This window comes from Acinetobacter sp. WCHAc060033, assembly GCF_004209125.1.
In the GTDB taxonomy this organism is placed as follows: Bacteria; Pseudomonadota; Gammaproteobacteria; order Pseudomonadales; family Moraxellaceae; genus Acinetobacter; species Acinetobacter wuhouensis.
On the sequence record NZ_SGSW01000013.1, the window covers coordinates 57,672 to 103,042 of the forward strand.

The following is a 45,371-nucleotide window of genomic DNA, read 5'->3' on the forward strand; positions in this document are numbered from 1 at the left end:
ATCTATGAAAAATTGATGACAATTTGGACATCATATGGCTTTGAAATACAGGTGTTTGACATTGCATCAGAGCAAAATATTCAAACATTAATGCAGAAAATTTATCAACGACATGCTGAATATTCACAACAAGGTGTGATTGTTGCAGCAGGTGGTGATGGTACGCTGAATGCTGTTGCTTCACAAATGTTGAACCAAGCGATTCCAATGGGGATTTTGCCATTAGGCACCTTTAATTATGTGGCACGGGTTTTACATATTCCGCTAGATATTCTCGAAGCCGCAAAAGTCATCGCCACTGGTGAGCCACGAGCTTCACATGTGGCATGTATCAATGATCAAATTTATTTAAATAATGCCAGTCTGGGGTTGTATCCTTTATTTATCAAAAAGCGTGAGGAATATAATCGTAAGTTTGGACGTTTTCCTTTAAATGCTTATACCTCCGGTTTAGATGTATTGATCCGAGATCGTAAAGAATTAAAACTAGAGGTTGAAGTCGATGGGCAAAAGTATCCCGTTAAAACACCTTTGATTTTCTTTGGAAATAACCAATTGCAATTGAAAGAGTTGAAATTAAAAATTTCTAAATGTGCTGAAATTGGTGAAATTGCAGGTGTAGTGATTGCCAAAGGGGATAAGCGAACTTTATTTAAAACATTATTTCAAACCATTCGTGGTAAGTTAGAAAATGCATCCGATGTGTATAGTTTTGGTGCGCAAAAAGTCATTGTCTATTCAAAAAAGCCTAAACTGACCGTTGCAGTCGATGGAGAAATAGTTTCAATGACCACACCATTGTCCTTACATGTAGAAAAGAATGCTTTGAAAATCATGGTGCCACATGCTGCTGCATCTGTCTGATTTACACTTTGGCACTGAGCGAATTGAGTGTATTCGTGCAATTGAAAAGTTTTGCACACTACATCAACCAGAAGTTGTTGTGGTGAGTGGTGATTTGACGCAACGTGCTAAATTTAAAGAATTCTTCGCGTGTAAGCAATTTCTTGAATCTTTAAAAATTCCTTATTTTGTCGTTCCGGGGAATCACGATATTCCACTCTATCATTTGTGGAACAGGGCTTTTCGCCCATTTGGCTTGTATCAGCTTTTTTTTGGAAGTTTGGAAAGCACTTTATCTACTGAACATTTTTATTTAATCGGTATTAATAGTATTCGTCGTCGCTATCATACGCGGGGTTCTATTTCAGTTGAACAAATTCAACATGTAAATCAGCAATTAGAAAATGCACCGTTAGATAAGTTTAAAATTATCGTCAGTCATCAGCCTTTTTATACGACCAATGATGATCATCATTTAAAAGATTGTCCTGCTTTGGGACAGTTTGCGATTAAAGAATGGGGGCAACACCAGTTATTTGCTCTCTTGCACGGACATTTACATTTGGTCGCTGTTTATGATTTGAATAAAGAATTTAAATTGAATTTGAATGATCCTTTTTATGAAGTCCATGCGGGTACAGCCATATCGAGCCGCTTGCATAAAAATATGCCGAATAGTTTTAACGTGATCCATCATGATGGCACTTTTCAGCACTATTTTTTTGATGAGCAGTTGCAAGAATTTGTTGCTAGAGAATCTTCTCCGGACTGATTTTGATTTGATTTGATGTAATAGAATAAAAAAAACACAAATTTAATAAAAAAAATTGCTTGTTCCCCTTGAAGCTATTTTTTCCATCCCCACAAATGTGTCATACAAATATTTTGTCGATGACCAAGGGCGTATTGATTATTCGTCTATGTTTGCGACAACGCGTATTTTTGATGATACGAGGCGTGAAATACGAAATTTAGTCATTCTAAATGAGTAGTTTACAACGATGTAGCAGTAAAAATACGCTAGTCCCGTAGGGTTGTGGTTAAAATGATCTCAAACTTCGTTATGAAACTATAAAATGGAACCACCATTCTCTGCGTTTCATGCCTTGTTTGATCTATTTTAACCTACAACGCAAGCCATTTATGAAAGTTCAACACGCCCTAAATAAGAAGTCATCTTCACTCAGTAATCAATGACATTTTGACGATGTCTATGGAGTTTAATATGAGCAACATTCGTCCATTACATGATCGCGTAGTAATTCGTCGTGTTGAAGAAGAAACTAAAACTGCTGGTGGTATTTTACTTCCTGGTTCTGCAGCGGAAAAACCTGCGCAAGGCATCATCATCGCTGTAGGTAATGGTCAAGTGACTGATAATGGCGTACGTGCATTAGATGTAAAAGTTGACGATAAAGTATTGTTCGGTACTTATGCAGGTACAACTGTAAAAGTTAACGGCGAAGAACTTTTAATTATGAAAGAATCTGACATTTTAGCGGTACTAGAAGGTTAATTCAGACCATTTGATGATTCATTTTCAAATATAAAATTGAATAATCATCGTAAATATTGAAATCAGATTGTTAAAAATTAAAGAAAATTGGAGTTTAGCATGTCAGCTAAAGACGTAAAATTCGGTGATTCAGCGCGTTCAAAAATGATCGCGGGTGTAAACGTACTTGCAGATGCAGTTAAAGTGACTTTAGGCCCTAAAGGTCGTAACGTTGTTATTGACCGTTCTTTCGGTGCGCCACATATCACTAAAGATGGTGTGACTGTTGCAAAAGAAATTTCTCTAAAAGACAAATTCGAAAACATGGGCGCTCAATTGGTTCGTGAAGTTTCTTCAAAAACTAATGACATCGCGGGTGACGGTACAACGACTGCAACTGTACTTGCACAAGCAATCCTGAATGAAGGGATCAAATCTGTAACGGCAGGTATGAACCCAATGGATTTGAAACGTGGTATCGACTTAGCGGTTAAAGCTGTTGTTGAAAACATTAAAGCAACGGCTAAACCTGCTTCTGATACTAAAGCAATTGAACAAGTGGGTTCGATTTCTGCAAACTCTGATGAAACTGTAGGTAAACTCATTGCACAAGCAATGGAACGCGTGGGCAAAGAAGGCGTGATCACTGTTGAAGAAGGTTCAGGCTTTGAAGATGCGCTTGACGTGGTTGAAGGTATGCAGTTTGACCGTGGTTATATCAGCCCATACTTTGCGAACAAACAAGACACTTTAACAGCAGAACTTGAAAACCCATTCATTCTTCTTGTTGATAAAAAAGTAAGCAATATTCGTGAGTTAATCACTGTTCTTGAAGCTGTTGCAAAAACAGGTAAACCGCTTCTTATCATCGCTGAAGATGTTGAAGGCGAAGCGCTTGCTACTCTTGTCGTGAACAACATGCGCGGTATTATCAAAGTATGTGCAGTTAAAGCGCCTGGCTTTGGTGATCGTCGTAAAGCAATGCTTCAAGATATTGCAATCTTGACAGGTGCAACTGTGATTTCTGAAGAAGTAGGCATGTCACTTGAACAAGCTTCTCTTCAAGATTTAGGTACAGCGCATAAAATCACAGTTTCTAAAGAAAACACTGTGATTGTTGATGGTGCAGGTGATGCAAATCAAATTGCTGAACGTGTAACTCAAATTCGTGCACAAATCGAAGAATCAACTTCTGAATACGATAAAGAAAAACTTCAAGAACGTGTTGCTAAATTAGCAGGCGGTGTTGCAGTGATCAAAATCGGTGCTGCAACAGAAGTTGAAATGAAAGAGAAGAAAGACCGTGTTGACGATGCACTTCATGCAACGCGTGCTGCGGTTGAAGAAGGCGTAGTTGCAGGTGGTGGTGTTGCACTTGTACGTGCTGCGAAAGCACTTGATGGCGTTGTTGGCGCGAATGATGACCAAACTGTTGGTGTTAACATTCTACGTCGTGCGATCGAAGCTCCACTTCGTCAAATCGTATCTAACGCAGGTGACGAGCCTTCAGTTGTAATCAATGCTGTGAAAAATGGCGAAGGTAACTTCGGTTATAACGCGGCTACTTCACAATATGGCGACATGTTGGAAATGGGTATTCTTGATCCAGCGAAAGTAACTCGTTCTGCACTTGAGCATGCTGCATCTGTAGCAGGTTTAATGTTAACCACAGAATGTATGATTACTGATATTCCAGAAGACAAACCAGCAATGCCTGATATGGGCGGCATGGGTGGTATGGGCGGAATGATGTAATATCATCTCGATCTCAGATCATGAAAATCCTCGCATTATGCGGGGATTTTTTATGGCGTAAATTATGAGTTAATTTGAAAACATAATATTGAAATCACTCAATCCTTCCTGAAATGCTGTGGTGATTCACCCAAATACTTCTTAAACATCGCGCTAAAAGCACTGGAACTGTTATAACCTAAAGCAGAAGCAATTTTAGCAATAGATTCACCACGAGAAAGTTTCCCTAAAGCTAAGGCGATATACATTTGCTGAACCCAAGCCCGATAGTTTAACCCCGTTTCCTTTTGAAAAAGACGAATCAGAGTACGGCTACTTGTTCCAATATAGTCTGCCCAAAGATTTAAATCTTTGGGATTATCAGGAGTTTCCAGAAGGGCTTCACACATCTGAATTAAACGGGCATCTTTGGGCCATGGAATTACAATAGGAAAAGTCGAAGCTTGTTTAATCTCATTAAAAATCAACAACTGTAAAGCCTGTTCAATTTCATCAGTTTGTGTGCTTTCATGAATGTGAAAATTATCCAATTGATTAAAGCGCAACACCAATTCACGTAAAAGCTTGCTGATTCTTACGATAAAACATTGCTCGCCCAATGAATCAGCAGCTTTTTTATCAATTAAAACAGTGCTTAATTGTACTTCACTGAGAGATACCACACTGTGCTCAACTTGTGCAGGAATCCATAAAGCACATTGGGGTGGGACGATCCAAACATGATCATGGGTATACACTCGAATCGCGCCCTCAGATGCATATAACAATTGCGCACGGCTATGTGTATGTGGCGGAATAATGCTGCGATAAGCATGTTGAGAGCCAAGCCCAATCATAAGTTTATGAGAATATTCAATGTCTGGAATCATAAAGACCTCAAATCATAAGACCGTATAAGCTTTGTCACTTATTCGATGAATATTGGAACTTGCATGCATAAATGACAAATTAAAATAGCATACTCTTTAAAACTTTAGGGCGAAATTCATGCAAGCCTCTACTCAGTCCTCGATAAATCGCTTAGATGATCAAAATAAAAAGCAGACCATGGTGGTTTCAATTATTTGCGCTGTCGCATTTGCACATCTACTCAATGATTTGATCCAAGCATCTTTACCCGCAATTTACCCATTACTCAAAACAAATTTTTCTTTGAGTTTTACCCAAGTTGGGCTGATTTCATTGGTCTATCAAATTACAGCATCATTGTTACAACCTTGGATTGGTTTATATACAGATAAGCATCCTAAACCCTATTTATTACCAATGGGGATGGTTGTGACTTTGTTGGGGATTGGATTATTGGCAATTGCGCCGACATTTACAGTGGTATTGATTGCATCTGCTTTAATTGGAATCGGGTCTTCAACATTTCATCCTGAAGCATCTCGGGTCGCCAGGTTCGCTTCAGGCGGAAAGTTTGGTACAGCCCAATCTATTTTCCAAGTTGGCGGAAATTCAGGCTCGGCAATCGGTCCGTTATTGGCAGCCATTATCATTGTGCCGTATGGGCAAAATGCGATGGCATGGTTTATGATTTTTGCATTTATCGCCATTTGTATTCTATTTAAAGTCAGTCAGTGGTCAGTTCAATATGCTCAAAAAATTGTCAGCAGTGCTGCGTCCACAGCATACAAATTACATGGTAGAACTTTAATCCGTGCTTTGGTAGTAATGTCTGTATTGATTTTGGCGAAGTTTACTTATATTGCAAGCCTAAGTAATTATTATACTTTTTATTTAATTGATAAATTTCATGTTTCATTGCAACACGCACAATTGTATCTTTTTGCATTTTTAGCTGCTGTTGCAGTAGGTACTTTTGCAGGTGGACCGATTGGAGACAAAATTGGACGTAAAGCCGTTATTTGGATTTCATTTTTAGGTATGGTGCCTTTTGCTTTAATGCTTCCGTACGCCAACTTGTTTTGGACGATTGTTTTCGCAATGTTATCAGGATTAATCCTTTCATCTGCTTTTGCTGCCATGGTGGTCTATGCGCAAGAAGCTGTGCCTGGGCGTGTCGGAATGGTTGCGGGGATGATGTTTGGTTTAATGTTTGGAATCAGTGGAATCGCGGCTTCAGCACTGGGTGTTCTTGCAGACCAGTATGGTATTCAATGGGTATTTAAATTATGTGCATTTATCCCATTGCTTGGTTTAGCTACAGTTTTACTGCCTAAAACCAATGGAAAAAATTAAATTTTAAAAATACCAGACGGTCATCGTTAAATCTTGATCGTCTTGGTATTATTATTTATTTAAATATTTTTTATTATTTAATTTAAGTGTTTAATATCGAATATGATTTTTTAATTTTTAATGTTAATACTTTTACCAAAAAATAAAATAACTAAATTGTATGCTTTTTAATGGTATTTTTTATTTTAAAATGATTATAAATACAGTTGTATTTACATAAAAAATACAATAGATTGTGGCTATTAATACTTTATTATATTAATACAATGAATTTAATAGATATTTACCATAATGAGCTATGTGATTTAATTTGTAGAATATCGATTGATAAAGATGGATGGTTAAATTTTTCTAAACGATTGTTGGAAATTTTAGATGCCTCTTATGTTCATATTCAAGCAATCGATCTTCATTATAATACTGTGTCTTTTAGTAATGGTCATGGAACCTATCCAAAAGAATATTATGCAAGTACTGAATTAGATTATATACGCTACCCAATCGAAGATGATCCTCGTTGGGAAAAATTTTTGGATCCCAATAGAAAAGGTTGGTACCAATGTCATACGCATGTGAGTGAAGATTTTGTTCAAAGCTCAGATTTATATCAAAAAATTTTGCTTCCAGTTGGGCTTAGATATGTTGCTACACATGAACTGATTTGGAATGAAAAATTGTGTGTCTTTTTGAGTATCAGTACAACGACAGAACGAAAACCACTCAATCAAACAGAACTTGAGTTTTTAGATACTTTATTACCGCATTTAAAACGTGTTGTGATGTCTCAAAAAAACATATATGAGTTTTCTCATGATAATATTGTTGGCTATAATTTAATAGACTTGCTGAAGCAACCTATCATTTTATTAAATTTATCAGGGCATGTCGTACATTTAAATCAAAAGGCTAATTTTTTTCTGCAAAATAATAAGAACATAAAAATTGAAAATAATAAGTTGGTTTTGTCAGCATGTAGCCAAAATCAGTTTATAGATTATCTTTACCAAATTGAAAAGACTTTTCGATATAAACCAGAAGAGCTAGATCAATTTAAAAACTCCGTTTTTTTTACCAAAAATTCAAATATTCAGTTCGGAATTAATTTGTTAGTTTCTGAAAAGGAAAAGTCATTTTTTGGGATTCGCCCTCTAATTATGTTGAGCTTTACTGAAAATTTAATTTTAAAAGATGAAAATATTCAATCTAATAAAGTCAAGTATGTTTTAGAGCATGAAACTTTAAAGTATAAATATAAGCTTTCTAAAAGAGAGATTGAAGTTTGTGAGTGGTTTGTGAATGGTTTAAAGCTCGAGCAAATTTCAGTACAAATGAATATTACACTCAATTCGGTGCGGACATATTTTAAAAATATTTTCCATAAAATGGAATGTAATTCGCAAGTCGAATTGATGCAATTGTTGATGAATCTAACCACTTAATCATATTGCAGAACAGCAAATGAGAAGAAGATTGAAAAAGACTAACAAAGGAAAATAATAAGTATAAATGTCATCGCATCGACTTAATATTTGGGTATATTAGTAGAAATTTTCACAAAATAAATCAGTATGTCTGTCCAAGAAACATCTTCACGTGTTCCTAAATATATTGCGATTCGTGATGCCATTGCCCATGAGATCGAATCGGGGCAATGGAGTGCCAATACCAAACTTGCTTCAGAACGTGTGCTGATGGAGCAGTTTGCAACTACACGTGTTGCAGTGCGTGAAGCTTTGTTGGCTTTGGAAATGGATGGACTGATTTATCGTTTAGACCGCCGTGGTTGGTTTGTACGTGCACCACGTATTATTTACCGTCCACAATCAACCAAAAGTTTTAACCAATATGTAACGGAACAGGGCGGTGTACCAAGTACCGAATTGATTTCTGCGGAATTGGTACAAGCAACGGCCAGGGATGCAACACATTTAAAAGTGAATGTGGGCGATGACATTTATTCGATGTGGCGACGTCGTAGTATCAATGGTCGCCCTGCGGTAGTGGAACATTTACGGATTAATGCACGTTTATTTCCTGAGTTTTTAGAACAAAATTTAGAAGATTCAATCACGATTCTGATGGCGGAACATTATCAACGCCAATTAACCCGCGCGCATATCAGCCTCTATCCAACTGCTTTGTCGGAGCAGCAAGCCAAGGCTTTGCATGTCAATGTCGGCAGTATGGGCTTGTATATTTGTCGTACCAATTGTGATCAAAATGGAGTGATTACTGATGTTGACCAAGAATATTGGTTACATGATGTGCTTGATTTGCATTTTGAAGCGTCAGAATAAATCGTAAAAATAATTAATCTGGTTTAAACCAGATTAATTAAACTGTCACAAACTTTTGTTGAAATACAGCTTATCAAGAAGCAGCATTCGTTAGGAATGTCACCATGAGCCCGTATTTAAAACAGCAGCAAAAGAAACTCCTCGCAATTGGCACAAGTGTTGTATTGGCTTGCGTCAGTGCCGCATGTACCACATCTTCAACTTCAAATGATGTTGAACAAATCACGGTTTATACCGCCGTTGAAGCGGATCAACTCAAGCGTTATCAATGGGAATTACGCAAAGCGCATCCTGAATTAAAAGTAAAATGGGTGCGTGATTCAACAGGTGTGATCACCGCAAAATTATTAGCAGAACAAAAAAATCCACAAGCCGATGTGGTAATGGGCTTGGCGTTGACGAGTTTATTGGTCATGGAAAAAAATGACTTATTACAGCCATATCGTCCAAAAAATGTCGAACAATTGAAAACTGACTTTTATAGCCAAAAAGACATTCCGACATGGACAGGGATGACCGCTTGGGAGTCGGCTGTCTGTGTGAATAAAGTAGAACTTGAAAAGAAAAAATTACCGATCCCGCAAACATGGCAAGACCTGACTAAACCGATTTACAAAGGTTTAATCGTGATGCCAAATCCTGCATCGAGTGGCACGGGTTATTTGGATGTCACGGCTTGGATGCAGATTTTTGGTGAAAAGCAAGCTTGGCAATATATGCAAGCACTCGATCAAAACATTTCTCAATATGTCCATTCAGGTTCGAAGCCTTGCAAGATGGCAGCGCAAGGTGAAACGGTCATTGGCATTTCATTCGGTTATCCGGGTTTTAAACTCAAATCTCGTGGTGCACCTTTAGAAATTGTCTATCCGAAAGAAGGCTTAGGTTGGGAAATGGAAGCCTCGGCGATTGTCAAAGGCACCAAAAAACTTAGTAGTGCAGAAAAGTTTATTGATTGGACAGTCAGCCAAGCAGCCAATGAAGCTTATGCACAAAACTTCTCAATGGTGGCACATCAAAACGTACAGAGCAAAAATGCAGACTTCCCGAAAAATCTGTCACAACAGTTGGTGAAAAATGATTTTTATTGGGCAGCCGAACAACGTGAATCTATTTTAAAACAATGGTCAGCACAATTTGAAAAGTAATGAATCATTCAGAATTAACGATTTAAAACAAATGATTTTCAACAAGATATTCCAAATTAAGCATTAAAAATCAGGTGCAATATGCAAATTCCATCGCATTTACAAAATAGCAGGACAGGGCAAGTCATGCCAAACTCGGCAGGGCATCTGCTCTCAACCTTAAGAACATTTAAAATGGCAGAGTCGAAAACCGTACTCGAAGCGATTGATATTCAAAAATCATTTGGTTCAAGTCGGGTATTGGAACACATCAATCTCGACCTCAAAGCAGGTGAGTTTGTGAGTTTTTTAGGGCCATCGGGCTGTGGAAAAACCACTTTGCTACGCATCATTGCAGGGCTTGAACAGCCTGATTATGGCAAGGTGATTAAGCAAGAAATTGATATTACTCATTTCAATACAGCAAAACGTAAATGTGGCATCGTGTTTCAAAACTATGCGCTATTTCCAAATTTAACTGTGGCGGAAAATATCGCATTTGGTTTGCATAAGAAAGATTGGACAGCACAGGAGATTCAATATCGTGTGAATGAATTATTGCACCTGATAGAATTGCCGAACATTGCAGAAAAATATCCCAATCAATTGTCAGGTGGTCAGCAACAGCGTGTGGCTTTAGCCCGCGCCATTGCGCCAAATCCTGATATTTTACTTTTGGATGAGCCATTATCCGCTTTGGATGCGTTGGTGCGTTTAAATCTGCGTCAGAAAATTCGCAATATTCAACGCCAATTGAATCTGCCTGCGATCATGGTCACGCATGATCAGGAAGAAGCGTTGAGCATTTCTGATCGTGTTGCGGTGATGAATAAAGGCGTGATTGAGCAACTCGATACGCCACATAATATTTATTACAAACCGCAAACCCGTTTCGTGGCGCAGTTTATTGGTTCGATGAATTTTATGCAGGCGGTGGCTGTCGATGCACATCATTTGAAAATGGATGAGCAATCACAGATTGAATTTCCGCATTTAACATTTGCCAAAGATGAACATTTTGAAATCGCTTTTCGCCCTGAAAATGTCAAACTTGTGACTGAAAATCAACTATCGAATGAATATTTAAATTTAGCCGTGCGTATAGTCAATACTGAGTTTTTGGGTGCAAAGCGTCGTTTATTTTGTGTGATTAAAAATCAAAATGCATCAGATGGCAGTGTTTCGGATGGCAATGTTTCAGATGAGCATGTTTTACAAGTCGATGTCGATCATCAACAGATGACGATTGTACAAGATGACATGGTTTTACAAGTGCCAATTCGTGCTTTACATGTATTTGATGCACGAGGGCGTGCGAGATGTTAAATCAGCCTGCCGCAGATGCCTTATTAAAAACGCAGACAGCGCATCGTTTCCGTTATTCATTGCGTTCAAGTGCGGTGTTGTTTGTCGCAGCGATTCTATTAACTTTGAGTTTAATCGCACCTTTAATGGTGTTGATGCAAAGCGCATTTTTAAATGAACAGCATCAATTTGTCGGTTTTGAAAATTTTGCTGCATATTTCTCTAATCCTGCTTTGATCTCTTCCATTTTCAATTCGATGTGGATTGCGATCACGGCAATGTTGATCACAGTCAGTTTGGCAAGTGTTTATGCTTTTGCATTGACCAATTGCAATATTCGAGGCAAAGCCTTCTTTAAAACGGTGGCATTTTTACCGATTCTTGCACCTTCGATATTGCCCTCATTAGCATTGGTCTATTTGTTCGGTCAGCAAGGCGTGTTCAAGGGCATCATGGGTGAGGTGCAGATTTATGGACCGCTCGGCATTCTGATCAGTTATTGCTTTTGGCTGTTTCCTGCCATGGTCATGTTAATGATGGGTGCATTTCGTCATATAGATCAACGCTTGATAGAAGCTTCACATGCCTTAGGAAAAAATACTTTAGAAACCCATTGGGCGGTGACTTTTCCTGCGATTCGCTACGGTTTAGTCAGTGCCTGTTTGGTGGCATTTACCTATGTCATTACCGATTTCGGGATTCCCAAAGTGATCGGTGGCTCATTCAATATGATGGCATTGGATGTGTATAAGCAGATCATTGGTCAGCAAGATATGAATATGGGCGCTGTGATTTCGATCTTGTTGCTATGTCCTGCGGTGTTGGCATTCATCTTTGATCGTTATCAAAGTCGTCGTCAGGAACGTTATCAAAATTTCCAAATTCAGCCTTATCGTCTACGTGCCAATCCTCGTATTGAAAAAGCCTTAACCGTATTTTGTGGTGTAATTTCAGGTGGTATTTTACTGATCATCATCACTGCGATTCTTGCCTCATTCATTCGCTATTGGCCTTATGATTTGTCACTGACCTTCAATCATTATCGCTTTGATTATGTCGATGGTGGCGGTTGGGCAAGCTATTTTAACTCGATCAAATTAGCATTATTCAGCACTGTTTTTGGTACGATTTTAATCTTCATTATTGCCTTATTCAGCGCACGTTTTAAAGCACATCCTTTGCTGAAAAATTATGTACAAGTCTTGGTATTATTGCCTTTGGCTGTGCCGGGATTGGTGTTGGGTATTGCCTATATCTTGTTCTTCAATGCACCGCAAAATCCAATGTCTTTGCTGTACGGGACGATGACGCTGTTGGTGATTTCGACCATTATCCATTATTACACTGTGCCACATATGACGCTGACCCATGCGATTCAGCAGATCCCGAATCAACTTGATCATGCAGCACAAAGTTTGGGGACTTCACATTGGACCATGTTTCGCAAAGTTTATTTACCTTTGACCTTTCCTGCGCTGTGTGATGTGTCGGTGTATTTATTTGTCAATGCCATGACCACGGTTTCCGCTGCGATTTTCCTTTACTCACCTGATACCAATTTGGCTTCGGTGGCAGTGCTGAATATGGATGATGCAGGCGATACCGTGGCTGCGGTTGCCATGAGTATTTTGATTTTACTGACATCATGTGCCGTCAAGTTGCTGCATTGGTTGCTGACTCGAAAAATGATGGCATCGACGCAACGATGGCGTGAGCAGACCCATTCATAAACCATTGATAACAGATTGATTATTCAACATTAACTTTTAAATTTTTAAACCATTTGAATTAAACGCTTGTTTTCAGGCGCTCGGGATTTTGCATCCTGAAAAAAGTAAATAAGGTGGGAACGTGGCATGAATACAGCAGAATTTGACTTAATCATTGTCGGTGCAGGGATTTTAGGATTATCCGCAGCAATCCAAGCAGCAGAGCAAGGATTAAAAGTGCAAGTCTTTGAAAAAGATGAACAAGCTGTCGGTGCAACGCGCCGTAACTTTGGCATGGTTGGAACATCAACGCTCAGCCGTCCTGATGCGAAATGGCGTGAATATGCCTTGGCAACCCGTGAATTTTATCAACGAATTCAAGCACACACCGATATTTCATTTCAACAGCGTAATGGCTTGTATGTGGCAAATACAGAACTTGAATGGCAAGTGTTAAACGAGTTTGCTCAAGCTGCACCTGATTATCAGATTCCTGTATCTTTATTATCAAAATCACAACTATTTGATCAATATGATTATTTAACCCCTGAAGCGGCACTTCGTGGTGGCATGGTATTCCATGAAGATTATTCCGTTGAGCCACATTTAATCGGTCAGCGTTTATTGCAATATGCTGAAAAAATTGGCGTGGAAATTCAGTGCAATGCATGCGTCGTACAGACACAGTCGAACCAAGACATGGCGTGTATTCACTTAGCTACAGGGCAAACCTTTACGGCAAATAAGGTTCTGATTTGTCATGGTGAAGTGACGCAATTGCTCTATCCCGATCTCTTACAACAAAAAGGCTTACTGCGTTGTGCCTTACAAATGGCACTGACTAAACCGCTAAAGGTAAATCTTAATGCATCAATTTATTCAGGCTTGTCGATCTCTCGTTATCCTGCTTTTGAAATTTGCCCAAGCCACCAAGACTTACGCAACGAATCACAAATCGGTTTTGTTGAAAAATACGGCATCCATATTCTGATTAAACAAAATCAATTTGGACAAATTATTTTGGGCGATAGCCATGAATATTATCCAATTGAAGATGTACCACAATTTAATCAACGTGAAGAAATCAACCAATTCATTTTGCAATATTGCAAAGAAAACATCGGCTTGCAACTCCCTGAAATTGAAGCTCGTTGGAATGGTTATTACCTGACCCATCCAACTGAATTAGCATGCGTAACGGAAGCCGAACGCAATATTTTCCTTGTCAGTGCAATTGCAGGAAAGGGCATGACCACGGGTGCAGGTTTTATGAAAGAAATGTTAGAAAATTATATTTTGTAATCTGGTTTAAACCAGATTGATTTATACTGTACGAAATTGGATAAAGGTTAGGCGAAATGAACGCAAAAATTGAACTTGAAAATGAAATTGCAAACCAAGCTACACAGGAACTTGAGAATAAATACTTATTGCTGACACCGGGACCCTTGTCGACTTCGATAACTGTGCGCCGTGTGATGCAACGTGATTGGTGTACGTGGGACAAAGAATATAATGCCTTAGTTCAGGATATTCGTAGTCGTTTGGTGGCTATGGCGACAGCACAACCTGAGCAATATAGTGCGGTGTTGATGCAAGGTAGTGGCAGTTTTTCTGTTGAATCCGTCTTAGGTTCTGCGATTCCCAAAGATGGCAAAATTTTAATCATCAATAACGGTGCTTATGGTGCGCGCATGGTGCAAATGGCACGTTGCCTGAACATTGATGTGGTGGAATTACGCTATCCTGAAATGCAAATTCCTCAACTCGCAGATATTGAAAAAGCGCTTGAAGATGAAAGCATTAGTCATGTGTCGTGTGTGCATTGTGAAACCACCACAGGTTTATTGAATCCGATTCAAGAGATTGGACGCATTGTCAAAGCGAAAAATAAAGTATGGATTGTCGATGCAATGAGTTCTTTTGGTGGTGTGCCAATGGACATTGCAGAATTAGACATTGATTTCCTGATTTCAAGTGCAAATAAATGCATTCAAGGCGTACCGGGTTTTGGTTTTATTTTGGCAAAACGAGAGCAATTACAGGCATGCAAGGGTTTGGCACGTTCAGTCAGTTTAGATCTATACGACCAATGGAACACCATGGAACAGCAGGATGGTAAATGGCGTTTTACTTCGCCAACCCATGTGGTACGTGCATTTTATCAAGCCTTGCTCGAGTTGGAACAAGAGGGCGGTGTCACGGCTCGTTATCAGCGTTATTTGAATAATCAGCAACGCCTAGCGACAGGCATGCAAGCATTTGGTTTTGAAATGGTTCTAGATCAAAACACACCACAATCTCCAATTATCACCACATTCCTTTATCCAAATGAAGCCGATTTTAGCTTCCAAGCTTTGTATGAAAATCTGAAAAAAGCAGGTTTCGTGATCTATCCCGGCAAAGTCACCGATTTGAATTGCTTCCGTATTGGCAATATCGGTGAGGTTTATTTGGATGATATTGAACGACTTTTAACAGCGATTGAGCAATATCGAAATCTCCCCCTTGCGTAGCCTTAGCTACTCATCTTTAAAAAAGAGGGGAACGACCTGTTACTAAAATAATTTTAGTAATAGAAACTCCCTCCTTTTTCAAAGGAGGGTTGGGAGGATTTAAAAACTACCTATGGAACGAAATTGATTTCTTATCCCTGACTCATATATGACGCAAGGGAAAGGACTTCACGCATTGATTTTTATTGATACAAGATAGCTTTTCAAACTTTAAAACCTAATAGGACAAATTTATGAACACTTCACATTCAGCATTACAAGCAGTTGTTTTCGATTGGGCAGGTACAACAGTAGACTTTGGTTCACGTGCACCAATTTTGGCATTCATGGCGCTATTTGCAGATAACAAAGTTGCAATTTCAATTGAAGAAGCACGTGCGCCAATGGGTTTAGAAAAACGTGATCACATCGCAGCTGTGTTAAAAATGCCACGTGTTGCAGAAGCATGGAAACAAGCACATGGTGCGGAAGTGGCTGTTGCAGACATTGACCGTTTGTATCAAGACTTTATTCCGTATCAATTAAAAACCATTCCAACCTGTTCGAAGTTGATTCCGGGTGCATTAGAGGCATTTGCAGATATTCGTGCGCGCGGTGCGAAAATTGGTAGTAATACAGGTTATGCGTCGATGATGATTGGTCAATTGGTACAAGATGCGGCAGATCAAGGTTATGTACCAGACTGCATTATCACCGCAAGTGATGTGAAACATGGTCGCCCATATCCTGAAATGTTGTGGAAAAACTTGATTGAACTGGATGTGTTAGATATTAAAACTGTGGTGAAAGTCGATGACACGGTGGTTGGTATTGAAGAAGGTTTAAATGGTGGTTGTTGGACAGTGGGCTTGGCTGTGAGTGGTAATGAAGTCGGTTTAAGCTTTGAAGAATGGTCTGCACTTTCTGCAACTGAGCAAGCTCGTTTAAAAGAAAAAGCCTATGCAAAAATGAATGCTTCAGGCGCACATTATGTGATTGATAGTATTGCTGATCTGCCTGCAGTTTTGGATGCGATAGAACAGCGTTTGGCGAATGGCGAAAATCCTTAATTGGAGTGAACATTCTATTTGTGAACACCAGTCCCTGCGGCTGGTGTTTTTGTGCTGAAAAATAAAATCATTTCTGATAATGTAATTATGTTGCTTGAAAATGATAAATCTATGAAAAAAATTATAATTAGCTTGAGTTTGTGTTTAGTTGGATGTAGCGAAACAAACTATGAATCAAATCGATTTTATCAGGAGGCTCGTGCGATTTTCCAAGATTATCCTTATAAAATTGTATATGGACAAACAAATACAGAATCGATCTTACTCAATTTGGAAATTGATAAAAAAGATATAACGATTGCAGACTTAAATCAGTTAAAACAAAAGATCGTGCAGCGCGGATGGGACTATAATTATGATTTAGATGATTATTATTGGTCTTATTGTTCTGATACTAGCCATGATGCAATCCAAATTTATTATCCAAATGAAAAAGTCGTTAAAGATAGAAATGGTGATTATTTTAGCGGGAGTTTAAACCCAAATGTCGTACATATTTGGATGACAAATTATAAGTCAGATGATCACCATCAAGAAACAACTGAATGTAAGGCAGCACATGGTTAAGTTTTTAAGTATCATTATATTGTTAAGTCTTCTCACAGGGTGCGTGAGGAATAATAAATTATACGGCTTAAATTTAGATCAGCTACAACAGTATGTTGATACACCAGAACAAAAATATTTTCAGTCTTTTCAATATATTTTTAGGAATTACGATCTAACGCTTTATGAAATTTTGTCGATACGTGCAGATAAATATTATTATTTGCTATCCAAAGAAAATGCATTTAATCAAGCAGTTTATGATCATGAAATAAAACCAAATTTACTTAAGCATGGTTGGGTTTTAATTGAACAGAATCCTTATGGGGAACTCTATTGTGATAAAAATAATCATGCGCTAGGAATTACTTTTCCTGTCGAAGATCAGCATTTGGATGGAAAAAACACTGGGTTCTATACATATCAATTCTACAAAAAAGTAGCGATAACCTTTGATTTTAATCCATATAAAAACGGAAGAGTATGTATTGAAAAATCTTTTGAAGTTAGATAAGTCTTATTTAAATTGACCATTTCAATCGGTATTTTTTATATAAATCTTTGAATCATGATGACTTTATAAGCAATTTTGAAATTAAGATGTATACTCGATCTATATTAAAAGTATTTGGGGTTAAAAATGTCTTCAAAATTTGTGATTCGTTTTGCCTGCGTTTTATTGGCGATCTTATTGGTTGTCGGTTTGGGGATACATTTCATGGTTGCACCAGAATTGACTACGATGATTTGGATTTTCACAGTACCATTGATTTTGGCTGTACCAATTTTACTTTCAGTGGTCTTGGCAACGGATGATGAGCTTCAGATTCCTGCACATAAATAATGTGAAGATTTAAATCAAGAGCCGTCAGATGACGGCTTTTTTGATGTTGCATGAAGCATATACTTGATTGAATAGAAATATTGCTTATATAAAATATCTTTATTTAAAAAGAATAATTACCCAAGTAAAGAAGATAATGGCTTGAGCTACAAATTGCGCAGCACTTCCCATATCTTTGGCATTTTTAGAAAGGGGATGGCGTTCTAGAGAAACACGATCGACCACAGCTTCAAGTGCAGAATTAAATAATTCAACAATAATTGCCAATAAACAAACACCAATCATCAACGCTTGTTCAACATTGTTGATGTCTAAGAAAAATGTAATGGGAATTAAAATGACGTTAATTAAAACAATTTGGCGAAAAGCGGCTTCATTTTGAAAAGCAGCTTTAAAACCTGCTAAAGAATATCCCGTCGCATTCAGGATACGTTTAAAACCTGTCGTACCTTTAAAAGGAGAATAGTCACTCATAAAATCAAAGCTTTCAAATTTTTGAACAAGTGTACTATTTTAAGCTTAAAGGGACATTAACTTATTATGAATAACACCCAAAATTTAGAATAAATAAAGCAAGCTTTAGCTAGAGGGCTATAGCTTGCTTTATAAATTTGCGCAGAATAAAGATTTATTTTACAGCAGGATTTGCCTTTAAATAAGCATCTAAACTTTTGCGACCGAGTGCTGGATCATCAGTAAACACACCGTCAACGCCAGCTTTAAAGAACATTTCAAACTCTTTGCTTGCACCAGTTTCGCAACGTTTTGAGGCATCTGTTGTTGCAGTGCTACATTTTAAATTATCTGCCAAAAAGTTATTTTCAGGGCGGAAAGTATATGGGTGTACTTTCAAATTTACAGCATGAGCATTGCTGACAAATGTGGAAGGAGCAGTATAAGTATCATTAAAAATATAGGGTTTCCAAGGACCTACACCATTGGCATATTGAGCAACATTTTTTAAACCATCAGCGGTAGCCATGTCGCCATAGGTGGTTTTAATGCCTTGCGCAACATAATCGGCAGGGCTTAGGTTTTTTTCATCATAAAGTTGAATAATTTTGGCATTTTTCAAAGATTTATGTAGAGCTAATTGATCTTTAAAATATTTGAGATTGCTCACTTCAAATGATTGTAAATAGATAGGAGCAATGTCTCTGGTATATTTATATTTGGCTAAAGTTTTGAGTACGGGATCTTCTAAGCTTAAATTGATTTTCTGGAAATAGGTTGGGTGCTTTGTTTCTATATATAAACCGATCACTTTCCCTGTTTTTTGATAATGTTTATCTGCCAGTTCAATAATTTGTTCTAAAGTCGGAATCGAAAATTTATCATTATACTGTGTATTTTCAGGACGTAATGCAGGAATACGCTCACGGGCTTTGATTTGATTCAGCTCGCTTAAAGTAAAATCTTCGGTAAACCATCCTGTTAACGTTGCACCATCAATAATTTTAGTCTTTTTACGATCTGCAAATTGGCTCAGTGTGCTGACATTGGTGGTACCACTGATTTCATTCTCATGACGTGCAACTAAAAATCCATCTTTGGTCGAAACAAGATCTGGTTCTATGAAGTCTGCGCCGTCATCTATGGCTTTTTGATAGCTTTCTAAAGTATGTTCAGGACGCAATGCGCTTGCACCACGATGTCCGACAATGATGATTTTAGGTTCTTTATATTCATTTTTTGTCGATGTCGAAAAATCATCATTATCATCATTACAAGCGGTGAATAAGGTCGCAAGACTGGTGATGAGCAAGGTTCTTTTTAGCATATTTTTCTCAAATTATTGTGTCGTTATGAAGATCAATATGAATATGAAAGTTGACATTTAGATGACAGCTTGATGAAAAATTAGCAGTGCTTATACGTGTGTAGCGCTTTAAATTTTGAACAAACTTCATAATTTCTTCATAATTAAATGAATAATTCAGTTTTCTGTTATTTTTTCTTGAGTTTTTAGCTTAAGTCACACAAGATCAATATAAAAGGAATGTAATACTTAGTCCGACATTTTCCTCATTTACTTGACACAGAACCTAGTCTGATGCTCTCAAAATTTTTTATTCAACGTCCTATCTTTGCATGTGTACTTGCTATTATCGTGATGGCATTGGGTATTTTCTCTGTGCTGAATTTACCTGTAGAACGATATCCAGATATTGCACCACCACGAATTTCTATTTCTACCACCTATTCAGGGGCAGATGCTGAAACGGTGGAGGAGAGTGTAACGCAGGTTTTAGAACAACAAATTAAGGGTTTGGATAATTTATTGTATTTCAGTTCGAGTAGCGATTCTTCAGGTCGTGCTCGAATCAGTGTAAGTTTTGAAAATGGGACAGATCCTGATACAGCACAGGTACAAGTCCAAAATAGTATTAATGGTGTACTTAATCGTTTGCCCGATGATGTGCAACGCCAAGGTGTGACCGTGAGTAAATCATTAGGTGATACCTTTATGGTGGTCGGCCTATATGATGAAACAGGTAAAAGTAACAATATTCAACTGGGTGATTATTTAGCAGATCATATTGAACAAGAATTGTCACGAATCGAGGGGGTGGGTGAAGTTGATGTTTTCGGTTCTCAATATGCAATGCGTATATGGCTAAATCCAAACCTACTTCGACAATATCAATTGATGCCAAGTGATATTCGAGCAGCAATTGAGGCACAAAATACGCAAGTTGCTGCAGGAGGAATTGGGGATTTACCTGTTGCTTCTGATCAATACTTAAATGCGAAAGTTACCGCAGGTTCTCGTCTTAGAACTGTAGATGAATTTAAAAATATTATTGTCAAATCCAACATTGATGGTAGTTATGTCTACCTCAAAGATGTCGCTCGAATTGAATTGGGCGCAGAAAATTATCAATCATTTAACACCATTAATGGCTATCCATCCTCGGGTATGGGGATTTCGTTGTCTTCGGGGGCAAATGCTTTAGCAACATCAGCATTGATTAAGGCTGAATTGGCAAAGGTTTCTGAAAAATTACCCCAAGGTTATAAGATCGTTTATCCACGGGATAACACGCCATTTGTTCAAGAGTCGATAAAAGAAGTTGTTAAAACCTTATTTGAAGCCATCGCCTTGGTGGTTTTGGTCATGTTCGTGTTTTTACAAAGTTGGCGAGCAACACTGATTCCAACAATCACTGTACCCATCGTGATTCTCGGAACATTCGCCGTATTGTATGTTTTGGGTATGAGTGTGAATACCCTAACGTTATTTGCACTGGTTCTAGCGATTGGTTTATTGGTCGATGATGCGATTGTCGTGGTAGAAAATGTCGAACGACTGATGCATGAACAAGGTTTGACAGCCAAACAAGCTTCAATTGAATCTATGCAAGAAATGACCGGTGCATTGATTGGGATAACCGTGGTATTAACTGCAGTTTTTATTCCGATGGCTTTTTTTGGTGGTTCTACAGGCGTGATTTATCGTCAATTCTCCATCACTTTAGTGGCAGCAATGATGCTGTCTTTATTCGTAGCTTTGATTTTAACGCCTGCCTTGTGCGCCATTATTTTAAAACCGAATCCTAAGCCGATGCGCTGGGCGATTTGGTTTAACAGCAAACTCGATAATTTGAAGCAATCTTATATTGGTTTGATTCAAAAAACTTTAAATTTAAAGTGGGTCATTCTCACTATTTTCATGGGTTTAATTGCAATATTTGCATTGATTTATCGTACATTGCCAACCAGTTTTATTCCGAGTGAAGACCAAGGCATGTTGAGTGTGCAGTTCCGTTTAGCGGATGGCGCGCCGATGTCGAGTAGCCAAGTAATTGGTGAAAATATTCGTAAATATTTCTTAGAAAAAGAAAAGCAAAATGTTGATATTGTTTTGATTCGCTATGGTCGAAATTTCTCAGGCACTGGGCAAAATTTAGGGACTGGTTTTGTGGCATTAAAGCATTGGGATGCGCGTGATGATGCCGAAAATTCAGCACAAGCGATTCGTGAACGTGCTATTCAATATTTTAATAAGGAAACCAATGCCAGAATTACCGTAAGTTTACCTTCTTCTGTGAGTGGTCTAGGGGATACTAATAGCTTAGAGTTTTGGTTGCAGGATATAAATGGTCAAGGTCGTAAATATTTGGATCAACAATTTTCTACACTCCAAGAAAGTGCCAAGCAATTTAGTCATTTTGAAAATTTAGATAAAAAATCAAATCCAGATAAGTCGAAGCTGAAAATTCATGTAGATCAAAAGCTTGCTCTAGCAAATGGTTTAACTCAAACGGCGATTAACAATACCCTATCTACAGCATGGGGGGGGAGTTATGTGAATGACTTTATTGATCGTGGTCGAATTAAACGGGTCATGATGCAAGGTGATGCAGAATTTCGTTCTAAACCTGAAGATTTACAATTTTGGACGGTTCGAAATGCGCAGAATCAAATGATACCTTTCAGTAATTTTGCAACGATCGGATGGGAAGGCGGACCAGATGTGGTTAACCGTTTTCAAGGCTATACCGCTTTGCAAATGCAAGCAGATACAGTGAAGGGCGCGAGTTCTGGCACAGCGATGAAAGACATTGAAAATATGGTGAGCCAACAAGAGGGTTTGGATGTTGCATGGAGTGGTTTGTCATTTGAAGAACAAAAATCCAGTGGTCAGACTTGGTTACTTTATCTCGTATCTATTGGTTTTATATTCTTATGTTTAGCTGCATTATATGAAAGTTGGTCGATTCCAACTGCCGTGATTGCTGCAATTCCTTTAGGTATCGGTGGAAATATTATTTTTAGTAAATTGACTGGTTTTCCAAACGATATTTATTTCCAAATCGCGCTCTTAACCACCATCGGTTTGTCATGTAAAAATGCAATATTAATTGTTGAATTTGCTGCATTGGCACAAGAAAAAGGTATGACGGCGATTCAAGCAGCGATTGATGGTGCAGGGCTACGTTTACGTCCAATTCTGATGACTTCTTTGGCATTTGGTGCGGGTGTGATTCCACTTGTATTCGCATTTGGTGCAGGTGCTGCCAGTCGTCAAGAAATTGGTGTGAGTGTGCTTGGTGGGGTGATCTTTGGTACGGTATTGGTCTTATTATTTATTCCTTTTATGTATGTGCTGATTCGTTCTATTTTTAAATCTAAACAGGCATCCAGTGAAGTTGAATGAAGCACTTTGGAATAATAGGGTTTTAAAATGTCTGTTCGACAGTACAATAGCGGACAGACATTTGAATTGAATCTTTCATGATTCAATCCATAACGAACAAAAATTAAATTTTTGGCTTTTACGTTTTATGTAAATAGCACTTTGATTTTGGATGATTTTATGCAATTTTCTTTGGCATTTATAGCAGAAATAGAAAGCGCTATACAGAACCATCAATTTGAACTTATTCAAAATAAAATCAGTCAAATCAATGATGCTGATATTGCGAAATTATTATCCAATTTATCTCTAAATGAACAATTGACGCTGATTGAGTATCTCCCTAATGCAGCGTATATTTTTGAATTTTTATCGATAGAACAACAATTACAAATTGCTGAACATTTAAATACGCCATTGCTGGTAAAAATATTGTCTGAGATGCACTCAGACGATCGTACTGATTTGTTTAAACAACTGAATTACAAGCTACAACAGCAAGTGAGTCAGTATTTAAGCCCAGAAATTCAACAGGATATTTTACAACTCGCCAAGTATCCTGAGGAATCCGCGGGTGCGATCATGAGTTCAGATTATGTGGCTTTGCCACCAAATTTGAACATGGTAGAAGCGATTGAACAGATTAGAACGCAAGCCAAAGATCGTGAAACACTTTATTTGATTTATGTGATTGACCAAGATAAAAAGCTACTCGGTGTAGTTTCATTGCGACAAATCATTCTCGCAGAGCCTCAACAGAAAATTGTTGAAATAATGAGTCGTGATTTAATTGTTGGCTACAGTGACGAAGACCAAGAGAGCATTGCTGAAAAGCTCAGTTATTACGATTTTATCGCCTTGCCGATTGTCGATGAAAATAATCAACTATTGGGGATCGTGACTTATGATGATGCAATGGATATTGCCAAAGAAGAAGCCACAGAAGACTTTTTAAAATCAAGCGCAATGTCTTCAGGACATGTCAGTATCAAATCTGCTCCCATTCTATATTTATATCAAAAGCGTGTGTTTTGGTTGGTCATCTTAGTATTCGGTAGCTTGCTCTCAGGTTTTGGAATTGCACATTTTGAAGACATTATTTCTGCCAATATCGTGTTGGTTTTTTTCTTGCCTTTATTGGTTGGCAGTGGGGGAAATGCGGGTTCGCAGTCTGCTACTTTGATGGTACGAGCATTAGCCATCGGAGATGTAGAGCTAAAAGATTGGTTGTATTTGATCGGTCGTGAGAGTTTGGTTGGGCTCTGTTTAGGTGGAACAATGGCGCTTGCAGTTTCAGTGCTTGGCTATTTCCGAGGAGATGCGATGGTTGCTTTGGTTTTGGCAATCAGCATGATGGGCATTGTACTTTTGGGCTGTTTGATTGGTATGAGTTTGCCTTTTATTCTCAATCGCTTAAAACTCGATCCTGCAAGTGCTTCAGCACCTTTGGTCACATCAATCTGTGATGCAACAGGGGTGATCGTGTATTTGTGTATTGCTTCGTTGCTTTTATAAATTTACATATTCAAAACTTTAAAATTCTAAAGGATGTCTTTTCTTAAATCTCGACAACTCGGAATTTCTGTATAACGATAGACTTTGTAGCCAGCTTGATTCAACATTGCATCACGTTGAGCATCTTGTTGTTCTTTTCCTAGATGTGTGGGGTCATCTAACTCAATAATCGCGATCACTTCAAGTTGATGATCTAATAATACAAAATCATTCACTTTGCGATTAAATTTGGATCTGAGTTTGAAGTGTTCTGTATCAATCAATGCGCTAAAAGCAACTTGAGCAAGTACATGATGTTGCGGGAAAGCTTCATTCAAGCGTAAAAACATTTTCTGCTCAAAAGGGGTAATGACGGGTTTTGCAAAATAGTTTTTATTTCTAAATAAATGTTGACCGAAACAGGCGATTAGCAAAGCAAGTGTTGCAATACTACCTATAAAAAGGAATAAAGCCTGATGAGAATCAAAAGACATAAATAATCAACAAAAGATAGGCAAGAAAAAACCCACTGCGTAATGAGTGGGCTTTTAGAATTTGGCTCTCCAACCTGGGCTCGAACCAGGGACCTGCGGATTAACAGTCCGTCGCTCTACCGACTGAGCTATTGGAGAATCTGGAACGCATTTTAGGGATGAATTGGAGGTGGGTCAAGAAAAAATTGTTAAATTGATCATAAAAACGTATTATTTGCTAAATATTTGATCATTCATAAAAATAAAAGCATGCTTATGAAAATTCTTCTTCTTCCTTTATTTCTTGTTGCATTTATAAATTCATGCCAATGGCGTGCACATCCAGAAGATACTGCATCAAATGATTCTCAAAAAAAGAATCAAACACAGCATGTTGATAAACAGGATATTTGCCGAAAAGTTTTATTTGCACAATTGATTGATCAAAAGGAGTGGGCGGAGATTTATAAAGTTTTTCCGACCCCCAATCAAAAACCATTAAGTACACAAACAATTATTGAGTATATTCAAGGTGATTTTGAAGTGCATGATTCAATAGGTAAAGGTGTTATCGGTGTCCCTTTAGAGGGGGAATGCTGTGAATCTCAACTCTCAATATGCGACTGTAACCAAAGCAGGTGGTAATTACTTGATCACGTTAAAAGATGATCATCTTGAATATTTAATTCGACAAAACTTTGATGAATTTTCAACGCTACAATTTAAAAGTCCCTATGACACACAATTTCAAGATCTATGCGTAGATAGCCATATTCGCTATTTAGATACAATTAAACTCGTGTTCTTTCGGAGTGCAGCCAACATTTATATGTATGACCTAAAAGAAAGAGGCGATTTATAAAGATAAAAATATGCTGATAAAAAAAGCCCACTTTGCAATGAGTGGGCTTTTAGAATCTGGCTCTTCCACCTGGGCTCGAACCAGGGACCTGCGGATTAACAGTCCGTCGCTCTACCGACTGAGCTATGGAAGAATAGATGGCTCTCCAACCTGGGCTCGAACCAGGGACCTGCGGATTAACAGTCCGTCGCTCTACCGACTGAGCTATTGGAGAATCTGAAACGCATTCTATGGATGAAAGTCAAAGTGGTCAAGTATATTTATAACAAAAAAGCCTTAAATGTTTTTTTATTGTCCAGATTTGAAATATTTGCTTATATATTGATTATTTTTAAAATTTTCCAATTCTTTATTTGAGATAAGATGGTCATAGTGACTACTTCGATCACTGAGTTGTTGAATGGTTTCTATACGCTTTTTGGGTGTCATCCGAGCGATTGCAGTAAAAATTATCGCCATTTCTAAAATTTTTTGATTTCTAAATATGAACTGTGACGCTATGACTTGGTCTTTAACTTGAAAAGTCTTCCTTCTGAACATGTTTGTTTGTGCAATTTCATCTTTTAAATAGAGGGTGAGTTGGTAATCATGTCCCCATTTTATGCCACGGTGTTCTTGCTCGACTTTATTAAAATTGATTGAAGAAATTTGTTTGTAGGGAATACTGATATGTACGGTATACATTTGAATTTGGCAATATTCAGGCATGAAACAGACACGGGGACGACCATATCTGATAAGTAAGTAAAATAGGTAGAGTCCAAAACAGAAAAAGAAAACTAGTCCTAATACAGCAAAAATAAATCCGAAGGTTATATAGTCCGATGATTCGATAAATTTAAAGCATCCTATTTGGATTGTGATAATTGTAGAAAAGAACAGTAATAGTTTGAATGGATTGGCTTTTATGGTGTAAGTCGGGAGTAGTTTTTTATTCGGTATAGTCATGATTTAGTTCAAGTATAAATGCTTCAATAAAATATTTTAGAAGAACATCAATTTTCAATCTGTAAATAGGTGAATATTGATGAGTTGCTGTGTAAATGTAAAGTACATTGAATTGATTTATTTTCGGGCATTAAATTTTTTATTGAGTTTTTGATCGTATGTAAAGTTAGCAATATCTTTCTGATTGAGATAATCGGTGAATTTAAATTGTTTGTTGTTGAGCTTGTGGAAAATAGCAGGTCTACTTTTGGCTTTATTTTGACAAAGAATATAGAGCAACATCGCAGTTTCAAGAATTTGCTCATTGCTAATCAATAATCCTTGTTGAACTTGAAATATCGGCTCAGTTGTTGTCCTAGCAAAAATATCAACAACCTGTATAGGGTGAGCACTGTATAGAAATAATTTCCGTTCAGGTTCATAGGCTGTTATTCGATAATGGGTTTCGTGTCTTTCTAAATTGAAACTCGTCATATCAGCATATTTTATTTTGGCTTTACGGGTATATTGAATGACTTCAAAATCGTCTAAATTAAAAATAATACGCGGTGTTCTGTGTTGAATGATCATCCATAACATGTAGATGCTAAAGGGAAATACGATTAAAAGCACAATCACGACAATTATGAAAAGGGGCGTGATGTAGTCTGAAAATTCTAGAAATTTAAAACAAACAAATTGTAGTGCAATCATGCACATAAAAATAAAAGCGATACGTCCAAAACTGGCTTTAATCACGTAGGGTTGTAGAGTCATTATTATATGGTGTTCATTTTTATTGGGAAATTCTTTTTATATGTTAATAAAAAATCGCTCTATAAAAGAGCGATTTTTGTAAATAATTCAACTGATATTCAGTTGAGTCTTTTCAGACTGAAATTATTTTTCAACGCCAGCAGCTTGACCAGCATATTTAGCATTTGCATAGTCCCAGTTTACAAGGCTTTCAAGGAAAGTTTTGATGTAAGCTGGACGTGCATTACGGAAGTCGATGTAGTAAGCGTGTTCCCAAACGTCGATTGTTAATACTGCAACTTTACCGTGAGCAAGTGGAGTATCTGCATTTGAAGTTTTAAGGATAGAAAGTTCGCCATTTACTTTGTCAGCAACTAACCAAGCCCAACCTGAACCGAATTGAGTTGTTGCAGCAGCAGCAAATTCTTCAGCAAATTTTTCATAAGAACCGAAAGCTTCGTCGATTTTAGCAGCCAAAGCGCCAGTCGCAGCACCACCACCGTTTTTAGCCAAACAGTTCCAGTAGAATGTGTGGTTCCATACTTGAGCCGCGTTATTGAAAACACCTGCTTTAGAAGCATCGCCAGCAACAGCAACGATGATTTCTTCTAAAGTTTTACCTTCAAGGTCAGTACCTTTGATTAAGTTGTTTAAGTTAACAACATAAGTATTGTGGTGTTTGTCGTGGTGGAATTCTAAAGTTTCTTTGCTGATGTGAGGAGCAAGATCTTCGTAGCCGTATGGTAGCGCAGGTAAAGTAATGGTTGTCATGTTTTAAATTCCTTGCAATTTGCTGGGTTTTAAAATTAAGTGGCTTTATTGTAATGGATTCTATAAACAATTGTGCAGGATGTTAAATAACAATACACAATTTATTTCGATTAATTACGAATAAAGAAATTGTTAAAAATAAAATAACTAATTTCATGACCAATGCTGTTTATTTACATCAACATGTGTACCAAGCATTGGTCATTTAAACCTGATTACTGTAGCCGATTTAAATCGGGTTGTTTAATTCAAAATAACTATATTCTATATCGAATTTTTCGGCGATGGCTTGTCCGAGGCATTGCACACCAAAACGCTCAGTCGCATGATGACCACATGCATAATAGTGAACATCTAATTCTTTGGCTTCATAAAAAGTACGTTCGCTGACTTCACCTGAAATATAAGCATCACAATTCATTGCCGCAGCTTTACCAATAAAATCTTGCGCGCCACCCGTACAAAAGCCAACTTTTTGAATTGTTGTTTTTTCGGCAGGTAAATGAATCGCATCAAAATGTAGTTTTTCAGACACAAATTTTTTGAAATCTTCAGGTGACATGGCATTTTTTAAATAACCAATATTACCAATAGGATTGCGTTCGCTCGGATCAAGCGCTTCAATATTTTCTAATTCTAAGATTCTGGCAATTTCAGCGTTATTACCTAAAGTCGGGTGAGAGTCTAAAGGCAGGTGGTAGCCAACTAGAGAAATATCATTTTGAATTAAAGCCTTAATTCGTTTACCACGCATTCCTGTGATCGGGTAGGGTTCACCTTTCCAAAAATAGCCATGATGAACTAAAAGTAAATCTGCGTGTTGTGCAATGGCAGCATCTATCGCATCTTGTGAAGCCGTGACAGCACATAGGATTTTTTTGACTTCAGCTTTACCTTCGATTTGTAAACCATTTGGTGCATAGTCTTTAAATTCGTGTGATTTTAAGGTTTGATCACACCATTGAATAATATCTTTAAGTAAAGCCATGAATAACCTTCATTTAAATAATCTTATTTAAAACATCAAAACATACTTTGAATTGTAACTAAAGCTGAACAAAACTCTTAAGGATTTTTATGTTTCTTTATTGAATTGCTTTACAATATGTAAATTGCTTTTGCATCAACGAATTAAAAAATTCTTAGAGGAATAATAACGTGCGGCGTTCATTTACTTGGCTCCCTTGGATTCTACTGATACTGGTCATCATTTGTTTTGTGGTTTGGCAAAAAATTCAACAACCTAAAGCACCGATTGCTGCTGATGGTGTGAAAATGCCTGCTGAAAAAGTTGAACCTTTGGTCAATACATCTCGTACAGGCGGAGTAGTTTCCTATAGTGCCGCAGTAAAAGTGGCTGCACCCGCAGTTGTGAATATTTTTACAACGCAAAAAGTGAAACAAAACCACCCTTTACTCAATGATCCAGCGTTCCGTGAGTTTTTTGGCAATCAAATTCCAGAACAAAATAAAGGCTCTAATGAAAATAGCTTGGGTTCAGGTGTGATTGTACGACCTGATGGTTATATTTTAACGAATAATCATGTCATTGCTCAGGCAGATCAAATTGTTGTTGCTCTACGTGATGGTCGTCGTGCTGAAGCGAAAGTGATAGGTACTGACCCTGATACAGATCTTGCGGTGATTAAAATTGAATTGACCGAATTACCTGTTTTGCCATTTAAGTTGAGCGGAAATGAAGTCGGTGATGTTGTTTTAGCGATTGGTAATCCATTCGGTGTGGGGCAAACTGTAACGCAGGGGATTATTTCTGCGACTGGACGTTCTGATTTGGGTATCAATACGTATGAAGACTTTATCCAAACGGATGCAGCAATCAATCCAGGAAACTCAGGCGGTGCTTTAATCGATGTTGCAGGGAATTTGATCGGTGTAAATACCGCAATCTTCTCGCAATCAGGTGGTTCTTTGGGGATTGGTTTTGCCATTCCTGCCAAAATTTGCCAGCAAGTTTTAAACTCGATTTTGAAAGATGGTCGAGTGATCCGTGGTTGGATGGGGATTAGCTTAGTTCCTCCAACTCAAGAGGATGTTCTACAGCCTCGTCAAGCGGGTGTAGTCGTTGCTGATGTTTTGAAAAAAGGTCCAGCAGCTGAAGCGGGAATTAAAGTTGGTGATCGCATTGTGAAGGTCAATAATGAAGATATTACATCGACGTCGCATTTGATCAATTATGTTGCATTACAAGCACCAAATTCAACGATCCAAGTTGAAGTGGTTCGTGGTGAGCAAAAGGTCAATGTCGCTGTCAAAGTCGGTGAGCGTAAGGTACAAAGTACGGACTCTCAATACATTCCTTTACCACAGCGTTAAGTTTAAATGATGTACTTTAAGCTCTGATCATTCAGGGCTTTTTTATTGCCATAAAATATTTGTCTTTTCTTATTTAAACCTTAGAGCTTAGATCAGTTGAGTTATATCGGTATTGATGAGATGAAAGATTGAGTTTGAGAGTAATACCATACGATTAAAGTTAGATCATATAAATGAAAGGTTTGCACAGACTCGACATACATTGAAAAGTTTAGATTGCTTTGTGTAGTCGATGCCTCACTTTTGAAGGATGAGGAATGTATTCCGCAAGGTGACAAAAATCCTTTGTTGGACATGAGAAGCGAGGCTTCGCAAGATCTCCTATCTTCGGAGTATACTCCTCATATCCAACGGCGACATCCATGTCGCCTCGCGATAGCATCACCACGTTTAAAGTAATTGGTGCAAAAAAGCAAAAGAGGCTAATTTATATAAAGTTAATTTAACGGATTGGTATAATTATTGATTTTTATTAGGGCGTGTTGACATTTGCTGTATTAATTTTAATCTCAGATAAAAATCATTTTTAATACCAATAGTTTAGGAATGATATTTTTAATAGAGTACTTGCAGTAAAATAATGATTTTTTATATAAAATTCATGTGGTTACTGTCCAAATATCAACAGGCCCTAGATAAATTAATTCAGCTATTCATTCCATAATAATCAACACGACTATCAAAGGAATATTTAAGGAAAGAACGATCAATGTTCTCATTTTTAAATCTATGCCGTACAAAAAATCTGTGTGGGTAATTTTGTTCAATTTGTACTGGCTAAGATATTATGTCGCTTATAAAGATTTTAAGATTGCCATAAAAAAACCAGTGACGAATCACTGGTTTCTGTTATTTATTGCTAAAAATTAAGCTTGTTGAATACCTGCAACTAACCAATCTTGGCTAGAACCCGCCGGTTTAACAAAGTGCCAAATTTCAGCAAATGGTGTAGGTTGGCTATTCAGATCTTCACTTACAGTACCTGTAAAGCGAACACTTACCACATATTGACCATTTTCAGTTGCGCTATCAGCCACCATTGCATTTAAGTTTGAGAACTCAGCAACGTCTTGATCTTGATTTTCCATAATGTCGTTATACATAGACTGGTAAAGATCAGGGGTTAAGTAGCGTTGAATTTCTGCAATGTTGCTTGCAGAGTTCATTGACTGAATGTGGTTGAAACGTTGACGCGCAATACGTAAGAAAGCAGCAGGTTCAGTTCCATCAGGAAGTTGATTACCACTTTGTGTAGATGCTGCGCCAAACGGTGCTTGTGTCACTGTACCGCCATTCACTGACTGACCAAAAATATTGGTATTGTCATTTGACGTACGTGCAGTGTTGTTTTGACCAAATGGCGCAGATGTTGGACCTGAACTATTTGGTGCATAAGGATTATTACCCGCTAATTTTTTTTTAGCACCGAATTTACGGAACAAGAAGAATGCAGCACCTGCGATCAGGATTAACCAAATCCAACTTGGAATACCACCTTTTTGCTCTTCTTGTTGAGCTGCTTGCTGTTTTGCTAACTCTGCATCATTGGTTTGCGTCGCATTATGATCATCAGCCATTGCATTGGCAGCAATTGCACCCACTGCCGCACCAGCAACACCAGCCGCAACCATTTTACCTACACCCGAACCAGACTTTTGTTGACCCGTTTGAGCAGGCATTGGCTGTTGAGCAGGCGTAGCTTGTCGCGGTTGAGAATAAGACTGACTTGAACTCGAAGAACGGCTCATGCCATGGCTTTTACCGCCACCTGCACGTTTTGCTTCAGCGAGCGGTGCTACAGCCAAAGTTGCCATCAAAATACCGGCGATCAAGCCGCGCTGTCGAACTTCCATTGAAATTACCTATTTTAAAATATGTTTATGAATAGAACAGCATTGTTATGCTATTTCATATCTCTATTTATGCAGTCTTTTACAGAGAATTTCAATGTTTTTGAGATTTATTTGCGCATATATTCACATAAAAATAACGAATATCTTTTTGAAACAGAAGCCTTAGCAGTTTTGTATTAATTAATTGAAAATCCTGAAAAAGTATAAATTTAGAGCATATTTATCATATCATTAAATTGATAGCCCTATTTCATGATTTTGTTTATTAATTCAGCTAAGAATTCTCATAGATTCAATTCGCTTCTAAATGTGTTCTTAATTCAGCGTTTTAAATATTCAAACAAAAATATTTTTAAAATAGCCTAAGCAGCTCAACGTATTGCTGGTACACAATACGTTTTATCGTGAAAGGTAAACGCAATCTAAGATTTGATGATTTGAAGATAGGTATTCAACCTTATCCAACTTCATCACTGAGTTGCATCGCTTCAGTTAACGCTTCGTGTAGCCGTGCCACAGCAATGATTTGTACACCTGCGATTGGCTTTTGTGGTGCATTACCACGAGGTACAATGATGTATTTAAATCCATGTTTGATGGCTTCTTTTAAGCGTTCTTGACCATTTGGCACAGGGCGTATCTCACCAGATAAGCCAACTTCTCCAAAAACAGCCAGTTGTTGTGGTAAAGCCTTGGAACGCAAACTTGACGCACAAGCGAGCAGGACAGCAAGATCTGAACCAGTTTCCGTGATTTTTAAGCCACCCACGACATTGACATAAACATCTTGTCCAGAAGTTTGTACGCCACCATGACGATGCATCACTGCCAAGAGCATATTTAAACGGTTTTGTTCTAAACCAAGTGCAACACGGCGTGGTTGTCCATGCGCATCATCCACGAGGGCTTGAACCTCAACCAAAAGCGGTCGAGTGCCTTCACGGCTGATCATGACAACAGAGCCAGGAATGGCTTCATCATAACGACTGAGAAATATTGCTGAGGGGTTGGCAACTTCTTTGAGCCCTTTATCGGTCATACCGAAGACACCGAGCTCATTGACAGCACCAAAGCGGTTTTTAACCGCGCGGATCATACGATAACGTGAATCAGATTGACCTTCAAAATACAATACACAATCGACCATGTGTTCTAAAACACGTGGACCTGCGAGCGAACCTTCTTTAGTGACATGACCAACAATGAATAACGCTGTACCACTATTTTTGGCAAATCGTGTGAGTAGAGCAGCAGATTCACGGATTTGAGAAACACCACCTGGCGCAGATTGTAAAGTTTCGGTATATAAAGTTTGAATAGAATCGAGAATTGCAACAGCAGGGCGAAGTTGCGCTAAAGTTTCACAAATACGCTCCACACACGTTTCAGCCATGACTTGTAATTTATCAGTAGGTAAATCTAAACGATTGGCACGTAAAGCCACTTGAGAAAGTGATTCTTCACCAGTGACATAGAGTGCAGAACTATTGGCAGCCGCCATATGGGTTGCTGTTTGTAGCAGAATGGTTGATTTACCAATCCCTGGATCACCACCAATTAGAACCACTGAACCTGTCACTAAACCACCACCGAGGACACGGTCAAATTCACTAATCCCTGTACCAAGTCGTGTTTCATTTGATACTGTGATTTGATTGAGTAGAGTGACATTGGCAGCTTGTCCCGCATAGCCACCGCCCATAGGTTTTGCACGGTGGCTGACAACAGGTTCAATTTTAACTTCAGTCAAACAGTTCCATTCACCACAGTCTGAACATTGACCTGCCCATTTGGAATGGTCTGTACCACATTGTTCACAACGATAAACAGTTTTGACTTTAGCCATATGATTAAAAATTCAAGTGTAAGTGAGTGAAATGACTATACATCAATCTAAATTGTAGATGCCAATAATATAAAAAAGGACGACTAATATTGTCGTCCTATTTAAAGAAGTTGAATAATTTTAGTACAGTTCACCTGATTTACGACGAGCTAGGAAGTCTTTGGTTTCTTTGACAATAACACCAGAAAGTAACAACAGTGCAATCAAGTTTGGAATTGCCATTAAGCCATTAAAGGTATCGGCAAATAACCAGACTAAATCAAGTGTAGCTACTGTTCCAATAAATACGGTTGCAATATAGATAATGCGGTAGATTAAAACGAATTTTTCGCCCAACAGATACGTCGCACATTTTTCACCATAATAACACCAACCCAAAATCGTTGAATAAGCGAAGAAAATAATACCAAAAGTTACAACCCATCCTCCAACACCTGGTAATAAGCGATCAAAAATATGCGTAGTGAGGACAGCACCTGTTTCAGTACCAAAAGTGTTCCCCGCAACGATGTAACCCATGACCAAAACAATACCTGTAATCGAACAGACAATGATGGTGTCAATGAATGTCCCTGTCATTGAAACTAAACCTTGACGTACAGGATGATCGGTTTTTGCTGCTGCTGCTGCAATTGGCGCAGAACCCATACCTGCTTCATTCGAGAATACGCCACGTGCAACACCGTAACGAATCACTGCACCGATTGCACCACCGGCAACGGCTTGCCCTGTAAATGCATCGACAAAGATCAATTTAAGTGCAGGAAGTACAAGTTCAAGATTGGTCAAAATAATTGCTAAACCACCTAAAACATAGCCAATCGCCATGATTGGAACGATGAAAGATGATGCTTTAGCAATGGATTTGATACCCCCAAGAATAACTAGGGCTGAGAACAGTGTGATAATGACACCTGTAATCCACGTTTCAACACCTAAACTATTCTGCACCGCAAGTGCGACGGTGTTGGACTGTACTGAGCTTCCGATTCCGAAAGAGGCAATCGTACCAAACAATGCAAATAGTATCGCGAGCCATTTCCATTTGAGTCCACGTTCAATGTAGTACATTGGACCGCCAGATTTTTGCCCATTTTCATTGGTAACACGGTATTTAACAGCTAAAACGCCTTCACCATATTTGGTTGCCATGCCCACTAAGGCTGTCATCCACATCCAAAAAACTGCACCAGGTCCTCCGAGCACACATGCAGTTGCAACACCGGCAATGTTACCTGTACCAATCGTTGCTGATAATGCGGTCATTAACGCACTGAATTGAGAAATATCTCCATCATTAGATTTGGCTTTATCATGTTTGCCAAACACTTGTTTGAAGGCAAAAGGTAAAAGTCTGAATTGTAAAAACATGAGACGTAGCGTGAGGAACACACCTGTACCAACGAGGAGTACAAGCATATAAGGTCCCCAGACCCAACCACTTAAGGTTTCCATTAACGATTGAATATTTTGCATAGTACCTTCTTTTTATGTTTCCGTTTTGCATACAAGTTGCTGATTAAATAAGCAATTGTTATGCCATCCTTGGGTTTTTGTGATTTTACAAAAATGCCAACTTTAAAAAAAAAGCTTGCATAATGTTCAGTTTAAATTTTTAGCGCTATTGTTTTTTTCAATCTGTTTCTTTTTTGACATAGATTTAATTGACTTACAAGTTCTATGTGCAAATTATTAAATTTTTTTTTAATTATTGATTTTTAGTAAAATTAATAAAAACTGACTATTGAATGCCGAAGCTGATGAGAAGTTCAAATACATTAAGCTAGACTTTTGATTTAGATGAATAAACGTACAGTCTGAAAAAAATTTGTATTTTTTGTATAAATTCAGCTAATTTGTGCAGATGAATTGCTTAAGCTGAACTAAAAATGTCAAACGGAAATTACTCATCCTCAAATGAAAGTGGGGAACTCGCACGGAGCTTATCAAATCGCCATCTGCAATTGATTGCGATTGGTGGTGCGATTGGTACAGGATTATTTATGGGTTCAGGCAAGACCATTAGTCTTGCAGGACCATCAATCTTATTTATTTACATGATCATCGGTTTGATGGTGTTCTTCGTGATGCGCGCGCTTGGCGAATTACTACTTTCAAACTTGCAATATAAATCATTCATTGATTTTTCAACTGATTTGATCGGCCCATGGGCGGGCTATTTTGTGGGTTGGACCTATTGGTTGTGTTGGATCACCATTGGTATTGCAGATTTATCCGCGATTATTTATTACTTACAGTTCTTTAATAATGGTGTCGCCTTCACGCCGACTGAAGGGGCAATGATCAGTGTTGCAGCTATTTTCTTTATTATGGGCTTAAACCTTGTCACAGTAAAACTGTTCGGCGAACTTGAGTTTTGGTTTGCTTTGATCAAAATTATTGCCATTGTTGTATTGATTTTAGTTGGTCTGTGGATGATCTTTACTGGATTTACTTCAGCATCAACAGGTCAGGTGGCATCATTTACCCATCTTTGGGATCATGGTGGGATGTTCCCGAAAGGATTTGAGGGCTTCTTGGCTGGTTTCCAAATTGCAATTTTCGCCTTTGTAGGTGTTGAATTGGTGGGTACAACGGCAGCTGAAACAAAAGATCCTGAAAAAAATCTCCCTAAAGCAGTGAACTCGATTCCAATTCGTATCATTTTCTTCTATGTATTGGCACTTGTGATCGTAATGTCAGTAACACCATGGGATACAATTGATCCGAAAGTTAGCCCATTTGTAAACTTATTCAGTCAAGCGGGTATTGCTGCTGCTGCTATTATCATGAACTTGGTGGTACTTTCATCAGTCATGTCTTCTATGAATAGTGGCGTATTCTCTACAAGTCGTATGTTGTTTGGTCTTTCTCGTGAAGAACAAGGTCCAAAAGCTTTTGGTCTGTTGAATAAGCGTGCTGTACCTGCAAATGCATTGTACTTTTCAGGTGTGTGTTTACTCGGTGGTGCTGCATTACAGTACTTTGTACCTGATACGGTAAGAGCATTTACTTTAGCAACGACACTTTCAACCATTCTGTTCATTTTGGTATGGATTATTATTTTATGGAGTTATCTGGTGTATTACAAAACACGTCCAGAGCTTCATGCAAAATCAATCTTTAAATTACCAGGTGGCCCGATTACCTGTTATGTCGTGATTGCATTCTTCATTGGTACCATTGGTATTCTTGCACTTGAGACAGATACGCGTGAATCATTGATGGTTAGCCCGATCTGGTTGATTATCCTTGCAATTGGTTATTTCTGTTTCTATAAGAAAAAACAGTAATTAACCAATTCAGAGATTCTCATAAGAAAACGTCAGTGAATTACTGGCGTTTTTTTTATTCTCATTTTAATCTTTAACCTTTCTGCTTTGGTCTATATTTTAGATTCAAGGTATACTGACGAAAATTTTGGAAATAGGTGAACAAATGCGTTTTGCAATTTGTAGCATCACTTTAGTTTTAGCGAGTACGGGATTGATCGGATGTGGTCAGTCAGGTGAATTGCAGTTAGCCAATAGCCCAGACTATGACAAACGTGCCAAGTATTTGCTCTATTCAAATGAAAGCAAAACTGCGCAATCGGGTGAAAAGCAAGCTGAGAAAAAAGTCACAGATCAGCTTACTTCACCAGATCAAACAGGGTCAGCTTCACAAGCGAATTCAAACTAAACCTAATTACACTTTCAATGAAAGGATACATTCATGAGTTTTTCCCGCATTAATGGGGTATTGCATGCAGAGCAATGTTCTCTAGATCAACTTGCAATGCAATATGGCACACCACTTTATGTTTATTCAAAAGCAACTTTTGAAAAGCATTATTTAGATATGGATAAGGCTTTTAGCTTTATTGATCATCAAATTTGCTTTGCGGTGAAGTCAAACTCTAATCTTGCGGTATTGAATGTATTGGCAAAATTAGGTTCGGGTTTCGATATCGTAACAGGTGGCGAGCTTGCACGTGTACTTGCTGCAGGTGGCGAGCCATCAAAAATTGTATTTTCTGGCTTGGGCAAACAAGAAGCAGATATCCAAAAAGCCTTAGAAGTTGGAATTGCATGCTTCAATGTTGAATCTTATGCAGAATTGGATCGTATTCAAAAAGTTGCTGCACAGCTTGGTAAAAAAGCCCCAATTTCTTTGCGTGTAAATCCAGATGTGGATGCTAAAACTCACCCATATATTTCAACAGGTTTGAAAGAAAATAAATTCGGTATTCCATCAGATTCAGTGTTTGAAACTTATCAATATGCTGCATCTTTACCTAACTTAGATGTGGTGGGAATTGACTGTCATATCGGTTCGCAATTGACTGAAACACAGCCTTTTGTCGATGCACTGGATCGCATCATCGCGATGATCGATAAACTCAAAGAACTCGGTATCAATCTAAAACACATCGACATCGGTGGTGGTTTAGGTGTGACGTATAAAGATGAAGTACCACCAACAGTGGTTGAATATGCTGAATCTATGCGTCCCGCTTTAGAAAAATTAGGTTTGAAAGTTTATATGGAGCCAGGTCGTAGTATTTCTGCCAATGCAGGTGTATTAGTGACCAAAGTTGATTTACTGAAACCAACCAATCATCGTAATTTTGCGATTATTGATGCTGCGATGAATGACATGATTCGCCCATCGTTGTATCAGGCGTGGATGGATATTCAAGAAGTAAATCTACGTACAGATGTTGAAAAACAGACTTGGGACATCGTGGGTGCAATTTGTGAAACGGGTGACTTCCTTGGTAAAGAGCGTGAGCTTGCGATCAAAGAAAATGACAATCTTGCACTATTAGGTGCAGGCGCGTATGGTTTTGTGATGAGTTCAAACTATAACAGCCGTGGTCGTGCTGCTGAAGTGATGGTCGATGGAGCTCAATCTCATTTAATCCGTAAGCGTGAAACGATTGAATCACTTTGGGAAAATGAAAGTTTATTGCCTTAAGGAGTCATTTTAGATGTTATTAGAATTCACCAAAATGCATGGTCTAGGCAATGACTTCATGGTGGTTGATCTGATCAGTCAACGTGCTTTTTTTGATGTGATGACTATTCGACGTTTAGCCGATCGTCATTTTGGTATTGGTTTTGATCAACTTTTAATTGTTGAACCACCTGATTTTCCAAATGTAGATTTTAAATATCGTATTTTCAATGCAGATGGTTCGGAAGTAGAGCAGTGTGGTAATGGTGTACGTTGCTTTGCTCGCTTTGTTTATGAACGTCAATTGACCAATAAAAAGCGTTTTAAAGTGCAAACGTGTGCAGGGATTGTTGAGCCTGAATTAGGTGAAAATGGTTGGGTTCGTGTCAACATGGGACAACCTAAATTTTTACCGAAAGAGATTCCTTTCATTGCTGAAGAAGCAGATGCCTTGTATGACATTGCTTTGGCGGATAATGAGCAACTGACTATTGATGTGGTGAATATGGGCAATCCGCATGCTGTGACTGTAGTTCCAGATGTGCTGACTGCTGATGTAGCAAAAATTGGTCCACAAGTTGAATCACACGAACGTTTTCCACAACGGGTCAATGCTGGCTTTATGCAAATCATTGATGAAAAGCATGCGCGCCTACGTGTGTTTGAACGTGGTGTGGGCGAAACGATGGCGTGTGGTACAGGTGCATGTGCAGCAGCTGTTTCAGGTATGCGCCGTGGTTTGCTGGCGAATAACGTTGAGATTGAACTTGCAGGCGGTAAATTGCAAATTGAATGGAAAGAAGGCGATGTGGTGTGGATGACAGGTCCAACGGCAACGGTTTATGAAGGTCGTTTAGATCTACGTTATTTCCAAAGTTGATTGATTCAAAATTTTTAGTAATGTTCTTTAAGCCCTGAAATTATTTCGGGGCTTTTTGACATAAAAAGACTTCATTTTTAGTTCAACTTTGTTCAAGATAAATATGACAACTTTTTAAAAATGATTTATAAAAAATAGGACAATAAAAATGGCGATAGATCGTATCGATTGGCATGCTGAATCAGCAGAGCAAGCGGGTTTTCCCTATGAAAATGGCGGAACACATATTGGAATTTACCTAGCGTGGATCATCAATAAGCATTTGGAAGGTGAGTTTCACCAAGAAGAAAGTGAGGATGAGATCGCACAAGTTCTTGCACGGAAAATGACAGGGCGTGAATTTTTAATTCAGATGTGTGATGAAAAGTTTTGCGAAGAGGATTTAAATGAAGAGGGTTTTGCTTTTACCCAAGCCTACTATGAAAGCAATGAATATTTCAAAGACTATGATGCAACTCTCGTACATGCTAAAGGTCTAGAAAATACCTATGCTATTGATGATACGTGGAAGAATTATGATCTTATGGCGCCCGTCATTAGTGAAAAATATCAGCAATGGCGAGTAAAGCAATAAATTGATTGTCATGATATTTGTGATTTAAAAGGAAGCATAAAAAAACACAGCCCATAATCGTTGAACTGTGTTCGAACAATCATCTGTCTGGAGTTCAGTTGATTGTTCATTAACTGCAAACTACAGCATTGGTGTATAATTTATAAATGAGGATTAATCTTGCACTTTCAAGTGGTCTGTGGGTTAAGCTGCATATTTTGAAAGATTTGGCTTATTTCATTGAGTGAATACCAAACATATTTCCTTCTGTATCAATACCTAAAACAATAGTCCATGTTCTCCAATAGACATTTTAGTTCGGTGAATTTTTCCACCAGCGCTTTCTATTCGAGCTTGCTCAATTGCGCAATCATCACTGTTAAAATAGACAATTGTGCTGTTACCACCAGCGAGAACTCCTTCCATTTTGACTAGCGCACCAGTTGCTCCATAAAGTTGCATATCAAAAGGAAAATGTTTCATTTGTATGTCTTGAGAAGAATCAGGATTATGAAAATCAGTCAGTTTAATATTCAAAACCGTTTCATAAAATATTCTAGCTCTTTGTAAATCATTGACATAAATCTCAAACCAACAGACTGGATTTATCATTGTGATGTTCCTCATCTTGATTTTATGATTTGGATAATTTTTAAACTTTATCATGATGAGCTTATGACAAACTTAAGCGACAAAGATAGATATTTTGTAAATGTAATTTTGTTTTGTTCAATTTAAATAAAAAAAGAACGCCGAAGCGTTCTCTTTTTTAGTGATTTAGATTAATGGCGTGCAGCTTTTTTGCCTTCATCTACTGCTTTTACAATCGGTGCTTTAACCAAAGGTTTAGGTTGTTCGATTAGTGCAAGTGGAAGAATCTCATCAATACTTTTCACTGCTTTAATTTCCAAACCATCTTTGACATTTTGAGGAATTTCAGTCAAGTCACGGACGTTTTCTTGTGGGATAAACACCAGTTTAACGCCACCACGATGTGCTGCTAAAAGTTTCTCTTTCAAGCCACCAATACGCATTGCTCGACCACTTAGACTTGTTTCACCTGTCATTGCAATATCAGGACGAATTGCAATTTTAGTGAACGCAGAAACAAGGGCTAAAGTCAGTGCTAAACCAGCCGATGGGCCATCTTTTGGAGTTGCACCTTCAGGTAAATGCACATGTACATCAGTTTCTTCAAAACGTGATGCTTCGATCCCCAACTCATCTGCACGGGTACGAACAACCGTCATTGCAGCAGTAATTGACTCTTTCATCACGTCACCAAGTGAACCTGTGGTAATGAATTTACCTTTACCAGGAACAGCAGCAACTTCAATCGTCAATAACTCGCCACCAACAGATGTCCAAGCCAAGCCATTAACACGACCCACTTGAGCTTCTTCTTCTGCCATACCGTAGTCAAACTTATGAACACCTAAATAATCAGGTAAGTTCTCAGCAGTCACATCAATATGTAAGTTTTTGGCTTTCTTACTGACAGACTCTTTCACCACTTTACGTGCAATTTTAGACACTTCACGTTCAAGACTACGTACGCCTGCTTCACGCGTATAACGACGCACGATGTCACGAATTGCTTCTTCATGCACAGTCAGTTCTTTAGCACGTAAACCATTGTTCTTGATTGCTTTCGGAACAAGGTAACGGTCTGCAATATTGACTTTTTCATCTTCGGTATAACCAGGCAGACGAATCACTTCCATACGGTCAAGCAATGCTTCAGGAATATTCATACTGTTTGCAGTACAGATAAACATCACTTCAGACAGGTCAAGATCAAGATCTAAATAATGATCATTGAACTTATTATTTTGGGATGGATCAAGTACTTCAAGCAGAGCAGAAGCTGGATCGCCACGATAGTCTTGTGCCATTTTGTCAATTTCGTCGAGTAAGAACAGTGGATTCTTCACTCCGACTTTTGTCAAAGATTGCACGATTTTACCTGGCATCGCACCGATATAGGTACGACGGTGACCACGAATTTCCGCTTCATCACGCACACCACCGAGTGCCATACGGACAAATTCACGACCTGTTGCTTTGGCAATGGATTCACCGAGTGAAGTTTTACCTACACCTGGAGGACCAACTAGACACAAGATTGGACCACGAAGCTTTTTCACGCGAGACTGAACAGCAAGGTATTCAACAATACGTTCTTTGACTTCGTCCAAACCATAATGGTCTGCGTCTAAAATTTCTTGTGCTTTTGCCAAGTTAATGCTGACTTTGCTCGCTTTATTCCAAGGTGTATCTAAGATCACCTCTAAATAGTTACGAACCACAGCCGCTTCACTTGAGGCAGGTTGCATTGCTTTTAATTTACGGAATTCAGCTTCTGCCTTTTTACGCACGTGTTCAGGTAAATCAGCTTCTGCTAAACGCTTTTCAATTTCAGCAACATCATCTTCCGCACCGCCATTCATGTCGGAAAGTTCACGTTGAATCACTTTCATCTTTTCATTGAGGAAGTATTCGCGTTGATTCTTTTCCATTTGGCGTTTTACAGAATCATGCAAAGTTTGCTCAATCTGTTGTTCTTCAGATTGTTGCAATAAATAAGTCATAAGTTCTTGTAAATGTGCTTCAAACTCATCGTGTTCTAAGAATTTTTGTTTTACATCTATATTCAAAGGTACACGCGTTGCAACGAAGAACAATAATTGCAATAAATCATCAATTTTATTGGCAGCAGCAATCAATTCACGTGCATTACGTAATTTTGCCTCTGCGTATTGTGAAAATAAGGCACGTAATTCTTCAACACGTGTTGCTTGTGTATCTTGATCTACAGATACGGTCATCGGGCTCAATGCGTGTTCAGCAGACAGGTATTCATCATTGTCAATGATTTCAACCAGCTTAGAACGATGTAAGCCTTCAATTAATACTTTTATGCAGTTTTCATCATTCTCATGATTCACAACTTGTACAATCTTAGCGACAGTACCATATTGATATAAATTGTCGTGATCAATTTCTTCTGTAAGCGAATCTTTTTGCGCAACTACAAATACTAAATTGTCACTGTTACGAGCCACATCAACTGCATTAATCGATTTTTCACGACCCACAAATAACGCAATTTGCATGTGCGGATAAACCACCACATCACGTAGCGCTAAAAGCGGTAATACACTTGGAACCTGTGGCTCTAAGTTTTCTTGATTCATAATAATCTCAGACATGGGCACTCCTAATGAGTGACAACGGTGTTGCCATGTTTTTTATAGTGATGTGTATTTATAAAATTACAAGGGCTTTGCTTAATAAAAAAAATAAAAAAACGCAAATGTATGATTAATAAATGAAGCTAGCGGTATTTATTGACTGAAATGACGCTTAAAGCGATAGCTTTTAGACGGTGTGATCAATCCATCTAAAGCTTGATCCCAAGGGGTGCGCTTTAATTCAATGTCTAATTTTTGAAAATCATGTGCTAAACCGAGCCGATATGGACGATGCAAAGCGGAGGCGAGAGTACGATCATAAAAACCACCGCCCATGCCCATCCGTGCACCTTTATCATCACAGGCAAGTAAAGGCATAACAACAAGATCTAAAATAGAAATATGTAATCCTCTACTTGCGATTGGTTCAAGCATGCCTAGTGGATGGCGAGAGAACAAGTGGTTATGAAATTGATGTTTTGAAACTCTGACCCACCGCAAGGTTTTATTCATATTACAAATCAAGGGCAAATAAACTTGTTTACCATGTTGAAAACAAAATTCAATGAGAAGTCGTGTTCTGACTTCACCAAAAGCATCTAGATAAACCCCCACTTTTTTTGCGTATTGTAATTGTGAATGCTTTAAAAACTGTTTTAAGCACTGCTGCTCAATGTTTCTTTGTTGAAGTGGTGTTAATGATCGTCTTTGCTTTCTGATCATTTTGCGTAATTCAGTGTTTTGATTCATAAGGTTTGAAGAAAAATAAAACCATATACAGTATACAGATGAATAATTCTTTTTCATGGAAATAAGAAATCAGCTCCCTTTTTTAGCCACTTTTATTGAAAGCTGATGACTACATAACCATTCGACTCTATAGATGTGGTTTAAAATTAATTGGATAAAATGTTAACTGCATCACTATATTGTTTGAATAATGCCTAAAAATAACTTTGTTTGAATTTAAGATAATACTTTTTAAATTAAATATACTAAATTAGTCGGGATTTAAAATAGAGTAAATATACTAAAAATAAATATAAAGTAATTATTAGTTAATATTTTATAAATATAATAAATTTTAGCCTGATTTGACATTAAATCAGGCTAAAAATTAACTATGATTTTTTATTGATAATAAAAGGCTTTCCTTCATGATCTACTGATAATATAAGGTTAACATTTGGTAACTGTTCGCTAATATTAATTTTAGTGTGAAACACTTGACATTGTTCTTTGCAGTTTTTAACCGTTAGTTCATATTCATTCGGTTTTAGGTAATAGGTCGTAGTATTGTTGATATAAAAATCACCAGCTTTAAAATCATCAATATAGAATTTTATAGGGCATTTTTGATCATCGGCTTTGTCATCTTCACACAAGCGTTCGTCTCGTTGAACTTGAAGGGGGAGTGTGTTTAACTCTTTATTATTAAATAATAAATTGTCTGGTTTATCAAATTTTGATTGAGATGAAATAGTTGAGCAAGCAGCTAAACTAGCTACCATACTTAGACATAACAGGCTGCGTTTGATCATAGGAAGTTCCTGTAGAATAAATTAAAAATTGTTTAAGTAATTTTTACCAAAGGGATAAAAATACTAATTTGACCTAATATATAACATTGTACAAAAAATATCGCTCTGATAATATACTTTA

40 protein-coding genes, 3 tRNA genes and 1 pseudogene (1 of these 44 only partly in view) are annotated in these 45,371 nt (G+C 37.9%); 26 read left to right on the top strand and 18 right to left on the bottom strand.

The window, feature by feature from the left end; translation table 11 throughout:
* From EXE10_RS07760 to groL, 4 genes are all read left to right on the top strand, one after another.
* Positions 1-864: the 3' portion of a diacylglycerol/lipid kinase family protein gene (locus EXE10_RS07760; RefSeq protein WP_068975450.1), read on the top strand. The gene continues 75 nt to the left of window position 1, outside the view; the window shows 864 of its 939 coding nt (coding positions 76-939); the start codon falls outside the window, past its left edge; its stop codon occupies positions 862-864.
* Positions 845-1,615 (top strand): metallophosphoesterase family protein, encoded by a 771-nt coding sequence (locus EXE10_RS07765; RefSeq protein ID WP_130112963.1) that lies wholly within the window; start codon positions 845-847, stop codon positions 1,613-1,615. The genes EXE10_RS07760 and EXE10_RS07765 overlap by 20 nt, the downstream gene beginning before the upstream one ends.
* 453 nt (positions 1,616-2,068) lie before the next feature.
* Entirely contained in the window at positions 2,069-2,359 is a 291-nt protein-coding gene (locus EXE10_RS07770; RefSeq protein ID WP_068975448.1) for a co-chaperone GroES, read from the top strand.
* 99 nt (positions 2,360-2,458) lie between these two features.
* Positions 2,459-4,093, top strand: coding sequence for a chaperonin GroEL (groL, locus tag EXE10_RS07775; protein ID WP_068975447.1), 1,635 nt, complete (start codon positions 2,459-2,461; stop codon positions 4,091-4,093).
* Between the two features lie 98 nt (positions 4,094-4,191).
* Here groL and EXE10_RS07780 read toward each other — a convergent pair whose 3' ends face one another.
* Positions 4,192-4,962: an AraC family transcriptional regulator gene (locus tag EXE10_RS07780; protein WP_130112964.1), complete on the bottom strand. Its 771-nt coding sequence runs from the start codon at positions 4,960-4,962 to the stop codon at positions 4,192-4,194.
* Positions 4,963-5,140: 178 nt separating this feature from the next.
* Here EXE10_RS07780 and EXE10_RS07785 point away from each other — a divergent pair, with 178 nt between their 5' ends.
* The 12 genes from EXE10_RS07785 (at position 5,141) to EXE10_RS07840 (ending at position 17,688) form a co-directional block, all read left to right on the top strand.
* Positions 5,141-6,295, top strand: coding sequence for an MFS transporter (locus EXE10_RS07785; RefSeq protein ID WP_416346099.1), 1,155 nt, complete (start codon positions 5,141-5,143; stop codon positions 6,293-6,295).
* Positions 6,296-6,561: 266 nt separating this feature from the next.
* Complete coding sequence (locus tag EXE10_RS07790) at positions 6,562-7,734, top strand: helix-turn-helix transcriptional regulator (RefSeq protein ID WP_130112966.1); 1,173 nt, start codon at positions 6,562-6,564, stop codon at positions 7,732-7,734.
* Between the two features lie 129 nt (positions 7,735-7,863).
* Positions 7,864-8,592 carry a UTRA domain-containing protein gene (locus EXE10_RS07795; protein ID WP_171478495.1) on the top strand — a complete coding sequence of 243 codons (729 nt, stop codon included), beginning with the start codon at positions 7,864-7,866 and terminating at the stop codon, positions 8,590-8,592.
* A gap of 104 nt (positions 8,593-8,696) precedes the next feature.
* Positions 8,697-9,740, top strand: coding sequence for a putative 2-aminoethylphosphonate ABC transporter substrate-binding protein (locus EXE10_RS07800; RefSeq protein WP_130112968.1), 1,044 nt, complete (start codon positions 8,697-8,699; stop codon positions 9,738-9,740).
* Between the two features lie 81 nt (positions 9,741-9,821).
* Positions 9,822-11,045, top strand: a complete 1,224-nt coding sequence (locus tag EXE10_RS07805) for an ABC transporter ATP-binding protein (protein ID WP_130112969.1) — start codon at positions 9,822-9,824, stop codon at positions 11,043-11,045.
* On the top strand, positions 11,039-12,754 hold the full coding sequence (locus EXE10_RS07810) for a putative 2-aminoethylphosphonate ABC transporter permease subunit (RefSeq protein WP_130112970.1): 1,716 nt from the start codon (positions 11,039-11,041) through the stop codon (positions 12,752-12,754). Before EXE10_RS07805 ends, EXE10_RS07810 begins: the two co-directional genes overlap by 7 nt.
* 126 nt (positions 12,755-12,880) lie before the next feature.
* Positions 12,881-14,035 carry a TIGR03364 family FAD-dependent oxidoreductase gene (locus tag EXE10_RS07815; RefSeq protein WP_130112971.1) on the top strand — a complete coding sequence of 385 codons (1,155 nt, stop codon included), beginning with the start codon at positions 12,881-12,883 and terminating at the stop codon, positions 14,033-14,035.
* Between the two features lie 56 nt (positions 14,036-14,091).
* Positions 14,092-15,249: a 2-aminoethylphosphonate--pyruvate transaminase gene (phnW, locus tag EXE10_RS07820; RefSeq protein ID WP_130112972.1), complete on the top strand. Its 1,158-nt coding sequence runs from the start codon at positions 14,092-14,094 to the stop codon at positions 15,247-15,249.
* 233 nt (positions 15,250-15,482) lie between these two features.
* Positions 15,483-16,298 carry a phosphonoacetaldehyde hydrolase gene (gene phnX / locus EXE10_RS07825; protein ID WP_130112973.1) on the top strand — a complete coding sequence of 272 codons (816 nt, stop codon included), beginning with the start codon at positions 15,483-15,485 and terminating at the stop codon, positions 16,296-16,298.
* 51 nt (positions 16,299-16,349) lie between these two features.
* Complete coding sequence (locus EXE10_RS07830; protein WP_130112974.1) at positions 16,350-16,865, top strand: hypothetical protein; 516 nt, start codon at positions 16,350-16,352, stop codon at positions 16,863-16,865.
* Positions 16,858-17,358, top strand: a complete 501-nt coding sequence (locus tag EXE10_RS07835) for a hypothetical protein (protein ID WP_130112975.1) — start codon at positions 16,858-16,860, stop codon at positions 17,356-17,358. Before EXE10_RS07830 ends, EXE10_RS07835 begins: the two co-directional genes overlap by 8 nt.
* 126 nt (positions 17,359-17,484) lie before the next feature.
* Complete coding sequence (locus tag EXE10_RS07840; protein ID WP_068975436.1) at positions 17,485-17,688, top strand: hypothetical protein; 204 nt, start codon at positions 17,485-17,487, stop codon at positions 17,686-17,688.
* Positions 17,689-17,787: 99 nt separating this feature from the next.
* Here the strand turns inward: EXE10_RS07840 and EXE10_RS07845 are convergent, their stop codons facing one another.
* Positions 17,788-18,162 carry a diacylglycerol kinase gene (locus tag EXE10_RS07845; RefSeq protein ID WP_087553263.1) on the bottom strand — a complete coding sequence of 125 codons (375 nt, stop codon included), beginning with the start codon at positions 18,160-18,162 and terminating at the stop codon, positions 17,788-17,790.
* Positions 18,163-18,316: 154 nt separating this feature from the next.
* Positions 18,317-19,468: a glycerophosphodiester phosphodiesterase gene (locus EXE10_RS07850; RefSeq protein WP_130112976.1), complete on the bottom strand. Its 1,152-nt coding sequence runs from the start codon at positions 19,466-19,468 to the stop codon at positions 18,317-18,319.
* Positions 19,469-19,741: 273 nt separating this feature from the next.
* Between EXE10_RS07850 and EXE10_RS07855 the strand changes: the two genes are divergently transcribed.
* Both EXE10_RS07855 and mgtE read left to right on the top strand, forming a co-directional pair.
* Positions 19,742-22,849 carry a multidrug efflux RND transporter permease subunit gene (locus tag EXE10_RS07855; RefSeq protein ID WP_130112977.1) on the top strand — a complete coding sequence of 1,036 codons (3,108 nt, stop codon included), beginning with the start codon at positions 19,742-19,744 and terminating at the stop codon, positions 22,847-22,849.
* 159 nt (positions 22,850-23,008) lie between these two features.
* On the top strand, positions 23,009-24,343 hold the full coding sequence (gene mgtE / locus EXE10_RS07860; RefSeq protein ID WP_068975432.1) for a magnesium transporter: 1,335 nt from the start codon (positions 23,009-23,011) through the stop codon (positions 24,341-24,343).
* 26 nt (positions 24,344-24,369) lie between these two features.
* Here the strand turns inward: mgtE and EXE10_RS07865 are convergent, their stop codons facing one another.
* Both EXE10_RS07865 and EXE10_RS07870 read right to left on the bottom strand, forming a co-directional pair.
* Complete coding sequence (locus tag EXE10_RS07865) at positions 24,370-24,816, bottom strand: DUF2726 domain-containing protein (RefSeq protein WP_130112978.1); 447 nt, start codon at positions 24,814-24,816, stop codon at positions 24,370-24,372.
* A 62-nt stretch (positions 24,817-24,878) separates the two neighbouring features.
* Positions 24,879-24,954 (bottom strand) — tRNA-Asn (locus tag EXE10_RS07870).
* A 117-nt stretch (positions 24,955-25,071) separates the two neighbouring features.
* Here EXE10_RS07870 and EXE10_RS07875 point away from each other — a divergent pair.
* Together EXE10_RS07875 and EXE10_RS07880 are read left to right on the top strand one after the other, a co-directional pair.
* Complete coding sequence (locus EXE10_RS07875) at positions 25,072-25,440, top strand: hypothetical protein (protein ID WP_130112979.1); 369 nt, start codon at positions 25,072-25,074, stop codon at positions 25,438-25,440.
* Positions 25,394-25,657, top strand: a complete 264-nt coding sequence (locus tag EXE10_RS07880) for a hypothetical protein (protein ID WP_130112980.1) — start codon at positions 25,394-25,396, stop codon at positions 25,655-25,657. The genes EXE10_RS07875 and EXE10_RS07880 overlap by 47 nt, the downstream gene beginning before the upstream one ends.
* Before the next feature lie 57 nt (positions 25,658-25,714).
* Here the strand turns inward: EXE10_RS07880 and EXE10_RS07885 are convergent.
* The 6 genes from EXE10_RS07885 to EXE10_RS07910 all read right to left on the bottom strand — a co-directional run bounded on the left by EXE10_RS07885 (position 25,715) and on the right by EXE10_RS07910 (position 29,099).
* A tRNA-Asn gene (locus EXE10_RS07885) sits at positions 25,715-25,790 on the bottom strand.
* Between the two features lie 5 nt (positions 25,791-25,795).
* Positions 25,796-25,871: transfer RNA gene (locus tag EXE10_RS07890), tRNA-Asn, on the bottom strand.
* 74 nt (positions 25,872-25,945) lie between these two features.
* Positions 25,946-26,605 carry a hypothetical protein gene (locus EXE10_RS07895; RefSeq protein ID WP_130112981.1) on the bottom strand — a complete coding sequence of 220 codons (660 nt, stop codon included), beginning with the start codon at positions 26,603-26,605 and terminating at the stop codon, positions 25,946-25,948.
* Positions 26,606-26,722: 117 nt separating this feature from the next.
* On the bottom strand, positions 26,723-27,184 hold the full coding sequence (locus EXE10_RS07900; protein WP_130112982.1) for a hypothetical protein: 462 nt from the start codon (positions 27,182-27,184) through the stop codon (positions 26,723-26,725).
* 300 nt (positions 27,185-27,484) lie between these two features.
* Positions 27,485-28,111: a superoxide dismutase gene (locus tag EXE10_RS07905; protein WP_068975253.1), complete on the bottom strand. Its 627-nt coding sequence runs from the start codon at positions 28,109-28,111 to the stop codon at positions 27,485-27,487.
* A 229-nt stretch (positions 28,112-28,340) separates the two neighbouring features.
* The gene (locus EXE10_RS07910; RefSeq protein ID WP_130112983.1) at positions 28,341-29,099 is read right to left on the bottom strand and encodes a Nif3-like dinuclear metal center hexameric protein; all 759 of its coding nucleotides are present in this window, start codon (positions 29,097-29,099) and stop codon (positions 28,341-28,343) included.
* Positions 29,100-29,269: 170 nt separating this feature from the next.
* Between EXE10_RS07910 and EXE10_RS07915 the strand changes: the two genes are divergently transcribed.
* A complete protein-coding gene (locus EXE10_RS07915; protein WP_068975251.1) occupies positions 29,270-30,445 on the top strand; it encodes a S1C family serine protease in 1,176 nt (391 codons plus the stop codon).
* 866 nt (positions 30,446-31,311) lie between these two features.
* On the opposite strand, the gene EXE10_RS07920 is transcribed toward EXE10_RS07915, so the two are convergent.
* The 3 genes from EXE10_RS07920 to EXE10_RS07930 all read right to left on the bottom strand — a co-directional run bounded on the left by EXE10_RS07920 (position 31,312) and on the right by EXE10_RS07930 (position 35,620).
* Complete coding sequence (locus EXE10_RS07920; protein ID WP_130112984.1) at positions 31,312-32,298, bottom strand: Tim44 domain-containing protein; 987 nt, start codon at positions 32,296-32,298, stop codon at positions 31,312-31,314.
* Positions 32,299-32,755: 457 nt separating this feature from the next.
* Positions 32,756-34,144, bottom strand: a complete 1,389-nt coding sequence (gene radA / locus EXE10_RS07925) for a DNA repair protein RadA (protein WP_130112985.1) — start codon at positions 34,142-34,144, stop codon at positions 32,756-32,758.
* 120 nt (positions 34,145-34,264) lie between these two features.
* The gene (locus tag EXE10_RS07930; RefSeq protein WP_068975248.1) at positions 34,265-35,620 is read right to left on the bottom strand and encodes an alanine/glycine:cation symporter family protein; all 1,356 of its coding nucleotides are present in this window, start codon (positions 35,618-35,620) and stop codon (positions 34,265-34,267) included.
* Between the two features lie 413 nt (positions 35,621-36,033).
* Between EXE10_RS07930 and EXE10_RS07935 the strand changes: the two genes are divergently transcribed.
* From EXE10_RS07935 to EXE10_RS07955, 5 genes are all read left to right on the top strand, one after another.
* Positions 36,034-37,437, top strand: a complete 1,404-nt coding sequence (locus EXE10_RS07935) for an amino acid permease (RefSeq protein ID WP_130112986.1) — start codon at positions 36,034-36,036, stop codon at positions 37,435-37,437.
* Positions 37,438-37,582: 145 nt separating this feature from the next.
* Entirely contained in the window at positions 37,583-37,825 is a 243-nt protein-coding gene (locus EXE10_RS07940) for a hypothetical protein (RefSeq protein WP_130112987.1), read from the top strand.
* Positions 37,826-37,858: 33 nt separating this feature from the next.
* Positions 37,859-39,103, top strand: coding sequence for a diaminopimelate decarboxylase (gene lysA / locus EXE10_RS07945; protein WP_130112988.1), 1,245 nt, complete (start codon positions 37,859-37,861; stop codon positions 39,101-39,103).
* A gap of 13 nt (positions 39,104-39,116) precedes the next feature.
* The gene (dapF, locus tag EXE10_RS07950; RefSeq protein ID WP_130112989.1) at positions 39,117-39,962 is read left to right on the top strand and encodes a diaminopimelate epimerase; all 846 of its coding nucleotides are present in this window, start codon (positions 39,117-39,119) and stop codon (positions 39,960-39,962) included.
* Between the two features lie 148 nt (positions 39,963-40,110).
* Positions 40,111-40,536 (top strand): hypothetical protein, encoded by a 426-nt coding sequence (locus EXE10_RS07955; RefSeq protein ID WP_130112990.1) that lies wholly within the window; start codon positions 40,111-40,113, stop codon positions 40,534-40,536.
* A 211-nt stretch (positions 40,537-40,747) separates the two neighbouring features.
* Here EXE10_RS07955 and EXE10_RS07960 read toward each other — a convergent pair.
* The 4 genes and pseudogenes from EXE10_RS07960 to EXE10_RS07975 all read right to left on the bottom strand — a co-directional run bounded on the left by EXE10_RS07960 (position 40,748) and on the right by EXE10_RS07975 (position 45,250).
* Positions 40,748-41,127, bottom strand: a pseudogene (locus tag EXE10_RS07960) (VOC family protein).
* Between the two features lie 170 nt (positions 41,128-41,297).
* A complete protein-coding gene (lon, locus tag EXE10_RS07965; RefSeq protein WP_130112991.1) occupies positions 41,298-43,727 on the bottom strand; it encodes an endopeptidase La in 2,430 nt (809 codons plus the stop codon).
* A 135-nt stretch (positions 43,728-43,862) separates the two neighbouring features.
* Positions 43,863-44,459 carry a 5-formyltetrahydrofolate cyclo-ligase gene (locus EXE10_RS07970; protein ID WP_130112992.1) on the bottom strand — a complete coding sequence of 199 codons (597 nt, stop codon included), beginning with the start codon at positions 44,457-44,459 and terminating at the stop codon, positions 43,863-43,865.
* A 371-nt stretch (positions 44,460-44,830) separates the two neighbouring features.
* Entirely contained in the window at positions 44,831-45,250 is a 420-nt protein-coding gene (locus tag EXE10_RS07975; RefSeq protein WP_130112993.1) for a hypothetical protein, read from the bottom strand.
* Positions 45,251-45,371 lie beyond the last annotated feature (121 nt).

Coding starts and splice junctions, on each gene's coding strand:
- EXE10_RS07955 (WP_130112990.1), top strand. CDS start 40,111: ATGGCGATAGATCGTATCGATTGGCATGCTGAATCAGCAGAGCAAGCG.
- EXE10_RS07800 (WP_130112968.1), top strand. CDS start 8,697: ATGAGCCCGTATTTAAAACAGCAGCAAAAGAAACTCCTCGCAATTGGC.
- phnW (WP_130112972.1), top strand. CDS start 14,092: ATGAACGCAAAAATTGAACTTGAAAATGAAATTGCAAACCAAGCTACA.
- EXE10_RS07865 (WP_130112978.1), bottom strand. CDS start 24,816: ATGTCTTTTGATTCTCATCAGGCTTTATTCCTTTTTATAGGTAGTATT.
- EXE10_RS07770 (WP_068975448.1), top strand. CDS start 2,069: ATGAGCAACATTCGTCCATTACATGATCGCGTAGTAATTCGTCGTGTT.
- EXE10_RS07855 (WP_130112977.1), top strand. CDS start 19,742: ATGCTCTCAAAATTTTTTATTCAACGTCCTATCTTTGCATGTGTACTT.
- EXE10_RS07930 (WP_068975248.1), bottom strand. CDS start 35,620: ATGCAAAATATTCAATCGTTAATGGAAACCTTAAGTGGTTGGGTCTGG.
- EXE10_RS07835 (WP_130112975.1), top strand. CDS start 16,858: ATGGTTAAGTTTTTAAGTATCATTATATTGTTAAGTCTTCTCACAGGG.
- dapF (WP_130112989.1), top strand. CDS start 39,117: ATGTTATTAGAATTCACCAAAATGCATGGTCTAGGCAATGACTTCATG.
- EXE10_RS07970 (WP_130112992.1), bottom strand. CDS start 44,459: ATGAATCAAAACACTGAATTACGCAAAATGATCAGAAAGCAAAGACGA.
- EXE10_RS07840 (WP_068975436.1), top strand. CDS start 17,485: ATGTCTTCAAAATTTGTGATTCGTTTTGCCTGCGTTTTATTGGCGATC.
- EXE10_RS07940 (WP_130112987.1), top strand. CDS start 37,583: ATGCGTTTTGCAATTTGTAGCATCACTTTAGTTTTAGCGAGTACGGGA.
- EXE10_RS07895 (WP_130112981.1), bottom strand. CDS start 26,605: ATGACTATACCGAATAAAAAACTACTCCCGACTTACACCATAAAAGCC.
- EXE10_RS07905 (WP_068975253.1), bottom strand. CDS start 28,111: ATGACAACCATTACTTTACCTGCGCTACCATACGGCTACGAAGATCTT.
- mgtE (WP_068975432.1), top strand. CDS start 23,009: ATGCAATTTTCTTTGGCATTTATAGCAGAAATAGAAAGCGCTATACAG.
- EXE10_RS07935 (WP_130112986.1), top strand. CDS start 36,034: ATGTCAAACGGAAATTACTCATCCTCAAATGAAAGTGGGGAACTCGCA.
- EXE10_RS07975 (WP_130112993.1), bottom strand. CDS start 45,250: ATGATCAAACGCAGCCTGTTATGTCTAAGTATGGTAGCTAGTTTAGCT.
- lon (WP_130112991.1), bottom strand. CDS start 43,727: ATGTCTGAGATTATTATGAATCAAGAAAACTTAGAGCCACAGGTTCCA.
- EXE10_RS07850 (WP_130112976.1), bottom strand. CDS start 19,468: ATGCTAAAAAGAACCTTGCTCATCACCAGTCTTGCGACCTTATTCACC.
- EXE10_RS07780 (WP_130112964.1), bottom strand. CDS start 4,962: ATGATTCCAGACATTGAATATTCTCATAAACTTATGATTGGGCTTGGC.
- EXE10_RS07900 (WP_130112982.1), bottom strand. CDS start 27,184: ATGTTATGGATGATCATTCAACACAGAACACCGCGTATTATTTTTAAT.
- lysA (WP_130112988.1), top strand. CDS start 37,859: ATGAGTTTTTCCCGCATTAATGGGGTATTGCATGCAGAGCAATGTTCT.
- EXE10_RS07765 (WP_130112963.1), top strand. CDS start 845: ATGCTGCTGCATCTGTCTGATTTACACTTTGGCACTGAGCGAATTGAG.
- EXE10_RS07810 (WP_130112970.1), top strand. CDS start 11,039: ATGTTAAATCAGCCTGCCGCAGATGCCTTATTAAAAACGCAGACAGCG.
- EXE10_RS07875 (WP_130112979.1), top strand. CDS start 25,072: ATGAAAATTCTTCTTCTTCCTTTATTTCTTGTTGCATTTATAAATTCA.
- phnX (WP_130112973.1), top strand. CDS start 15,483: ATGAACACTTCACATTCAGCATTACAAGCAGTTGTTTTCGATTGGGCA.
- EXE10_RS07805 (WP_130112969.1), top strand. CDS start 9,822: ATGCAAATTCCATCGCATTTACAAAATAGCAGGACAGGGCAAGTCATG.
- EXE10_RS07790 (WP_130112966.1), top strand. CDS start 6,562: ATGAATTTAATAGATATTTACCATAATGAGCTATGTGATTTAATTTGT.
- EXE10_RS07845 (WP_087553263.1), bottom strand. CDS start 18,162: ATGAGTGACTATTCTCCTTTTAAAGGTACGACAGGTTTTAAACGTATC.
- EXE10_RS07910 (WP_130112983.1), bottom strand. CDS start 29,099: ATGGCTTTACTTAAAGATATTATTCAATGGTGTGATCAAACCTTAAAA.
- EXE10_RS07815 (WP_130112971.1), top strand. CDS start 12,881: ATGAATACAGCAGAATTTGACTTAATCATTGTCGGTGCAGGGATTTTA.
- EXE10_RS07785 (WP_416346099.1), top strand. CDS start 5,141: ATGGTGGTTTCAATTATTTGCGCTGTCGCATTTGCACATCTACTCAAT.
- radA (WP_130112985.1), bottom strand. CDS start 34,144: ATGGCTAAAGTCAAAACTGTTTATCGTTGTGAACAATGTGGTACAGAC.
- groL (WP_068975447.1), top strand. CDS start 2,459: ATGTCAGCTAAAGACGTAAAATTCGGTGATTCAGCGCGTTCAAAAATG.
- EXE10_RS07795 (WP_171478495.1), top strand. CDS start 7,864: ATGTCTGTCCAAGAAACATCTTCACGTGTTCCTAAATATATTGCGATT.
- EXE10_RS07920 (WP_130112984.1), bottom strand. CDS start 32,298: ATGGAAGTTCGACAGCGCGGCTTGATCGCCGGTATTTTGATGGCAACT.